The sequence below is a fragment of the Azoarcus sp. Soil_N_20 genome (genome assembly GCF_057656155.1).
In genome coordinates, this window is sequence record NZ_JBDGKX010000013.1 from 1 (window position 1) to 57,671 (window position 57,671).

Annotated in this window: 45 protein-coding genes (1 of these 45 running past the window's edge); 15 read left to right on the forward strand and 30 right to left on the reverse strand. The window is 65.8% G+C overall.

Going from position 1 to position 57,671, the window contains the following annotated elements; genetic code table 11:
• The coding region (locus tag AC3A35_RS21325) for a 4Fe-4S dicluster domain-containing protein (RefSeq protein ID WP_487438362.1) at window positions 1–930 on the forward strand (930 nt) is incomplete at its 5' end.
• Between the two features lie 85 nt (window positions 931–1,015).
• On the opposite strand, the gene AC3A35_RS21330 is transcribed toward AC3A35_RS21325, so the two are convergent.
• From AC3A35_RS21330 to AC3A35_RS21390, 13 genes are all read right to left on the reverse strand, one after another.
• Window positions 1,016–2,137 (reverse strand): DUF481 domain-containing protein, encoded by a 1,122-nt coding sequence (locus AC3A35_RS21330; protein ID WP_487438363.1) that lies wholly within the window; start codon window positions 2,135–2,137, stop codon window positions 1,016–1,018.
• Window positions 2,138–2,176: 39 nt separating this feature from the next.
• Window positions 2,177–2,782, reverse strand: a complete 606-nt coding sequence (locus tag AC3A35_RS21335; protein ID WP_487438364.1) for a Crp/Fnr family transcriptional regulator — start codon at window positions 2,780–2,782, stop codon at window positions 2,177–2,179.
• A gap of 60 nt (window positions 2,783–2,842) precedes the next feature.
• Window positions 2,843–3,001, reverse strand: coding sequence for a hypothetical protein (locus AC3A35_RS21340; RefSeq protein ID WP_487438365.1), 159 nt, complete (start codon window positions 2,999–3,001; stop codon window positions 2,843–2,845).
• Window positions 3,002–3,025: 24 nt separating this feature from the next.
• Window positions 3,026–3,805 carry an urease accessory protein UreH domain-containing protein gene (locus tag AC3A35_RS21345; protein WP_487438366.1) on the reverse strand — a complete coding sequence of 260 codons (780 nt, stop codon included), beginning with the start codon at window positions 3,803–3,805 and terminating at the stop codon, window positions 3,026–3,028.
• Complete coding sequence (locus tag AC3A35_RS21350; RefSeq protein ID WP_487438367.1) at window positions 3,802–4,860, reverse strand: 4Fe-4S binding protein; 1,059 nt, start codon at window positions 4,858–4,860, stop codon at window positions 3,802–3,804. Before AC3A35_RS21350 ends, AC3A35_RS21345 begins: the two co-directional genes overlap by 4 nt.
• Complete coding sequence (locus AC3A35_RS21355; RefSeq protein WP_487438368.1) at window positions 4,853–5,749, reverse strand: hypothetical protein; 897 nt, start codon at window positions 5,747–5,749, stop codon at window positions 4,853–4,855. Before AC3A35_RS21355 ends, AC3A35_RS21350 begins: the two co-directional genes overlap by 8 nt.
• An 8-nt stretch (window positions 5,750–5,757) precedes the next feature.
• Window positions 5,758–7,863: a TonB-dependent receptor gene (locus AC3A35_RS21360; protein ID WP_487438369.1), complete on the reverse strand. Its 2,106-nt coding sequence runs from the start codon at window positions 7,861–7,863 to the stop codon at window positions 5,758–5,760.
• A gap of 179 nt (window positions 7,864–8,042) precedes the next feature.
• Window positions 8,043–8,435 carry a DUF2946 domain-containing protein gene (locus tag AC3A35_RS21365; RefSeq protein WP_487438370.1) on the reverse strand — a complete coding sequence of 131 codons (393 nt, stop codon included), beginning with the start codon at window positions 8,433–8,435 and terminating at the stop codon, window positions 8,043–8,045.
• 89 nt (window positions 8,436–8,524) lie between these two features.
• Entirely contained in the window at window positions 8,525–8,998 is a 474-nt protein-coding gene (locus AC3A35_RS21370; protein WP_487438371.1) for a copper chaperone PCu(A)C, read from the reverse strand.
• 10 nt (window positions 8,999–9,008) lie between these two features.
• Complete coding sequence (locus tag AC3A35_RS21375; protein ID WP_487438372.1) at window positions 9,009–9,626, reverse strand: SCO family protein; 618 nt, start codon at window positions 9,624–9,626, stop codon at window positions 9,009–9,011.
• A 73-nt stretch (window positions 9,627–9,699) separates the two neighbouring features.
• On the reverse strand, window positions 9,700–10,089 hold the full coding sequence (locus AC3A35_RS21380) for a DUF2946 domain-containing protein (protein WP_487438373.1): 390 nt from the start codon (window positions 10,087–10,089) through the stop codon (window positions 9,700–9,702).
• A gap of 232 nt (window positions 10,090–10,321) precedes the next feature.
• On the reverse strand, window positions 10,322–14,257 hold the full coding sequence (gene purL, locus AC3A35_RS21385; protein ID WP_487438374.1) for a phosphoribosylformylglycinamidine synthase: 3,936 nt from the start codon (window positions 14,255–14,257) through the stop codon (window positions 10,322–10,324).
• A 195-nt stretch (window positions 14,258–14,452) separates the two neighbouring features.
• Entirely contained in the window at window positions 14,453–19,270 is a 4,818-nt protein-coding gene (locus AC3A35_RS21390) for an NAD-glutamate dehydrogenase (RefSeq protein ID WP_487438376.1), read from the reverse strand.
• A 445-nt stretch (window positions 19,271–19,715) separates the two neighbouring features.
• Here AC3A35_RS21390 and AC3A35_RS21395 point away from each other — a divergent pair, with 445 nt between their 5' ends.
• From AC3A35_RS21395 to AC3A35_RS21415, 5 genes are read left to right on the forward strand one after another with little or no spacing between them, the layout of a single operon-like run.
• Window positions 19,716–20,477 carry a phosphatase PAP2 family protein gene (locus tag AC3A35_RS21395; RefSeq protein ID WP_487438378.1) on the forward strand — a complete coding sequence of 254 codons (762 nt, stop codon included), beginning with the start codon at window positions 19,716–19,718 and terminating at the stop codon, window positions 20,475–20,477.
• Window positions 20,474–21,409, forward strand: a complete 936-nt coding sequence (locus tag AC3A35_RS21400; protein ID WP_487438379.1) for a lysylphosphatidylglycerol synthase transmembrane domain-containing protein — start codon at window positions 20,474–20,476, stop codon at window positions 21,407–21,409. The genes AC3A35_RS21395 and AC3A35_RS21400 overlap by 4 nt, the downstream gene beginning before the upstream one ends.
• Entirely contained in the window at window positions 21,406–22,452 is a 1,047-nt protein-coding gene (locus AC3A35_RS21405) for a glycosyltransferase family 2 protein (RefSeq protein ID WP_487438380.1), read from the forward strand. Before AC3A35_RS21400 ends, AC3A35_RS21405 begins: the two co-directional genes overlap by 4 nt.
• Window positions 22,449–23,996 carry an ArnT family glycosyltransferase gene (locus AC3A35_RS21410; protein WP_487438381.1) on the forward strand — a complete coding sequence of 516 codons (1,548 nt, stop codon included), beginning with the start codon at window positions 22,449–22,451 and terminating at the stop codon, window positions 23,994–23,996. Before AC3A35_RS21405 ends, AC3A35_RS21410 begins: the two co-directional genes overlap by 4 nt.
• A 2-nt stretch (window positions 23,997–23,998) precedes the next feature.
• Window positions 23,999–24,742 carry a phosphatase PAP2 family protein gene (locus AC3A35_RS21415; RefSeq protein ID WP_487438383.1) on the forward strand — a complete coding sequence of 248 codons (744 nt, stop codon included), beginning with the start codon at window positions 23,999–24,001 and terminating at the stop codon, window positions 24,740–24,742.
• 57 nt (window positions 24,743–24,799) lie between these two features.
• Here the strand turns inward: AC3A35_RS21415 and AC3A35_RS21420 are convergent, their stop codons facing one another.
• From AC3A35_RS21420 to ppsA, 3 genes are all read right to left on the reverse strand, one after another.
• Window positions 24,800–25,177 carry a hypothetical protein gene (locus AC3A35_RS21420; protein WP_487438384.1) on the reverse strand — a complete coding sequence of 126 codons (378 nt, stop codon included), beginning with the start codon at window positions 25,175–25,177 and terminating at the stop codon, window positions 24,800–24,802.
• Window positions 25,178–25,188: 11 nt separating this feature from the next.
• Entirely contained in the window at window positions 25,189–26,127 is a 939-nt protein-coding gene (locus AC3A35_RS21425) for a M23 family metallopeptidase (protein WP_487438385.1), read from the reverse strand.
• 228 nt (window positions 26,128–26,355) lie between these two features.
• Window positions 26,356–28,722: a phosphoenolpyruvate synthase gene (gene ppsA, locus AC3A35_RS21430; protein WP_487438386.1), complete on the reverse strand. Its 2,367-nt coding sequence runs from the start codon at window positions 28,720–28,722 to the stop codon at window positions 26,356–26,358.
• A gap of 122 nt (window positions 28,723–28,844) precedes the next feature.
• Here ppsA and ppsR point away from each other — a divergent pair, with 122 nt between their 5' ends.
• The 3 genes from ppsR (at window position 28,845) to msrB (ending at window position 31,362) form a co-directional block, all read left to right on the forward strand.
• Window positions 28,845–29,678, forward strand: coding sequence for a posphoenolpyruvate synthetase regulatory kinase/phosphorylase PpsR (gene ppsR / locus AC3A35_RS21435; protein ID WP_487438388.1), 834 nt, complete (start codon window positions 28,845–28,847; stop codon window positions 29,676–29,678).
• A 74-nt stretch (window positions 29,679–29,752) separates the two neighbouring features.
• Window positions 29,753–30,922, forward strand: coding sequence for a DUF2863 family protein (locus tag AC3A35_RS21440; RefSeq protein WP_487438389.1), 1,170 nt, complete (start codon window positions 29,753–29,755; stop codon window positions 30,920–30,922).
• 32 nt (window positions 30,923–30,954) lie between these two features.
• Complete coding sequence (gene msrB, locus AC3A35_RS21445) at window positions 30,955–31,362, forward strand: peptide-methionine (R)-S-oxide reductase MsrB (protein WP_487438390.1); 408 nt, start codon at window positions 30,955–30,957, stop codon at window positions 31,360–31,362.
• Window positions 31,363–31,427: 65 nt separating this feature from the next.
• Here msrB and AC3A35_RS21450 read toward each other — a convergent pair whose 3' ends face one another.
• A complete protein-coding gene (locus AC3A35_RS21450; protein ID WP_487438391.1) occupies window positions 31,428–32,342 on the reverse strand; it encodes an alpha/beta fold hydrolase in 915 nt (304 codons plus the stop codon).
• A 96-nt stretch (window positions 32,343–32,438) separates the two neighbouring features.
• Window positions 32,439–33,620, reverse strand: a complete 1,182-nt coding sequence (locus tag AC3A35_RS21455) for a PQQ-dependent sugar dehydrogenase (RefSeq protein ID WP_487438516.1) — start codon at window positions 33,618–33,620, stop codon at window positions 32,439–32,441.
• A 171-nt stretch (window positions 33,621–33,791) separates the two neighbouring features.
• Here AC3A35_RS21455 and AC3A35_RS21460 point away from each other — a divergent pair, with 171 nt between their 5' ends.
• Window positions 33,792–34,655, forward strand: a complete 864-nt coding sequence (locus AC3A35_RS21460; RefSeq protein WP_487438392.1) for an IclR family transcriptional regulator — start codon at window positions 33,792–33,794, stop codon at window positions 34,653–34,655.
• Between the two features lie 35 nt (window positions 34,656–34,690).
• Here AC3A35_RS21460 and maiA read toward each other — a convergent pair whose 3' ends face one another.
• The 7 genes from maiA to AC3A35_RS21495 form a co-directional block, all read right to left on the reverse strand.
• Entirely contained in the window at window positions 34,691–35,335 is a 645-nt protein-coding gene (maiA, locus tag AC3A35_RS21465; RefSeq protein WP_487438393.1) for a maleylacetoacetate isomerase, read from the reverse strand.
• A 115-nt stretch (window positions 35,336–35,450) separates the two neighbouring features.
• Complete coding sequence (locus AC3A35_RS21470; RefSeq protein WP_487438394.1) at window positions 35,451–36,482, reverse strand: TRAP transporter substrate-binding protein; 1,032 nt, start codon at window positions 36,480–36,482, stop codon at window positions 35,451–35,453.
• 78 nt (window positions 36,483–36,560) lie between these two features.
• The gene (locus AC3A35_RS21475; RefSeq protein ID WP_487438395.1) at window positions 36,561–37,571 is read right to left on the reverse strand and encodes a fumarylacetoacetate hydrolase family protein; all 1,011 of its coding nucleotides are present in this window, start codon (window positions 37,569–37,571) and stop codon (window positions 36,561–36,563) included.
• Entirely contained in the window at window positions 37,568–38,110 is a 543-nt protein-coding gene (locus tag AC3A35_RS21480) for a VOC family protein (RefSeq protein ID WP_487438396.1), read from the reverse strand. Before AC3A35_RS21480 ends, AC3A35_RS21475 begins: the two co-directional genes overlap by 4 nt.
• A 25-nt stretch (window positions 38,111–38,135) precedes the next feature.
• A complete protein-coding gene (locus AC3A35_RS21485; RefSeq protein ID WP_487438397.1) occupies window positions 38,136–38,360 on the reverse strand; it encodes a DUF2783 domain-containing protein in 225 nt (74 codons plus the stop codon).
• Between the two features lie 10 nt (window positions 38,361–38,370).
• Window positions 38,371–40,038, reverse strand: coding sequence for an FAD-dependent oxidoreductase (locus AC3A35_RS21490; protein ID WP_487438398.1), 1,668 nt, complete (start codon window positions 40,036–40,038; stop codon window positions 38,371–38,373).
• A gap of 127 nt (window positions 40,039–40,165) precedes the next feature.
• Window positions 40,166–41,128, reverse strand: coding sequence for an MBL fold metallo-hydrolase (locus AC3A35_RS21495; protein WP_487438399.1), 963 nt, complete (start codon window positions 41,126–41,128; stop codon window positions 40,166–40,168).
• 240 nt (window positions 41,129–41,368) lie between these two features.
• On the opposite strand from AC3A35_RS21495, the gene AC3A35_RS21500 reads away from it, so the two are divergent.
• Window positions 41,369–43,108, forward strand: coding sequence for a DUF4062 domain-containing protein (locus AC3A35_RS21500; protein ID WP_487438400.1), 1,740 nt, complete (start codon window positions 41,369–41,371; stop codon window positions 43,106–43,108).
• The gene (locus AC3A35_RS21505; RefSeq protein ID WP_487438401.1) at window positions 43,105–46,314 is read left to right on the forward strand and encodes an nSTAND1 domain-containing NTPase; all 3,210 of its coding nucleotides are present in this window, start codon (window positions 43,105–43,107) and stop codon (window positions 46,312–46,314) included. The genes AC3A35_RS21500 and AC3A35_RS21505 overlap by 4 nt, the downstream gene beginning before the upstream one ends.
• Before the next feature lie 16 nt (window positions 46,315–46,330).
• Here AC3A35_RS21505 and AC3A35_RS21510 read toward each other — a convergent pair whose 3' ends face one another.
• Complete coding sequence (locus tag AC3A35_RS21510; RefSeq protein ID WP_487438402.1) at window positions 46,331–46,699, reverse strand: hypothetical protein; 369 nt, start codon at window positions 46,697–46,699, stop codon at window positions 46,331–46,333.
• A gap of 271 nt (window positions 46,700–46,970) precedes the next feature.
• Here AC3A35_RS21510 and AC3A35_RS21515 point away from each other — a divergent pair, with 271 nt between their 5' ends.
• The 3 genes from AC3A35_RS21515 to AC3A35_RS21525 all read left to right on the forward strand — a co-directional run bounded on the left by AC3A35_RS21515 (window position 46,971) and on the right by AC3A35_RS21525 (window position 49,744).
• Complete coding sequence (locus AC3A35_RS21515) at window positions 46,971–48,503, forward strand: diguanylate cyclase domain-containing protein (protein ID WP_487438403.1); 1,533 nt, start codon at window positions 46,971–46,973, stop codon at window positions 48,501–48,503.
• 195 nt (window positions 48,504–48,698) lie between these two features.
• Window positions 48,699–49,133 (forward strand): FecR family protein, encoded by a 435-nt coding sequence (locus tag AC3A35_RS21520; RefSeq protein WP_487438404.1) that lies wholly within the window; start codon window positions 48,699–48,701, stop codon window positions 49,131–49,133.
• On the forward strand, window positions 49,130–49,744 hold the full coding sequence (locus tag AC3A35_RS21525) for an OmpA family protein (protein ID WP_487438405.1): 615 nt from the start codon (window positions 49,130–49,132) through the stop codon (window positions 49,742–49,744). The genes AC3A35_RS21520 and AC3A35_RS21525 overlap by 4 nt, the downstream gene beginning before the upstream one ends.
• Window positions 49,745–49,807: 63 nt before the next feature.
• On the opposite strand, the gene AC3A35_RS21530 is transcribed toward AC3A35_RS21525, so the two are convergent.
• The 4 genes from AC3A35_RS21530 to AC3A35_RS21545 all read right to left on the reverse strand — a co-directional run.
• The gene (locus AC3A35_RS21530; protein ID WP_487438407.1) at window positions 49,808–51,958 is read right to left on the reverse strand and encodes a CHASE2 domain-containing protein; all 2,151 of its coding nucleotides are present in this window, start codon (window positions 51,956–51,958) and stop codon (window positions 49,808–49,810) included.
• Window positions 51,959–52,106: 148 nt separating this feature from the next.
• Window positions 52,107–54,521 carry a putative bifunctional diguanylate cyclase/phosphodiesterase gene (locus AC3A35_RS21535; protein ID WP_487438408.1) on the reverse strand — a complete coding sequence of 805 codons (2,415 nt, stop codon included), beginning with the start codon at window positions 54,519–54,521 and terminating at the stop codon, window positions 52,107–52,109.
• Window positions 54,522–54,665: 144 nt separating this feature from the next.
• Window positions 54,666–56,708, reverse strand: a complete 2,043-nt coding sequence (locus AC3A35_RS21540; RefSeq protein ID WP_487438409.1) for a sodium:solute symporter family protein — start codon at window positions 56,706–56,708, stop codon at window positions 54,666–54,668.
• Between the two features lie 43 nt (window positions 56,709–56,751).
• Window positions 56,752–57,671, reverse strand: the 3' end of a protein-coding gene (locus AC3A35_RS21545) for a 3'-5' exonuclease (RefSeq protein WP_487438410.1). Its footprint extends 1,258 nt past the window's final position; 920 of the gene's 2,178 nt are visible here — the last part of the coding sequence; the start codon falls outside the window, past its right edge — the gene reads right to left on this strand; it ends in the stop codon at window positions 56,752–56,754.

Sequence of the window (57,671 nt, forward strand, 5' to 3'; positions counted from 1 at the left end):
CTGCCGTCCGATACCTACGGCGGCGGCTTCGTCTATCACCTCGAGGACAACCTGGTCGCGGTCGGCTACGTGGTCGGTCTGAACTACACCAACCCGCACCTGGCGCCGTTCGAGGAATTCCAGCGCTACAAGACCCACCCCGAGATCCGCACCTTCCTCGAGGGCGGCAAGCGCCTGGCCTATGGCGCGCGCGCGATCGCCGCCGGCGGCCTGCAGAGCCAGCCGAAACTGGTGTTCCCGGGCGGAGCGCTGATCGGCGACGACGCGGGCTTTCTCAACGCCGCCCGGATCAAGGGCAGCCACGCCGCGATCAAGTCCGGCATGCTCGCCGCCGACGCCGCGCTCGAAGCGCTCGCCGCGAACCGCCAGCGCGACGCATTGACCGCCTTCCCCGCCGCGTTCCGCGACTCCTGGCTGCACGCGGAACTGCACAAGACGCGCAACTTCAAGCCCTACATGAAGCGCGGCCTGTGGCTCGGTTCACTGCTGTTCGGCATCGACCAGAAGCTCTTTGGCGGCAAGACGCCGTGGACCCTGCACAACAGTGCCGACCACGACACCCTCAAGCGCGCGGCCGAGTGCGCGAAGATCGACTACCCCAAGCCCGACGGCAAGCTGACCTTCGACCGGCTGTCCTCGGTGTTCCTGTCCAATACCAACCACGAGGAGGAGCAGCCCTGTCACCTGCAGCTCAAGGACGCCTCGGTGCCGATCGCGGTGAACCTCGCGCTCTACGACGCGCCCGAGCAGCGCTACTGCCCGGCCGGCGTGTATGAGATCGTGCATGACGGAGAGAACAACGCGCCGCGTCTGCAGATCAACGCGCAGAACTGCGTGCACTGCAAGACCTGCGACATCAAGGATCCAACCCAGAACATCAACTGGGTGGTCCCGCAGGGCGGCGAAGGGCCGATCTACCAGGGAATGTGACGGCTGCGATGCAAGAGGGCGCCACCAGGCGCCCTCTTTCCCATGCGTACGGATCCGATCGCCGGCCGACCGCCGGCATCATCGTTCACCACTCATATCCGACACCGAACTGCAGACTCAGATCAGTCGATTTTTGCCCCTCGCCCGGTCGCCCTTCCCAGTCCAGGATGCCCTGTACCTGCGCGCTCAGGCGCTCGATGATGGGCAGACGGAAGCCGGCGCGCGCGCGCAAGGTCACATCGCGGACGTCGTCGACATTCATATAGCCGTCCTGTTCATGGAAAAACTCGGCGTAACGCCCGATCAGCCAATGGCGATACTTCATCCCCCAGCCAAAGGCGGGATAGCTCTGATTCGAGGCTTCGAAACGGTTCTCGCGCACGTAGTCGAGACCCCCCTGCACCGAGAAACCGGTCTGATCATTGTCGATCAGCTGCAGACCGTAGCCGCCGCCGGCAGAAAAGCGCAGCGCCAGATCACGGAAACGGTCGCGCTCGGCGGTGGTCCGCCCATAGACAAAGCGATTCCGCTTCACGAACCAGTCACGTTGAGCAGTCGCGAGCCAGCTCGATGCGGTCGTGTCGTCGCCCTCGGTACGCTGCTCGCCGCGCAGGCGCGCACTTAGACGGGCATATTTCTCCACCCCGATGAGTTCAGCTTCACCCGCGATCTGGCTGGTGTCGCTGTTACCACTGTTCGAGCTGCCGGCCAAGTTGACCCGGCTACGGTACTCGGTGCCGGAGCCCGACTGACTCGGCGTCGGGTTGAGATAGGCGATCCGCTCGAGTTTGAGCGGCGGCACCTCCGGCACCTCGGTCAGGCGCACCGTTCCCGGCTCGTCGGAACGAGCCAGACGGGTTTCGAGCGCACCCTCGTCACGCCGCATCAGCACATTTACCGGCTCGTCCGTGTTCAGGGTCTCGACCACGCGCCAGTCGATCCGCAGCGTGCCGGCATAGCTGGTTTTCAGCTGAAGCCCCTCGGGGGTCTTACTGATCACCTTTCCGGTAAGGCGGTCGCCGTTGGTGAGAATCACCTCGTCGGCGAATGCCGGCGCCGAGACGCTCAGAACGGCAATCAGCGACGCCAACTGGAAAGGAAAGCGAAATTCGGAGTCGGGGGGCATGGCACACAAGAGGGCGGTGTTGGGCGGATGGCGGCATCTTGGTGCACCGCGCTGCCGAAAGCCTAGGATCAAAATGTGCATAGTGCAATGCACAAAACATGCTTTTACGACTTTGTCTCGCTATCGGCCGCTGGCTTCGGGACAGGCGCTGACCTGTTTCGAACGATAGCTTCCGAAGACCTCGAGCAAGCCCTCCGCCCCCAGGTGAGTAATCGTCCGCGATACGGTCTCCACCGTGAGGTCAGTGATCTCGGCGATGTCCTTCAGTCGCGGAAGGGCAAGGCGGCCGGGCCGTCGTCCCTGTGCGCGACGGGTGCTCATGAACTCGATCAGGCGCCGGATGCGATCACCGGCCTTGCCGCTGCGCAAGGCCAGCACTTCGGCCATGCGGCGTTCGGCCGAAGCCAGCATCTTGAGCAGGGTTTCGCCGCTGGGATCCGTCTGCCCCGACAGCCAGGGCTCGATTACGCATGGCGACAGCGCTCGGGCGGTAAAAGTGTAACGTCCGAACAACAGCGTCTCCGCGCCAATCACATCACCGGTCTGCGCAAGCCCGGCGAATTGCGGAGCGCCTGGCCCGGGCTGGTCCAGGCGCACCGTACCAGAAGTCACCCTCCACGCCGTCCCCTCCTCGCCAGCAAGGTAGATCGTTCGACCGCGTGCGATGGTACCCAGCGGCTCCATCGCGGTGTGCCCCCGACCCGAATTCGATTCGTCCTTGTTCATCGTCCGGCTCCTTTTATATCCGCTCCGGTCCCGCGCAGGCCGGAACCGAGGCGCTGTCTGTCAGTTCAGCGCAATCTGCGCCTTCAGCCAGACATTGCCGCCCGGTTCGTCGATACCTTCACCCATCGGCATATCGTAACCGGTAATGGTCGTACCGCCCTTGGACAGGTGGTCCGCATACTTGCGGTCGAAAACGTTGTCGATCCCGGGGCACATCATGGAAATACTCCGCCAAAGAAAGAATCAAGCCAGCAGGTACATGCGTTTCAGGCCGAGAACGATCAGCACCACGCCCGCGCCGCCGGCGAGCCAGTGCGCGAGCCATGCGCGACCGTCGAGCAGCCGCCCGCCCAGCACGCCGAACAGCGGGACCAGCAAAAGCAAGGGGGTGACCGCGGCACCGAAGCCGAAGGCCAGGCCGTGCCCAAAGCCGGCAGCGGCACTGCCCGACAGGGCGCAGACAGTGAGTAACCATCCCAGCGGCGCGCATGGAGTCAGGCTCAGCGCCAGGCCGAGCAGAAAGGGCGGAAATCCGGCGCCCCGCCCGAGGGTGCGGCAGCTTCGGGGCGCCGCACCCTGCGGTCGGTCGGCAGCAGGCCCGTGGCGATCGCGCAGGAACACCAGGGGCCGCCTGCCATCGGTGGGCGCCGCCCGCAACGCCGCGCGGCACCGCCGCAGCCGCCCGAGTACCGGCAGCAACAACCAGCTCCCGGCGCTGCAGCTCGCCAGGCCGATGGCCAGGTTGCCCACTCCGCTCGCCAACCACGCGCCAAGCGTCGCCCCGAGCGAACCGGCGAGCAGACCGAGCAGGCTGTATGCGAGCACCCTGCCCGCCAGGAACAACCAGGTGTCGCGCATCGCCAGGTCGTGGCCCTTGCCCCGACCCAGCACCCAGGTGCCCATGAAGGGCAGGCAGGTGACGGTACACGCGGTCAGCCCCATCGACAGCCCGAGCATCATCGAACCGAGCAGACCGAGCTGCCCGTGCGCCCCACCGAACAGCGTCAGCGGATACGTGCTCATGTTTCGGCTCCGGGCGGCGGCATGCGCACGAGCCGGACCGGCTTCGGCGTACCATCCGGAAGTTCGCTCGCCACCCGCTTCCGGTAGCGGTCGCGGGTGGAGCGGAACACCGCGAACGGCCCGAACTTCACCGCGATCACATCATCCTCGGGGCAAAATTCGGCACAGCGTCCGCACAAGGTGCAGTCGTCGTGGAAGGCCCGCGGCCCGTGTTCGGTGTGGATCTCGTGGATGTCCATCGGGCAGGCCCGGGCACAGATGCCGCACTTCCCGCACTTGTCGTGCGGACGCTTGACCAGGCGGGCAAGGGAGAAGCGGCGGAATGCGGCGTTCATTCCCAGCAGCGGGCAGATCCGGCAGAACGGCTGGCGGATGGAGAGCGCCGCGACCGCGACGAAGCCGAACAAGGTATTGCCCAGCGCGCCGGTGGCGAAGCCGATGGGACTGGCCGTATTGAGCGCAAACTCGCTGGTACTGCCGGTGAGCAGGGTGGTGGCGATGCGCGACGGGCAGACGTCGCAATACGGGTTGCCGAACTCATGCGGGGTAACCCCCAGTCCGGTCAGCAGCGGCAACAGCAGCACGAGGCCGAGGAGGAGCATCCACTTGAGCGGACGCACCCGCCCGACCTTGTCCGGAGCAAGGCGATGGAGCGGCAAGCCGAAGCGACGCCCCGCTCTTTGTACCATTTCCTGCAGCGTGCCGAGCGGGCACACCCAGCCGCAGAATGCCTTGCCCAGCACGAAGAAGAAAGCGAGGAAACTCAGCATGGTCATCGCCAGCGGCAACAGGATCCTGAGCGTCACCTCCTGCGCCTGCACCAGCGCCTGTCCGACCCGATGATGCATCTGGTGCTGCAGGGGAACCAGCACGCAGTAGCTGCCGTTCTCCATGTCGTACGCGCACGACAGGGCCGGCAGTGCATTGGAGATCTTCTCGGCCGTGTAGTGTCCGACCACACTCGCCCCCCAGACGGTGACGACCAGCATCACGAGCTGCACCCACAGGCGAACGCGCGACAGATGCGGAAAAACCCGCTTCAGCATTTCAGACATGATTCGACTCCTTGCGCCGCAGCAGCGGCGCGGCAAGCACCATGCCGAACGCCCCGAAGGCCGCACCCCAGGCGAGACTGCGACTGCGTTCGGGATCGGGGGCATAGGACTGGTTGAATGCAGTGCGGTAGGTCCGGTCGCCCTCGACGTGCGCGGTCCACAGGACGTAGCCGGCGCGCTCGCGGCGCCGGCCGCCATGCCCCCCCTTGCCTGCCTCCAGCGGCCGGAAGTCACGCGGAAACACCACCACGGCGATGCCGACATCATCGGTAAACACGCTGCTGCGGCTACCGTGCTCGGTTTCCAGGGTGAGCGCCTGATGCGCCAGCGGCAGCCCTCGCCAGCGCACGAGAAAACGCCATTTTTCGCTTTCGCGATAACGGGCGTGCTCCCGCGGCAGTGGTGCGGGAACGATCTCGAGCTCGCTCTTGGCCTGATTCAACATTGCGGTGGGCGCATCGCCCGGATTGCTGAAATACCATGCGGTGGACGCCACCCGTACCGTGTCCGCGCGCTCCTGCCGTGCCTGAACCCAGTGATAGTTGCCCATCGCCGGCGCAGCCGGACGGATGCGCACCTGCCCGGCCTCGACCGGATAGTCAGCCTGCGCCTGCCCCGGGCGGCCACCAGGCGCAAACACCGACACCCGGTCGACCTCGATCCCCGACGGACGGAACACGGCCGCGCCGCGCTCGGCCCCGTCCGCCTCCAGCAGAACGGGTTGCGAGGTCCAGGTCTGCCGCAGATCGCCGCCGCCGGACGCCGCAGCGGACCCGGACAGTTCCGGCATGGCGTCGCCGGCGAGTTGCCCGGGATGCCGTTCGTGCGCAGAGCACGCGCCTCCGGCCAGGGCGCAGCCGAGAATCAACACGAAAATGGGTGATCTCATCGCCGGCCTCAGATGAAGTTGTAGCGATAGGTGAGCATCAGCTGGCGTGGCGACGCCGCGGTGTAGCTCACTTTGCCGCTGGTATCCTTCTTGACCTCGAAGGCGTAGTGCTGGTCGAACAGGTTGTCGACGTTCAGGCTCAGCGAATGGGGCCCTTGCTCATAGCCCACCGACAGTTTGGTCACCCAATTCCAGCCCCTGTACTTCTCGGTGTTGGCATGATCCAGCCAGTATTCGCCCCAGTTCAGTCCGGCAATGCGGGCGCGCCAGCCCTTGGCCGACTTCCAGCCGATGAACACGCCGTACTGGTTGCGGGGAACGAAGGGCAGCGCATTGCCGGCGCGATCCTGGTTCACCACCACGCCGCCGGCCCGGACCGGCTCGCTGAAGCTGTCGTAGGTGTAATCGGAGTAGGCGTAGTGCGCACCGACATCGAATCCGTGCCCAAGTCCGACACTGCCGGAGAGCTCCAGTCCTTTCTTGTCGGTCTTGCCCGCGTTGGCGTATTCGGTCACGCCGCCGGTATTGATCTGGACGATCTCTTCCTTGACCGTGGTGGCGTAGATGCTGGCGTCGAACTGCCAGTCGGCGCTGCGCCCCTTGACCCCGAACTCGATGTTGCGCGACACCGGTGCATCGAGCGACGGGTTGCTCGAGATCTCGCCCGACGACGGAATCTGCCCGGCCTGGGCGATCATGCCGAACAGGTTGATCGTGCCGCTGAGCTTGTAGCTGGCCGCCAGTTTCGGCGCCGGCAAACGGAAGGTCTTCCGCGTGCGGGTCACGCCGTCCCCGGCCACATAGCGACCGGAGACATAGTCGTAGCGGGTGATCTCGTTGGTGACATCCTTCATCGTGATCACGTCGTAGCGCACGCCGGCATCGACGATCCAGCGCGGCGACGGCCGCCACGATTCCTGCACGTAGAACGCACCCAGGGTGCTCGACGATTCGCTGCTCCCGGCGTATGCACCCTTTTCGTCCGACAGCGTGGCCAGAATGCGCCCGGACGCCGCCCTGCGCACATCGCGATATTCATACTTGGCCGAGTCGGGCGCGTCTTCGTGGCGCACCGTCACGCCGCCGACCACGGTGCCGCCGCCGTGACGCCAGTGCGCCTCGAGATCGGCGCCCACGTTGGAGACCCAGTCCCGGGTTTCATTGATCAGGCCGGTGACCGGGTGATAGTGATACCAGGTGTTGTAATAGAAGCGCGGCTTGAAAGTGAAGTTGCCGCGCGCCATCTCCAGCCGCGAGTTGAAGAACCACACCCGGGAATAACGGCCGGAGTGCTTCCACGGCTCCGAGGTGTCGGTCTGCTCGCCGGTCCGTTCGAACTGCTCGAACATGGCCGCATCCATCGCACCGGGTAACTGCATGTCGGCCTCGGAATAGGACAGCTCGCTCTCTAGCACGTCTTCGTCCGACAGCATCCAGCCATGTTTGAGCGCAGTCTGGGTGGTCTCGAAGGTGTTCCAGGTCCGCCAGTCGTTGTCCATCCTGCGATGGCTCGCGGTCACCGCGAACGCGTGGCGGTCGCCGACCACGCCATGGCGCAGGTGGAGGTTTTCGGTGCCTTCGGTACCGGACCCGATCCTGGCGTTGTTGGCCGAGGTATCGAAGACGGACTTCGAGAACACCTGGATCGCACCACCGGAACTGCCCGAGGCAAACAGGTTGCCCGGTCCCTTTGCCACTTCGATGCGCTCTATGTCCTGGGTATCGACGAAATCGAGCCGGGTAAAGCTATCCGGATCGGACAGCGGCACGCCGTCGCGCAGGACCATGATCTCGCGGATGCCATACGCGGCCTTGAGCCCGGCACCGCGGATGATCAGACGCGCATCGAAGCCGCCGTTCTTGCTGTCGATGAGCACCCCGGGAATCTCCTGGAGGGCCTCCTTCATGTTGAACATCTTCTTTTCGTCCAGCGCGTCCTTGCCGACCACGGCAATCGACTGCGGAACCTCTGCCGTGACCCGCTCCTCGCGGGTTGCGGTCACGCTGATTTCGTCGAGCATCGGTACCGCAGACGGTTCCTGGTCCGATGCGGCGACCGGGAGTGCGGCCAGAGCGGCCAGATGGATGAGGTTGTGCTTGACCCTGAACTTCATGGAATTTCCTTGCCTTATCTCGGGTGGAATACGCCCCCGCGGTTCGTCGGCAATTGCGGACGAAGGAATGCCGGCCGCGCGAGCCTCGTCCCCCGGGAAACGAGGGCGAGCGCTGCCGGGCTGCAAAGCAAAGCGCTTCACGGCCGCGGCGGAGCATGGGGGAGACAATCAGGGGAGAATCAGACGAGCCGTGGCGGCCCGCGCGACAAGGCAGTCAGCCAGACCAGGTTCAGGGCGGGATGTCGAATGCGCACCACCGGCCGGATGGCAGCCGCCGTGGAAGCGTGGAACCAAGCCGGCTGGGCATCGGGCGGGAGCGCCATCTGGCCGGCGTGCGACAGGCACAGGGGGCAATGCTGGCGGTCGAACGCGAGCGCGCTCGATCCGTCACCGGCATCCGTCGCCGGATCGGCGATCAGGATCATGCCTGCGGACGTACAGATCTCGATCCACCGTCCATTGTCGCCGGGGCGCATCAAGGCCTGCCCGATCAGGGGCAGAAGCGCACCGAGCAGGATCAGCAGCGCGGCAATCCAGGCGACACGGCGTTGATGGATGGGACGACGGAACATGGGATGTGAAACAGGTCGATATCGGGCGTCAATCCGGGCGGGACCCGGAGCAGCGGTCGCGTCGGCCGCTGCCCCGGTCCTCGTCCCGATCAGTGCTTGTTGTGCATCTTCATCTCGCCTTCACGCGGCGGGGCGCTGTTCAGCGGCCGGGCAACGGCCTCGAGTTCGATACTCTCGCGCTTGCCGTCCTTGCCCTCGACCACGACGGTCAAGGGGACGACGTCGCCCTCCTTCACCTGCGCCTTGAGGTCGATCAGCATCACGTGGTAGCTGCCCGGCTTGAGCTCGACCGCCTTGCCGGCCGGCAGATCGACGCCCGACACGGCGCGCATCTTCATCAGGTCCTTTTCCATGACCATTTCGTGGATCTCGACGATGCTGGCGGCCGGCGAGCGCACCTCGACCAGGCGCGCGTCGGCGGTCGCGGTGACCTTCATGAAGGCACCGGTGGCCTTCTGTTGCGGCACGGTGGCGCGCACCCAGGCTTCGGTGACCGCTACCTCGGCCAGTGCAGCAGATGACACCAGCGTGGTGAACAGCGTGGCAAGAATTTTCGTTTTCATGTTGGACTCCTTAGGGTCTGAGTGAAGCGGTTTGAAGCAGGCTGCGGATATCGGCCGCGATCGACTCGGCCGAACTCTGGTACGACACCGCGAGGCGCAAGTGGCCCTGAGGGTCATAGACATAGCTGGTGGCGGTGTGGTCCATGGTGTAGGAGTCACCGGTGGGCACCTTGCGGTAGAACACGCGAAAATCGTCGGCGACTTTGCGGGTACTTTCCACCGAGGCGTAGAGGCCGAGAAAACCCGGGTCGAACGCCGCGGTGTAGGCCTTGAGCATGTCGGGCGTGTCACGTTCGGGATCGACACTGACGAAGATGACCTGCAGCTGCCGTGCATCGTCCCCGAGCAGACGCCCGACCTCCGCCGCGCGCATCAGCGCGCTCGGACAGATGTCCGGACACTGGGTGAAACCGAAGAACACCATCACCGCCTTGCCGCGAAAGTCGGCCAGTGTGCGGGTACTGCCCTCGGGGTCGAGCAGGCTGAAATCACCGCCGAAGTTCGCGCCGGTGATGTCGGTGTTGCGGAACTGCAGCGCAGCGGAATCGCAAGCGCTCAGTGCGACGGCGCCGAGCAGCGTGAGCACGGCCCACACGACGGTGCGGGCTGCGCGTTGAATCGAGGGCATGATTGCCTCCTGGATCGGATAGTGCGGTACGCCTGCCGTGCGCGGGGCACATGCATGGCGCGTTCAGCAGCGATCAGGAAGCGAGCGGCGGAGCGCGGGGACGGGACGCCGTCCAGGCGAGGGGCGGGCGCGGGGCGGTGAACGAAAGCGTCGGCTCGAGTGCGGAAACGCCACGGACTGCAAAGCCGGGGGCCGGCGAAGGCGGAAGGGCGAAGGAGCCGGCGTGTGGGCAGCAGTAGGGACACGAGGCCATGGACATGGTCGAATCCGGCGCGCCGCCCTGCTCGCCGTCCGCATCGACCGCGATCCACTGCATACCGGTTGCGGTACATACCTCGGTCCACCTGACATTGCCGTCGCCGACCATGGTCATCGCCTGGCTCACCGCGGGGGCGAGCGCACCGAGCAGGATCGCTAGCGTCGCGATCCAGGCGGTGAGGCGTTGACGGGTTTGGTAGCGCATCAGATCCAATCTGTAGACAAGGCCGATCAGGTGAGCGCCGATTGTAACGGTATTCGTGTCCCGCTTCTTGATCGAGATCACACCGACAGGACGAGGGACCGGACAAATGGCCGATACCCGCCCCCCATTTTGCACCTGCAGTCGATTCGGGACCTGCGGCCGACTGAAGTCGGCCCTACGGCGAACACAGGCATCTGTTCGAATCGCACCGATTCGAACAGATGCAGCGACCTCAGCCCAGCCACGCCCGCGCGTTGCGGAACATGCGCAGCCATGGCGAAGCGTCCGGACTCTGCTCGACCAGCCACTGCGGCGCCCACGACATCTGCAGCGTGCGCGCGGTACGCTCGGGGTGCGGCATCATGATGGTGAACCGGCCGTCGGCAGTGGTGAACCCGGTGACGCCATCCGGCGAACCGTTGGGGTTCTTCGGATAGGCATCGGTCGGATGACCATGATTGTCCACATAGCGCAAGGCGAGCAAGGCCGCCGCGCGATCGCCTTCGGAGGCGAACACCGCCCGCCCCTCGCCGTGGCTGACCACGATCGGCATGCGGCTGCCAGCCATGCCGGCGAGCAGGATGGAGGGGCTTTCGGTCACTTCCACCATGGCAAAGCGGGCCTCGAACTGCTCGCTGCGATTGCGGTGGAAGGTCGGCCACGCTTCGGCACCGGGAATGATCGGGGCGAGATGGGCCATCATCTGGCAGCCGTTGCACACCCCCAGGGCGAAGGTGTCGTCGCGCCTGAAGAAGGCCTCGAACTGCGCGCGCAGCGCCGGGTTGAACAGGATGGACTTGGCCCAGCCCTGCCCCGCGCCGAGCACGTCGCCGTACGAAAAACCGCCGCAGGCCGCCAGACCGTGGAAGGCATCGAGCTGTTGGCGCCCGCTCTGCAGGTCGGACATATGCACATCGACCGGCTCGAAACCGGCACGCTCGAAGGCGGCTGCCATCTCGAACTGGGAATTCACCCCCTGCTCGCGCAGCACCGCGAGCCGGGGCCGGGCGCCGGTGGCGATGAAGGGAGCGGCGACGTCCCCGGTGACGTCGAAAGACAGCTGCACCGAGAGGCCGGGGTCGGTGGCGTCGGCCAGCGCGTCGAACTCCTGCTGCACGCTGTCGGCGTCGTCGCGCAGGCGGGCGATGCGGTAGCTGGTCTCCGACCACGCCTGCAGCAGTTCGCTGCGGCTGGCCCCGAACACCTTCTTCGCGCTGCGCCAGAAGCGGATCTCGTCCCGGTCGTTCGGCTCGCCGATGAAGTGATAACTGAGGCGCGCGTCGCGCAGGATCCCGGTGATCTTCGCGCGGTCGTCGCGGCGGATCTGGATCACCGCGCCGATTTCCTCGGCGAACAGGCCGCCGACCAGACGGTCGTCGAAGCGGCCCTTGAGCGTATCGGGCTTCTTCTCGAGGCCGTCCACGTCGTTCATGTAGGGGTCGTAGCACACGGTGTCGAGCACCAGCGACAACCCGCACTTGCCGGCAAAGGCCATCTCGCACACGGTGGCGAACAGGCCGCCGTCGGAACGGTCGTGGTAGGCCAGGATCAGGCCCTCGCGGCGCAGACGCTGGATCGCGTCGAAGAAGGCGGCGAGTTCGGCGGGATCGACATCTGGCGCATGCTCGCCGACCGAGTTGTACACCTGGGCCAGCACCGAGCCGCCGAGACGGTTCTTGCCGTTGCCGAGGTCGATCAGCATCAGTTCGGTGGCGACGCCCGCCGGCAACTGCAGCTGCGGGGTCAGCGTGGTACGGATATCCTCGACCGCTGCAAACGCGGTGGCCACCAGCGACAGGGGCGACACCACCTGCTTGTCTTCCCCGCCCTCGGTCCACGCGGTACGCATCGACAGCGAATCTTTGCCGACCGGAATCGACAGCCCGGCGCTGACACAGAAATCGGACACCGCCTTGACCGTGTCGAACAGCTTCGCGTCCTCGCCGCGATGGCCGGCCGCGGCCATCCAGTTGGCCGAGAGCTTGACCTGGCCGAGCTCGGCAATGTCGGCCGCGGCGATGTTGGTGATCGCCTCGCCGATCGCCATCCGCCCGGAGGCCGGCGCATCGACACAGGCCACCGACGTGCGTTCGCCCAGGGCGAAGGCCTCGCCACGGTAGCCGTGGAAACTCATCGCGGTCACCGCCACGTCCGCCACCGGCACCTGCCACGGGCCGACCATCTGGTCGCGTGCGGTCAGGCCGCCCACCGAGCGATCGCCGATGGTGATCAGGAAGTTCTTGCTCGCCACCGTCGGATTGCGCAGCACGCGCAGGCCGGCTTCGTTCAGATCCAGCCCGGCGACGTCGAGCGGCGGCAGGTGCACCGCGCGGCGCGACACGTTGCGGGTCATCTTCGGCGGCTTGCCGAGCAGGACCTGCATTTCCATGTCGACCGGCTTGTTGCCGAAGTGGCGGTCGGACACGGTCAGATGACCGTCGGCGGTGGCGGTGCCGAGCACCGCGAACGGGCAGCGCTCGCGCTCGCAGAAGGACTTGAACAGCTCGAGGCTCGCGGGCGCGATCGCGAGCACATAGCGCTCCTGCGATTCGTTCGACCAGATCTCGCGCGGACTCATGCCCGGCTCCTCGATATGGACCTCGCGCAGCTCGAAGTGCGCGCCCAGCCCGGCATGGTCGGCCAGCTCCGGCATCGCGTTCGACAGGCCACCAGCACCGACGTCGTGGATCGCGATGATCGGATTGGCGTCACCGCGCTGCCAGCACGCGTCGATCACTTCCTGGCAGCGGCGCTGGATCTCGGGGTTACCACGCTGCACCGAGGCGAAGTCGAGGTCGGCTGCGTTGGTACCGGTCGCCATCGACGATGCCGCGCCGCCGCCCAGACCGATCAGCATGCCCGGTCCGCCGAGCTGGATCAGCAGGGTGCCGGGCGGAAAGGTCGGCTTCGCGGACTGCTGCGCCTGGATGCTGCCCAGGCCGCCAGCGATCATGATCGGCTTGTGGTAGCCGCGCACCTCGCCCTGCACCTCCTGCTCGAAAGCACGGAAATAGCCGGTCAGGTTGGGACGGCCGAATTCGTTGTTGAACGCCGCCGCACCGATCGGGCCCTCGATCATGATGTCGAGCGCCGAGGCGATGCGTTCGGGCTTGCCGTAGGGCTTTTCCCAGGGCTGGACGAAATCGGGGATGTTCAGGTTGGACACCGAGAATCCGGCCAGACCGGCCTTGGGCCGCGAACCGCGCCCGGTGGCGCCCTCGTCGCGGATCTCGCCGCCGGCGCCGGTAGCCGCGCCCGGGAAGGGCGAGATCGCGGTCGGATGGTTGTGGGTCTCGACCTTGGCGAGGATGTGGGTTTCCTCGGTGTGGTAGCGGAAACCGCCGTCGGCATCGGGATACAGACGATCGATGGTGGCACCCTCGATCACCGAGGCGTTGTCCGAGTAGGCCACCACGGTGCCTTGCGGATGCGCCTTGTGGGTGTCCTTGATCATGCCGAACAGGGTCTTGTCCATCGGCCGCGCGTCGATCACCCAGTCAGCGTTGAAGATCTTGTGCCGGCAGTGCTCGGAGTTGGCTTGGGCGAACATCATCAGTTCGACATCGGTCGGGTTGCGCGCGATGCGGGTGAAGTTCTCCACCAGGTAGTCGATCTCGTCGTCCGACAGCGCGAGGCCGAGATCCGCATTGGCGACTTCGAGCGCGGCGCGGCCACCGGCGAGGATGTCCACCGAACTCAGGGGCTGCGGCTCGTAATGGTGGAACAGCGCGTCGGCCTGGTCGAGCGCGCCGAGCACCGACTCGGTCATGCGATCGTGCACCAGTGCGAGCAGGGCCGGCTTGGTATCGGCACCCTTGGCGTTGATCGAGTAGGCGGTTCCGCGCTCGATCCTGACCACCTTGTCGAATCCGCACTGCAGCGCGATGTCGGTGGCCTTCGACGACCACGGCGAGATCGTGCCCAGCCGCGGCACCACCAGCACCAGCATGCCGGGCGGAACGGTCGACGTTTCGGGGCGCGCACCGAGCAGATCGACCAGACGGGCCTCCTCATCCGCCGTCAGCGCTGCACGCAGCTCGACGAAGTACCAGTGCTCGGCAGCCAGCCCCTGCAGTTTCGGCAGCACGCTCGCCACGCTGCGGGAAAGGCGATCCAGACGGGAGCGGGAAAGCGCGGCGGCGCCACGGAGCTTGAGAATTTGGGTCATGTCGGTCGAAACGCGGAAAGGAAGAGCGCCGGGTGAGCAGCGGATTCGGGAACGCGCGATTATACCCGAGCCACCCGCTGCCCCGCCGGCGGCAAGTCCGGCGACCATCGCGCACGCGCCGATCTTCCGTCCCACCCGTCCTCGAGGGCACGACGCCGGCAGGCCGAACGCCGCGCCGCATCCGCGGCGGCGGTGTCAAGCCATGCTGCGCAGCTCGCGCAGCAGCACCGAGAGCATCGGCATGTCGATGCTCGGGCTGTTGTGCACGTCGGTCAGCAGATGGCGGTAGCGCTCGATGTGAAACCGGTGGCGCGAGGCCCATGCCGCGCACAGTTCGGCCGGATCGTCGAGCTCGGGTGACAGGCGCAGCGCATCGGCTGCGAGCGCCCGCGCCTGGGACGACAGGTCGACCCGCAATGCACTGCGCGCAAGCGTCTGCCAGCGTGTCTCGGCCGGTAGATTGACGATCTGGCGCCCGAGCCAGTGCAGGTCGAGATCGCCGCCAAGCGCAAAATAGACACTCGCCGCGGTCGTGCCGGGGCGCCCCGTTTCCACCGTAACCTCGACCAGATCGAGTGCGGAATAGAGTTCGTCGAGGCCGGCGATGCGCTGCGCCAGGTCCAGGGGCACGCCTTGCTCCTGATAACGGCCCACCACGTCGTCGAGCTCGGCGCGATAAGCCGGCGTGACCAGGTCGTGCAGGCCGTCAGCCAGCGCGGCGACCCCGGGCGAGAAATGGCCCAGGGTTGCCCGCAGATCGGACAACCAGTCGCGATGCCGCAGGAACCACATCGTGCCGCGGTGCACCAGGCGGTCGGTATCCATCATCAGCCCGGTTTGCACGTTGTGGTCGACGAGGTTGTCGAGTGCTTCGATCGCGCGCCAGATCGGTACCAGGCCGAACACGTCCCGCGTCGCCATATAGGCACGCACCACATCGGGCGCCGAAGCGCCGACTTCGCCCTGCAACCGGCTGACGAAGGTCGGGCCGACCCGGTTGATCATGCTGTTGATCACGTGGGTCGAGATGATCTCGCGGCGCAGCGGATGCTGCAGGATCGGCTCGGAGAAACGCTCGCGCAGCGGCACCGGGAAGTAGCGCGACAGCGCGGTGCACAGATAGGGGTCCTCGGGCAGGTCGGAGGCGAGCACCGCGTCGTACAGTTCGATCTTGCTGTAGGCGAGCAGGATCGCCAGTTCCGGGGCCACCAGGCCGATGCGGGCGGCCTTGCGCTCGGCGATCTGCTCGTCCAGCGGCAGGAACTCCATCATCCGGTTCAGCCGGCCGGCGTGACCGAGCCGGCGGATGAACTCGCCCTGCTCGTCGAGCAGCGCGCTGCCGCGGGCCCGCGTCACCGACAGGATCTGGGTCTGCGCATAGTTGTCGCGCAGCACCAGCGTGGCCACTTCTTCGGTCATGTCGGCAAGCAACTGATTGCGCTGCTTCAGTGTGAGCTCGCCCTCGGCGACCACGCTGTTGAGCAGGATCTTGATGTTGACCTCGTGGTCGGAGCAATCGACTCCGCCCGAGTTGTCGATGGCGTCGGTGTTGACCTTGCCGCCCTTGAGCGCGAACTCGATGCGCCCCAGTTGGGTGGCACCGAGGTTGCCGCCTTCGCCGAACACCCGGCACGCCAGTTCGGCCCCGTTCACCCTGAGCGCATCGTTGGCGCGGTCGCCGACCGAGGCATCGGTCTCGCTGCGGGCCTTGATGTAGGTACCGATGCCGCCGTTGTAGAGCAGATCGACCGGTGCCTTGAGGATGCAGCGCATGAGTTCGAACGGCGGCAGCGCCTCGGCCTCGATCCCGAGCACGGCGCGCGCCTGCGGCGACAGCGGGATCGACTTCGCACTGCGCGGCCACACGCCACCGCCGGCGGAGATCAGCGTCTTGTCGTAGTCGTCCCACGACGAGCGCGGCAGGGCGAACAAGCGTGCGCGCTCCTGCCACGACAATCCGGGATCCGGGTCCGGATCGATGAAGATGTGGCGGTGGTCGAACGCTGCGAGCAAGCGGATGTGGCGCGACAGCAGCATGCCGTTGCCGAACACGTCGCCCGACATGTCGCCCACGCCGGCCACGGTGAAAGGCTGGCTCTGGGTGTCGAGGCCGAGCTCGCGGAAATGACGCTTCACCGATTCCCACGCGCCGCGTGCGGTGATCCCCATCTTCTTGTGGTCGTAGCCGACCGAGCCGCCGGAAGCAAACGCGTCGCCGAGCCAGAAGCCGTACTCCGCCGCCACCTCGTTGGCGTAGTCGGAGAAGCTTGCGGTGCCCTTGTCCGCAGCGACCACCAGGTAGGGATCATCCTCGTCGTGGCGGACCACCTCGGGCGGCGGCACCACCTTGCCCTGCACCAGATTGTCGGTGATATCGAGCAGTCCACGCAGGAAGGTGCGGTAGCAGGCAATGCCCTCGGCCAGCAGGGCCTCGCGCCCGCCCTCGGCCGGCGGCATCTTGAGCACGAAGCCGCCTTTCGAGCCCACCGGCACGATCACCGCGTTCTTGACGATCTGTGCCTTCACCAGGCCCAGTACCTCGGTGCGGAAATCCTCCATCCGGTCCGACCAGCGCAGGCCGCCGCGGGCGACTTTGCCGCCACGCAGATGCACGCCCTCGACCCGCGGCGAATAGACGAAGATCTCGAACATCGGCAGCGGTTGCGGCAGCTTCGGAATCAGCCCCGGCGCGAGCTTGAACGAGATGTAGGGCTTGGGATTGCCGTCGCGGTCACGCTGGAAGTAGTTGGTTCGCAGCGTCGCCTGGATCATCGCCAGGAACTGGCGCAGGATGCGGTCCTCATCGAGGTTGGCGACCGTATTCAGACCCTGTTCGATGTCCTTGACCAGGCGCTCGCAGCGCAGCTCTCGGTCGTCCTCCTCGGCCGGGTCGAGGCGGAGCTGGAACAGCGCAAACAGTTGCCGGGCCAGCGCGGGATACGCCGCCAGGGTCTGTTCCATATACGACTGGCTGAAGGTGAATGCCGCCTGGCGCATGTGTTTTGCATAGGCCCGCAGCATGCTCACCTCGCGCCAGCCGATGCCGGCGAGGAGCGTGAGCCGGTTGAAGTCGTCGTTTTCCACTTCGCCGCGCCACACCCGCAGGAAGGCATCCTGGAACACGGGGCGTACGGTGTGGATGTTCAGGCCCTCCGCGCCGGCAAAGCTCAGGCCGAAGTCGTGTATCCACACCTGGCTGCCATCCTGGCGGACGATCTCGGATGGCCGCTCGTCGATCACCCGGACCCCCATGTGTTCGAGCATCGGCAGACTCTGCGACAAGGGCACCGGCGACCCCAGGCGATACAGCTTCAGGTTCAGACGCCCGGCCTGCGCTTCGAGCGGGACGTAGAGATTCATACCGAGCACACCGGCGCTGTCGAGCAACTCCATCTGCTCGATGTCGAAAACGGCAACCCGCGCCGCATACTCTTCGCGATAGCCGGCCGGAAAGGCCGCGCCATAGCGCCGCAGCAGCTTCAGGCCACGCTCCTCGCCCCCCTGCTCGATCAGTGCCTGCTGCAGATCGTCTTCCCAGCGCCGCGCCGCCCGAACCAGACGCTCCTCTAGTTCGCGGACATCGAAGGGCGGGATGACCGAATCACGGGTGCGCACGATGATCAGGATGCGCGCCAGTGCGGACTCGGAGAAATGGACGTCGAATTCGGAGGCGCTGCCGTTGAAGGCATTCATCAGCACCGCCTGGATGCGCTGGCGCTGGTCCGTGTTGTAGTGTTCGCGCGGAACATAGATCAGGCACGACACGAAGCGCGCGAACGGGTCGCAGCGCACGAACAGGCGGGTACGCTGCCGCTCGCCCAGGCGCAGTATGCCCATCGCGTGAGACAGGAGTTCGTCGGGGGTGATCTGGAACAATTCGTCCCGCGGATAGCGCTCGAGTATCGTCAGCAGCGCTTTGGCCGCATGACTGCCGGGGAGCAGCCCGGCGCGCTCGATCACGGCGGCGACCTTTTGGCGCAACAGCGGAATCAGCTTCGGGCTGGTGCTGTAGGCGGTCGAAGCCAGCAGTCCGATCACCCGCCGCTCCCCGGTCACCTTGCCTTCGGCATCGAAGGTCTTGACCCCGATGTAATCAAGGTAGCCCGGCCGATGCACGGTGGACCGGGTGTTCGATTTGGTCACCGTGAGCAGGTTGGGCAGGTCGGCCTGGGCCTTGAGTTGCGGCGGCAGGGCGGCGAAGGAGCGCGACTGCCCCTCCTCCCCGCCGCCGCGCAGCAAGCCGAGCCCGGAACCGGGATGGATGCGCAATTCGTTGCTGCCGGCATCGCTGACCAGCTCGTAGTCGCGGCAGCCGAGGAGGACGAAATTGTCGTTGCCCAGCCATTCGAGAAACGCCCGCCCCTCGGTCGCTTCCGCAGCGTTGATCGACGGCGGGGCCTGCTCGACGCCCCGAATGATGTCGGACATGCGTTCGCGCATCAGCGGCCAGTCAGCGACCGCCACCCGCACGTCGGCGAGCACGCTCTCCAGCCCGTCCTGCAGGGCCTGGAGATCGACCGGATCGGTACGCCGGTCCACCTCCAGATGCATGATCGATTCGTGGCCGACGCCAGCCTCGCCACGCTCGGCCAGGCGCACGAGCTGACCGGACTCGTCACGCACCACGCCCATGACCGGATGAATGATCAGGTGCAGGGTCAGTCCCTGGCGATTGATTTCCATGGTGATCGAGTCCACCAGGAAGGGCATGTCCTTGCCCACGATCTCGATCACGGTGTGGGTGGACTCCCAGCCATGCTCGTCCAGCCGCGGGTTGAACACACGGACACGGGTCGCGGTGAGCAGCTTATGCACGAAATGCCACTGGCTGACGACCGCACCGTAGAGGTCGGCGACTGCGACGCCCTCGAGATCCCCCGGATCGACCTGGGCAAAGAATCGGCACGCAAACTGCTCGACCAGCACCGCCTGTTCGGACGGCAAACGCGTCCGGACCATCTCCAGCACCGCGTCAAGCTGACTGTCGTGCACACCACTAGCATGCCTGTCCATGTCTCTCTCCCTGCATTCGATGCATGACTGCCGCCAGACTGACCCCTCCGGCCGAAAGCGCTCCCGCACGACCGGTGGGGCTCCGATCGTGCTGAACCGGAGTTTGCAACATAGTCAATTTGCAATGCGAGGGAAAGACGCGTTTTCCCTATCGCCGATCGTCGCCTCCAGCCGAAGGCCCGGCCGCGGCCCGCGCTCGACGCGCATTCGCGCACAACGCCGACGGCCACGAGCACCGACAAGGCGGTCGGCCCCGCCATGAACATAGTGGATGGGCAAGCGCGACAGGCTCGGGGTGGGACGCACCGACTCGCCCTCCTCCAAGCGCGAACAAGCTGCTCGGCAGCGGAGCCGGGGGATCGGCTAAAATGCAGCCTTTAGCTGCCGCCCGATCTTGATGACCGCTGCCGTTTCACGCCCTGCCAGTCCCGATTCGCGCCCCGTTATGTGGATCGTCCTGCCCGCCGCAGTGTGCGCAGTGCTGGCCGTGGGGGTGGTGTTCGGCAGCGCGAACGAGACCTGGTTTGTCGACTGGAACCGGGTCGCGAGCGGTATCTTGCCGCCGTTCATGTGGGCCGGGATCACCAACCTCGGATCCACCCTCGGCGCTTTCGCCCTGCTTACCCCGACCCTCGCCTGGCGTCCGCGCTGGCTTGCCGCCACGTTGCTCGCTGCGCCGGCGGCGACGCTCTACACCCACGGCCTGAAGCAACTGTTCGACCAGCCGCGACCAGCCGGCGTGCTCCCGCTCGAGCACATCAACGTGATCGGCCTGCCATTGCGCACCGACGGTTTCCCGTCCGGGCATACGGTCACCGCTTTCGTGCTGGCCGGCGTGCTCGCGCTGAGTGCCGACCGCGACGAACGGCGCTGGCTGGGGTGGGTCGTTCTGGCCATGGCGGCCACGGTTGCGTTCTCGCGTGTCGCGGTGGGCGCCCACTGGCCGCTGGACATCTTTGCCGGCGCTGCCGGCGGATGGGTGTGTGGCGCAATCGGGGTACGCTGGTCGGAAGCCTGGCGATTCTGGGAACACCTCTACGGAATACGGGCCATGGCCCTATTGATGATGCTTGCCGCCGCCCGGCTCGCCGTCGAGGATCTCGGCTATCCCGAAGGACTGTGGATGCAGTATCTGCTGGTGGCCTGGGGCATGGCCGGCGCGGGGTACGCGCTGGTCCGGCCGCAGCCGTGCACGGTGCGGGCATGAAGCGTGGGCTCGCCGTCCTCGTCAGTCTCGCGCTGCTGGGCTGGCTGCTCGCAGATGGACGCTGGCAGTCGCTCGGCGACGCGCTGGCACGCCTGACCCCGACCGTGATTGGGCTCGCCGCTGCCGGTTTCGCACTGAGCTACCTGTTGCGCGCACTCAGGGTGTACGACGAGTTCCGCCTCGATGCGCGCGGGCGGTTCGGCGCCTGCGTCCGCATCGTGCTGGTGCATAACGCCATGGTCAATGTGGTGCCCTTCCGCGGGGGCGAGGCGGCGTTTCCCCTGCTGCTGCGGCGCACCTTCGGCACCCCGCTGCCACGTGCCCTCGCGTCGCTGTTCTGGTTTCGTCTGCAGGATGCGCTGGTGGTCAGTATCGTCGCGATCCTGGTCTGGCCCGGATTACCGCTCGTCCTGCGCATCGCAGGCCTCACCGGCCTGATCGCCTTCGCCTGGGCCCTGCCGCGCTGGGCCCGAAGCCCTCACGACTGGGCCGAGCGCGGCGCGCTCGCGGGCCAGTTGGGCAAACTGTGCGACGCCTTCGGCGAGTCGACCCGTCACGCCCGTTACGGCTGGCTGTGGACCGTCTCCAACTGGTCGGTCAAGCTTGCCGCCCAGGCTTGGCTGCTCGCCGCACTGCTGGCAAGCGGATTGCCACAAGGGGCCGCCGGTGCCCTGGGTGCCGAACTGGCAGCAATCCTCCCGATTCAGGGCGTGGCCGGGTTCGGCACCTACGAGGCGGGGGCGGCGGCGGCATTGCTACCCGTCGGCATCGCGTTCGAGGACGGTCTGCGGGCCGCGCTCGCCCTTCATCTTTTCATCATTGCCTGTGCGCTTGGCGCAGGAGCGGTGGCCTGGCTGTTTCCCAACGCCGGCCCCGCTCCCGCCGTCGACGCCCCCTCGTCTTCATCGTCCAAGAGCGCTTCGCACTCATGAGCAAATCCCCGCTGCCTCCCGCCGAACCGCAGATTCCGGACGGCCTGCCCGAGCACACGCTATCGGTGGTCGTGCCGATGTACAACGAGGCCGAGAATGTCGAGCCACTGCTCGAGCGTGTCCACCTCGCGCTCGGCCCTTACCCGTGGCCATGGGAAGTCGTGCTGGTCGATGACGGCAGTTCGGATGCAACCCCGGCGGAACTGATCCGCTGCGCCGGCAAGTTCGGCCCCCATGTGCGCGTAGTCGAACTGATGCGCAATTTCAGGCAGACGGCCGCGATGCAGGCCGGCCTCGACGTCGCCCGCGGCAGTGTGATCGTGACCATGGACGGCGACCTGCAGAACGACCCGATCGATATCCCGCGCATGGTTCTTCGCCTGCTCACCGAAGATCTCGATCTCGTCGCCGGCTGGCGCAAAAACCGGCAGGACGGCCTGCTGCTGCGCAAGATCCCGTCGCGCATCGCCAACCGCCTGATCGCGCGCATGACCGGTGTGCATCTGCGCGACTACGGCTGCAGCCTCAAGGTGTTCCGCGGCAGCACCATCAAGAGCGTGCGCCTCTACGGCGAAATGCACCGCTTCATTCCGGCCTGGCTCGCAACCGTGACTACGCCGAGACGGATCGCGCAGGAAGTCGTCACCCACCACGCGCGCGTGTTCGGCCAGTCGAAGTACGGCATCTCGCGCACCTTCCGGGTCGTGCTCGATCTGATCTTCGTCTATTTCTTCATGCGCTACCGCACCCGCCCGGGCCACTTCTTCGGTGGCATCGGTATCGCCATCGGCACCGTCGGCACCCTGATCGTGACCTACCTCGCCTTCGTCAAGATCTTCCTCGGCGAGGCGATCGGTACCCGCCCGTTGCTGTTCGGAGGTTTCTTTCTGGTCATTGCCGGAGTGCAGATGGTGACCTCCGGCGTACTCGCCGAACTGCTCACGCGGGTGTATTACGAATCGGGCATCGCCCGTCCCTACCTTGCCCGCCCGGCGCCCGTTCTGTCGACGGATGATGGCTGGCATCGGCCGAACGCCACATGACCACCATGCCGTCACGCAATCCGGCGCTCGTCGCCCTGATCCTGCTGCTGCCCCTGGTGAGCTTTTTCCTTTGCCTGGGCAGTGCACCGCTGTTCGACGTCGATGAGGGCGCATTCTCCGAAGCGACCCGCGAGATGTTCGAGCGCGGCGACTTCATGTCGACCTACCTGAACGGCGAACATCGCTTCGACAAGCCGATCCTGATCTACTGGCTGCAGGCTATCGGCTACCTGCTGTTCGGTGCCACCGAATGGGCTTTCCGCCTGCCTTCGGCCATCGCGGCGGCGGCCTGGAGCTATGCCACCTGGTATTTTGCCCGCCAGCGCTTCGGCCCCGACACGGCACTGGCTGCGCTGATCGTGACCGCAACCGCGATCGGTCCGTTCGTTATCGGACGGGCCGCCACGGCAGATGTCCTGCTCAACCTGCTGCTCGCACTGGCACTGTTCGACGCCTGGCGTCACCTCGAGTCGGGAGCCCGCGCCCCGCTGGTGCGCACCTATGCCTGGATCGGACTGGGGGTGCTGACCAAGGGCCCGATCGCGCTGATCGTGCCCGGCGCGGTTACCTTCCTTTACTGCGCCAGCCGCGGTGAATGGAAGATCTGGCTGCGTTCGGTGCTGGATCCGGTCGGCTGGATCATTTTCGCCGTGCTGGTTGTGCCATGGTATGCAGCAGCCCTGATGATCCATGGCCAGAACTTCATCGACGGTTTCATCCTCAAGCACAACGTGGAGCGCTTCACCGGCACCCTGGAGGGACACGCCGGAAGCATGTTTTACTACATTTTCGCGGTCCCGCTGCTGCTCCTGCCGTGGACTTCGCCGCTCCTGGCCGCACTGCGCAACATCCGCAGCGACGCCGCGACCGGGGTGCGGCGCTTCCTGTGGATCTGGGCGGTCTTCGTGGTGGTGTTTTTCTCGCTTTCGGGAACCAAGCTGCCGCACTATGTGCTGTACGGTGCCACCCCCCTGTTCCTGCTGATTGCGGCCCATCGCGACAGCCTGCGCCGGACGTGGGTGCACTTCGCCCCGCCGACGCTGCTGCTCGCGCTGCTCGTGCTCCTGCCCCTGGTGTTCAAGTCGCTGTCGGCCACGGATGCCGGCAACGCCTATTACCGCGCCCAACTCGGTGAATCATTCGCCGCCGCAGACTGGACCTACTTTGCGGTCACTGTCGGCGGTCTGCTGCTGTGGCTTGCCGTCATGCTGCGCATATCGGCCACGTTGTGGTCCAAGATGATGATCGTGGCCGCGATTCAGGTGCTGGTGTTGAGCACGGTCGTGGTGCCATGGGTGGGCGAGGTCCTCCATGGGCCGGTCAAAGAGGCTGCCGCCTTTACGCGTGCGCTCGGCGAACCGGTCGTCGCCTGGCGGTTCAATGTGCCGAGTTTCAGCGTGTACCGCGAGGCCGTCACCCCCTCGCGGGCGCCCGCACCCGGCGAACTGGCGGTCACCCGGATCGATCGCGTGCCCGAAACGGGCTACGAAATCCTGTTCCGCAAAGGCGGCGTCACCGTCGTTCGCCGACAAGTGGAGAATTGAACATGGCAGTAGCCGAGACCAACAGGACACTTCTCGCCGTGCGGCGCCCGATCAGCCATCTCACCCTCTACATGGTCCTGAGCATGGTGGCCTGCGGCGCCGCGTTCACCTTGTGGCCCGCGCTCGATCTGAGTTTCAGCAGTGCATTCCATCGCAGCGACACGGGCTTCATCGGCGACGACTATGCCTTCGTGCAGGCACTCTTTCGCGGCATACCGATGATGTCCAAGGCGATCATCATCGGTCTGCTCATCGCCCTCTTCGCCTACGCATTTCAGCGCGACGAACACGGCGCAAGACGGCGTATCCAGGTCGGCTATCTGATCGTGGCGCTGCTTCTCGGTCCGGGCCTGCTGATCGATGTCGTGCTGAAGGACTTCTGGGGACGCGCCCGCCCGGCCAAAGTGGTGGAGTTCGGTGGCGCGGCCACGTTCTCGCCGGCGCTCGTGCCAACCGATCAATGCCCGATCAACTGCTCGTTCGTCAGCGGCCATGCATCGGCCGGCTTCTACGCGGTCAGTCTCGGTTTTCTCGGCGGCGCGGCATCGCGGCGGCGCTGGACCCTGATCGGCCTCGCCCTGGGAAGCGTGGCGGGCGTTGCCCGGATCTCGCAGGGCGGGCACTTCCTGAGCGATGTCGTGTTCAGCTTCTATGCGACCTGGTTTGCCGCCTGGCTGGCCTGGATCATTTTTCTCAAGCTTGGCTGGCTCCAGGATCCGGACAGAACCGTCGGGCCGGAGCTCTGACGGCCGAAGTCGCAAGCGGGCGCCCCCAGCGAGCCCCGGGGCGAAGGGTGCGAGCGGTCAGCGACGCGACGGTGCTGGCTGCGATGGCGCTGCCCGCGATTTCAGAAACTCGAGTTCGGCCTGTCGTTTCATCAGCGCCTCGTTGAGTTCGGCCAGCTGACGCTCGAGCCCGCTGCTCGTGGCGCGCTCCATTTCCAGCGCAAGCCGACCCACACCGAGTTCCTCGACAAGCCTGCGGTTCTCCTGCTCGAGCTGGGCGATCCGGCCCTCGCTTGCAGACCTGTCCGCGGCGTGCCAGAAGCCTGCAGCCACCAGTGCCACCAACGCGCCGCCGCACGCCGCAAGCACCAGACGCAGGCGCATGCTTGCAGCTTCACGCGCGCGGACAGCATCGTCGCCGAGTTTGCGCGGGCGAAAACCGCCGAGGAATTTCACCGGTTACCGGATCAGGAGCGCGCGAGGTAGGTCGCGGGATTGACGAACGCGCCGTTGCGCAAGACTTCGAAATGAAGGTGGGCTCCGGTCGAGCGGCCAGTCGAGCCGACCGCTGCAACACGTTGCGACGGCGTGACCACTTCGCCGGCCTTGACGAACAATCGCGAGCAATGCGCGTAGCGCGTGACGAGGCCGTTGCCATGATCGATCTCGACCATGTAGCCATATTCCTTGTGGTATCCGGAAAACACCACCCGACCGCCCGCACTGGCAAGAATCGGCGTTCCAGTCGGCGCCTGGAAGTCGAGGCCGGAGTGAAATGCGCTGCGCCCGTTGAACGGATCGATCCGCGAACCGAACGACGAATTGCGCCGTCCGCCCGGCACCGGATGACGGTTCGGAAAGGCCATCAAGGCCAGGTCCAGCTCGGTCGCAGCCCGTTCGACCTCGAACAATACGGCGCCAAGACGCTCAAGTTCGTATTCGATGTCGGTCAGGCCTGCACCGCGATCGTCGAGCACAGAGAGGGCCGCATCGGACGCGGCGCTGCCGCCAAGAGCGGGAATCATCGGACCGCCGGAAGGCTCTGCCATCTTGCGCCCGGACGGTGCCGGCGAGGCCCCGGACACGGCTGCGGGCAATATCGGGGGCTCCCCATTCCTGGTCACCCCGACCCGCCGCGCCAGGCTCAGGGCTTCGCTCTCGAGGCGTACGAGCTTGCCCGAGATCTCGCCGAGACGATCAACCAGGAAACGTCCCTCGGGATGATCCACGCTCAGCGACGGCGACGGTGACTCGCTGGCGCCGCGGCCGACCCCCACGCCGAGCGCAAATGCGCCCGCCGCCACCGTCAGCAGGGTGGCGGATGCAATCAGGACGAGCGCGCTGGAACTCAGCGTGCGGACACGCGACCGGCTGAAACGTCCCATGGAAAGAATGACCAGGGCCACCCCGTTCCTCCTTTTACGCCCCCCTGCCCCGATCAACGGGGCGGCGGACTGCAATATGGAAGTGTCGACCGCTGCGCCCGAAGTATCGCGACACACTTTATTTGGTCAAACACAAAACAGACGGAGTCTATCACCATCTTTCCGGAAAAGACGCTCCCGATTTCCGGTACCCGCGTCAACCGACGAGGGCGACCGCAGTCGCCCTCGTCGCCCTCGAGGCGGAGCAGCTTACGCCTTCGAATGGGATGCGAGCTTCAGCCAGGTCGAAACCACCGTGTCCGGATTGAGCGAAATGGTCTGGATGCCTTCATCCATCAACCACTCGGCGAAATCCGCGTGGTCCGACGGCCCCTGACCGCAGATGCCGACATACTTGCCGAGCTTGTTCGCGGACTGGATGGCCATCGACAGCAAGGCCTTCACCGCCGGGTCACGCTCGTCGAAGGCATGTGCCACCAGGCCGGAGTCGCGATCCAGCCCGAGCGTGAGCTGGGTCAGGTCGTTGGAACCGATGGAGAAGCCGTCGAAGTGCTCGAGGAACTGGTCGGCGAGCAGCGCATTGGACGGGATCTCGCACATCATGATCAGCTTGAGATCATTCACCCCGCGCGTGAGTCCGTGCTCGGCGAGCAGCTCGACCACGCCGGCGGCTTCTTCCACATTGCGCACGAACGGAATCATGATCTGCACGTTGGTCAGACCGAGCTCGTTGCGCACCTTGCGCATCGCCGCACATTCCATCTCGAAGCAGTCGCGGAAGGAATGGGCGATGTAACGCGACGCACCGCGGAAGCCGAGCATCGGGTTCTCTTCTTCCGGCTCGTAGATCTCGCCGCCGAGCAGCTTGCGGTACTCGTTCGACTTGAAGTCGGACATGCGCACGATCACCGGCTTCGGGTAGAACGCCGAGGCGATGGTCGCCACCCCTTCGACCAGCTTCTCGATGAAGAACTGCTTCGGTGTGGCATAGCCGCGCGAGCGGCGGGTGATCTCGTCACGCAGACTGGCCGGCACCTGCCCGAGCTCGAGGATGGCCTTCGGGTGAATGCCGATCATGTTGTTGATCACGAACTCGAGGCGGGCCAGGCCCACGCCGCCGTTGGGAATCTGCGCGAACTCGAAGGCGAGCTCGGGATTGCCCACGTTCATCATGATCTTCACCGGGATCTCGGGCAGATTGCCCATGTCGGTGCGAATCACTTCGAAGTCGAGCCGGCCGCGATAGACGTAGCCGGTGTCACCCTCGGCACACGACACGGTGACCGAATCGCCCTCTTCGAGCACCTCGGTGGCGTTGCCGCAACCGACGATGGCCGGAATGCCGAGCTCACGTGCGATGATCGCCGCATGACAGGTGCGCCCGCCGCGGTTGGTGACGATCGCGCTCGCGCGCTTCATCACCGGCTCCCAGTTGGGGTCGGTCATGTCGGTGACGAGGATGTCGCCGGCATGGACGCGATTCATCTCGGATGCATCCTTGACCACGCGCACCACGCCCGCACCGATCTTCTGGCCGATCGCACGGCCGTGGGTCATCGCCTTGCCGTACTGCTTGAGGCGGTACTTCTCCATGACCAGGCCAGCGTCCTGACTCTTCACCGTCTCCGGCCGTGCCTGCAGGATGTACAGCTTGTGGTCTTCACCATCCTTGCCCCACTCGATATCCATCGGCCGACCGTAGTGCTGCTCGATGATCACCGCGTAGCGTGCAAGCTCCAGCACGTCCGCATCGGTGAGCGAAAAACGGTTGCGATCGACCTCGGGTACATCGATCGTGCGCACCGATTTGCCGGCTTCCTTCTTGTCGGCGAACACCATCTTGATCAGCTTGGAGCCGAGATTGCGCCGCACCACGGCCGGACGGCCCAGCGCCAGGGTGGGCTTGTGTACATAGAACTCGTCCGGGTTCACCGCGCCCTGGACCACGGTTTCGCCCAGGCCGTAGGACGAAGTGATGAACACCACGTCCTTGAAGCCCGATTCGGTATCGATCGTGAACATCACGCCGGAGGCGCCGGTGTCCGAGCGCACCATGCGCTGCACGCCCGCCGACAGCGCCACGTCCGCATGGGCGAAGTTCTTGTGCACCCGGTAGGCGATCGCACGGTCGTTGTACAGCGAAGCGAAGACTTCCTTCATTGCGTGAAGGATGTTCTCGTAACCATGGATGTTCAGGAAGGTTTCCTGCTGACCGGCAAAGGACGCATCCGGCAGATCCTCGGCCGTGGCCGAAGAGCGCACCGCAAAGCTGCCCTCGCCTTCGGCGGTGATCTGCTCGTAGGCCGCCTTGAGGTCGGCTTCGAGTTGCGGCGGGAACGGGGTATCGACGATCCACTGCCGGATCTCGGCACCGGTCTTTACCAGGGTGTCGACATCGTCGACATCGAGCGCATCGAGCGCGGCATTGATCCGGTCGGCCAACCCGTTGTGAGCGAGGAACTCGCGATAGGCGTCGGCCGTGGTGGCGAAACCACCGGGGACACGGACGCTCGAAGGCAGTTGGCTGATCATCTCGCCGAGCGAGGCGTTCTTGCCGCCGACCTTGTCGACATCGGTCATGCGAAGTTCTGCGAAGGGAATCACGTAGCGGGTCATGAATGGCTTCCGGAATCAATGAAGAGAAAGCAAAATGCGATTTTACCGAAAAAAATTGTGCTCTGCCGCATGGCAGGGTTTGCCCCAACATCTCGTTGCACTAACGACCCGAGCCCACGTCCATGAACAAACTCGCCACCCGCACCGTGTTTTTCATCTCCGACGGAACCGGCATTACCGCGGAAACGCTTGGTCACAGCCTGCTGGCCCAGTTCCCCGACGCACGCTTTCGTCAGGTGCGGATACCGTTTGTCGATGATCTGGACAAGGCGATCGATTGCGCAAGTCAGATCCGCGAGGCCTTTTTTACCGATGGCACCCGGCCGATCGTGTTCAGCACCCTCGTCAACCCGGAGACCGTGAGCGCCGTACACATGGCGGACGCGCTCTTTCTCGACTTGTTCGAGCGCTTCATCGAGCCGCTGGAAACCGAACTGGGACAACGCTCGACGCACGCAGTCGGACGTTTCCATGGGATCGCGGACAGCAACGACTACAAGAACCGGATCGAGGCGATCAACTTTGCCATGGCACACGACGATGGTATCTCATCGGACGGCGAACTTGCCGAAGCGGACGTAATCCTGGTCGGGGTATCGCGCTCGGGCAAGACCCCGACCAGCCTCTACCTCGCCATGCAGTTCGGGGTGAAGGCCGCCAACTACCCGCTGATTCCGGAGGATTTCGAGCGCGGCAAGCTTCCGGGCGAACTCTACCACTACCGCAACAAGCTGTTCGGCCTGACCATCGCGCCCGACCGTTTGACGCAGATCCGTCAGGAGCGCCGCCCCAACAGCCGCTACGCCTCGCTCGACAACTGCAAGTACGAGATCGAGGCGGCGCAGAAGCTGATGCGGCGCGAGAACATCCGCTGGCTGGACTCCACCACCAAGTCGATCGAAGAGATCTCAGCAACCATCCTGCAAACGGTCAGACTCAACAGGCCGGCCTACTGAACCCAGTCGGTTAGAATGGCTCAAAGCAAACAGGCGCCACCCGATCGACGGATCGCCCCCCAACAGGACACAAGATGAAAAGACCGCGCCTCAAGCGCCGCGGCGGCATTGGTCGCCTCGCCGAGCAACTTGTCTGGCTATCCGCCGGACTGGCCGAATCCGGCTGCAGGGTTGAAGACCGCTACTGGGAATTGCGCCTCGCGGCCACCATAGACACGGCGCTCGGCAACGAGGACGAAGACACCCTCAACGCCGCGCTCGACCAGTTGTTCAGCAACGACGGTCCGGGCTATGACGAACTTGCGGACCATATCGAATCGCGCGCGGAGTCGGCCGCCGGCATCGCGGACACCCATGACATCCTGCTGGTCGCGGCACCGGTGCTGGTGTGGTCGCGCTTCCGGATTCCGGCGACCACCCTGTCGGCAGCCACCCTGGCCAACCTGCGCGTGCACCTGCAGGCGCATGTCCTGGCCGATGGCGCGCGACTCGCACTTGCCGATTTCCTGTTCAGCCCGGATCAGCTCCCGCAGGGCTACTGTGCCACCGCCGGCTTCGCCGCGCTGACCGGACGTGCCGCACTCGACAGCCTCGATCTCCATATCGAAACCGAGGGCATGCCCGAGACCTCGCAGTTCCTCTCCGACACCCGATATCTGCTCGCAGCGGTCGCCGTGCCCAAGGGCGAGGCGCTGTTCCGCTGGCAGGAACCCGACGGCAGCCGCGAACAGGCACTCGCCCAGTGGCGCACCCAGGGCGGGGCCTGCCTCGCGCCGCTGCTGCCTGGCTGCACCCTCGAGTTCATCCTCCCGGAAGCCTATTTTTCCGCCTGCCGCGCCGCCGACAAGGGCAGCCGGCCCTACTCGATCCGCGCCTCGGTCGCCTTTCTCGGCGCCGCACTGGATTCCCCGGCCGCGAACCTCGAGGCCGTGATCGCCCCGTTCGGCGACAACCTGATCGAGGAGTATCGCATCGGCTTCAGCCTGGGCGCGCGCGACGAAGTCGTGCACGGCGTGGTGTGGCCGCTACTCGGCTCGGAGGACGACTCCGTCGACGTACCCGGCGAGATCGATTCGATGCTGCGCGAATGCGGGGTCGGCAATGTCCGTTTCCTCGACCACCGCTTCCCGCTCGAATATTGCGACGACTGCGGTGCGCCGATGTATCCCACCGCCGACGGTGAAGTGGTGCATGCGGAGATGCCCGCCGAGCAGGCCGAACAGATCCCGCGGCATCTGCACTGATACCGGTCGGTGTACGACAACCAGGAGCAAGCATGAGCCGCAAGATCACGAAACCCGAAGCCGAGTGGCGCGGGCTGCTGACCCCGACCCAATACCACGTCGCCCGCGAGAAAGGCACCGAACGCGCGTTCAGCGGCGAGTACTGGGACCGCTGGGACAAAGGCCGCTATCAGTGCGTCTGTTGCGGGGCACCCCTGTTTGACTCGGCGCACAAGTTCGACGCCGGCTGCGGCTGGCCCAGCTTCTGGAGCGCCGCAGAACCGGAAAACGTCGAGTCGACCGAAGACCTGAGCCACTTCATGCGGCGTACCGAGGTGCTGTGCCATCAATGCGGCGCCCACCTCGGCCACGTGTTCGAAGACGGTCCTCCGCCGACCGGGCTGCGCTACTGCATCAACTCCGCGTCGATCGCCTTCGTGCCGGACGAACCTGCTCCCTGAATCCGTGCAGCGCCGGGGCCGTGCGCCCGGGCCTGCCCCCAACGGTCAGGCCGGCGGCATCCGGATCAGGCCTGCAGAAGAAACTCGCGCACGACCGCGATCTGCCCATCGTCCATCAGCATCGGGGCATGACCGACACCGGGAAACTCCACGATGCCCGCCTTGGGGCCGCGCGTCGACATCGCCACCAGGGTTTCATGCTCGAGCAGGTCGGAGTCGGCGCCGCGCAGGGCCAGCGTCGGGCAGCGGATCCGGTCGTAGGTCTCCCACAGATCGACATCCATCACGATCGGATTGTTGCGGAAGACCTCGCCGATACCCGGGTCGTACACCATTGCAAAACCGCCGTCGACCGGGCGCACGGTGTATTGGGTGAGATGGCGCCACTGCGCATCGGTCAGTGGCCCGAAGGGCGCACTCACCTCGCGGATATAGGTCTCCGCCGCCGCCATCGTGGGGAAGCGCGGCGCATTGCCGACATACTGCCCGATCCGGCGCAGCGAAGCTGCGGTGACCACCGGCCCCACATCGTTGAGCACCAAGCGGCTGATCGGCGAGTGCGGCTGACTCGCAATCAGCATGCCGATGAGACCGCCCATCGAGGTGCCGAACCAATGCACCGACCCGACGTCGAGCCGGGCGATCAGGGTGATCATGTCCGCCACGTACAACGGAAAGCCGTAGTCGGTCTTCACCCCCAGCCAGTCGCTGCGCCCCCGCCCGACGACATCGGGACAGATCACGCGGTAGCGATCGGCCAGCGCGCGGGCCAGATCATCGAAATCGCGTCCATTTCGGGTCAGGCCGTGGGCGCAGATGAGTACACGCGGATTGTCCCGGTCGCCCCACTCGGTGTAGGCCATGCGGTGCAGGCCGTGCGGTCCGAGACACTGTACCGTACGCTCGCGCACGCCTTGATAGGGGCGGACGGGCCCGGGAGGTGCCTTGAACAGATTGCGCAGCGAGTCGAGGAGAGACATGTCGTCAGGTCACCGGAACAATGAAATCGGGACCGAGTCTAGCATCGTCCCGGCTCCATTGCGCCGCACGGCGCCGTCTGGCGCCCGACCCGCAGACTAAGGCGGATCCAGCCTCAGCACCGCACCATCGGTTTCCTCCAGCAACCATAGCCTGCCATCCGGCCCCTGTCTCACGTCGCGGATGCGCTTGGCGAAATCCTGCAACAGCCGCTCCGCCTCGCCTACCTCGCCGCGCTGCTCGGTCAAACGCGCCAACAGGCGGAACTTGAGCGCGCCGACAAAGAGGTTGCCGGTCCATCCGGGGTAGGCATTGCCGGTATAGAAAGCCATCCCCGAGGGCGCAATCGACGGCGTCCATTGGTGGCGGGGCGGCTCCACGTCGGCGCGCTCGCTGCCCTCGCCAATGCGTGTGCCGACGACATACTCCCGGCCCCAGGTGATGACCGGCCAGCCGTAATTGCGTCCGGGCAGGATCTCGTTGACTTCATCCCCGCCCTGAGGGCCGTGTTCATGCGCCCACAGCCGGCCGGTCACCGGGTGCAGCGCCGCCCCCTGCACATTGCGATGGCCATACGACCAGATCTCGGGCAAGGCACCGGCCTTGCCGACGAAGGGATTGTCCGGGGGAACCGAGCCGTCCGGACGGATACGCACGATCTTGCCCAGATGGCTGTCGAGGTCCTGGGCGCGGTCGCGATGGCTGAAACGGTCGCCGAGGGTGATGAACAGATTGCCATCACGGTCGAACACCAGGCGGGAACCCCAGTGATTGCCACCTGCCACCTCATCCTTCTGCGCAAAGATCACCTTGACCGCCCGCAACTGCAGCGCATCGACATCGAGTTCGGCACGCGCCACCGCGGTGCGCGCGCCGCCCGCCGTCGGTTGCGCAAACGAGAAGAAGATCGTGCGATCGGCCGCAAAATCGGGGCTGAGCGCCACATCGAGCAAACCACCCTGCCCTCGCGCCTGGACCTCGGGCACCCCGCCCAGCGGTGCAGACACCGTGCCCGACGGCGATACGATGCGCATCCGCCCCGGGCGCTCGGTCACCAGCATTCGCCCATCGGGCAGGAACGCGAGCCCCCACGGCACTTCCAGTCCGCGCGCAACCTCGGTCACGCGTACCGGGCCCGCGGCAACGCCGGCAGTCCCCTGTGCGCCGGCCCACCCGGGAGCAAGCAAGGCGGCGATCAGCGCCGCAGTGCGTGCCGTCCGCCGTCCGCGCTCCCGCGCATCGCGGCGCAGGCGCCGAACGGACTCTGGCTCGTCGATCATCATCTCGTTTCCTCCGCGCTTGCGTGTTGGTCAGAATCAATTTCACCTCTGAGGCAACATGAGACACAATTCGTTCATGCGGAACGCGTTCATCCAGATCGAAGTATCCGCCTATTTATCTCCATGCAGAAAGCCCGCGTGCGGAATCCATCCATACCAGCCAGAGACACCATGCTCACACACGACAAGCCCGACACCCCAAGCCCGGCGCCGGAACAGGACGTCGCCGAAGGGCGCAGCAGCGAGCGCGCAGACCGCCGCGGCATCCAATCGATCGAGGTGGGCGGCACGCTGTTGCAGGCCCTGGTGCGCAACGGCACGCCGATGATGCTGAAGGACCTCGCCCGCGAAGCCGGCATGCCGCCGGCCAAGGCCCATCCCTACCTGGTCAGCTTCGGCAAGCTCGGGCTGATCGAGCAGGATGCCATTACCGGCCGCTACGGCCTCGGCCCGTTCTCGCTGCAGATGGGGCTGACCGCGCTGCACGCGCTCGACCCGCTCAAGGCCGCGATGCCCGAAGTGGCCCACCTCGCCGACGAGATCCAGCTCAATGTGGCGATCGCGGTGTGGGGCAACCTGGGCCCGACCATCATCCGCATCGAGGAATGCCGCCGGCCGATTCATGTGAACATGCGCCCCGGCACGGTCATGACCCCGCTCATGCTCACCGCCACCGGGCGGGTCTTTGCGGCCTTCCTGCCCGAGCGCATCACCCGCCCGCTGGTGGAAGAGGAGCTGTCACGGCTCGCCAGCGGCGAGCAGCCCGCATTGCGGATGTCGCAGCGCCACATCGACGAGGCCCTGGCCGAAGTCCGCACATACGGCCTCGCACGTGCCCTCGGCCACCCGATTCCAGGCATCAACGCCTTCGCGGCACCGGTGTTCGACAACAGCGGCGGGCTCGCCCTGGCCATCACCGCCATGGGCCCGGCAGGCGCCTTCGATACCGAATGGCACGGTCCAACCGCAACCAAGGTGCTGGCCTGCGCCCGGGAGATCTCCGGCCGGCTGGGGAACATCGCCGGCGCACGCTGAAACCGGGCAGCGCACACGCGCCGCCCACCGCGGACTCACTCGGCGTCGGGCTGGTTTCCCGGCGCTGCGAGGCGGAAGGCTTCGATTCCCTCGCAGCGCTCCACGATGCGGCTGATCACCGGCAACCGGCCCGTATCGCAGTTGAAACGGCGCGCGTTGAACACCTGCGGTACCAGGCAGCAATCGGCTAGCGTGGGCGTATCGCCGTGGCAGAACACCCCGGTGCGCGCATCACCCGCGAGCATGGTCTCCACCGCATCGAGGCCCAGTTCCACCCAGTGCCGGTACCAGGCATCCTTCTGCGCGTCGGTCGCGCCCAGCTCGCGCTTGAGGTAGTGCAGCACGCGCAGGTTATTGAGCGGATGGATATCGCACGCGATCGCCTGCGCGATGGCGCGGATCCGGGCGCGATCGGTCGCCGGACCCGGAAGCAGCGCCGGCGCCGGGTGGGTTTCGTCGAGATATTCGATGATCGCCATCGACTGGGTCAGCGTCTGGTTGTCGTCCACCAGCGCCGGGATCAGCGCAGCCGGGTTGATGGCACGGTAATCCTCCTGACGATGCTCCCCGCCGGTCCGGGTCAGGTGCACCGGAATCGCCTCGTAGGCCAGGCCCTTCAGGTTCAGCGCGATCCGTACGCGGTAGGCGGCCGAGCTGCGAAAGTAGGTGTAGAGCTTCACGGAGGTCTCCTGAGAGGATCGGGATACGGATAAGGATGTGAGCATACGCAACGGGGCCCGGCGTGTTCAACCCCGGGCCCCGTTCTTGCAAACCGGCAACGCCGGCACTGCAAACTTACGGCTTGTATTTCTCGATCAGACTCTTGGCGCTGTCGAGCATGTCCTGCCCGGGGTAGCCCTTGCCGTTCATTTCCTCGACCCAGTCGGTCTCGAGCTTCTCTCCCACCTTGCGCCAGCTGGCGAGTTCGGAAGCCGGAATGGTGTTGAACACGTTGCCGCGATCGACTGCCTGCTGACGTGCGGCGGGAGCGGATTCGTCCCACACCCGGCCGATCATGGCCGAGAAATCGGCACCGGAGTTGTCATCGATCACCTTCTTCATGTCGGCCGGCAGGCTCTCGTACTTGGCCTTGTTCATCGCGATGGTGAACACCGCGGTGTACAGCGCCGGCTCCGAGGGATCGGTTTCGGAATGGTACTTGGTGAGCTCGTGCAGCTTGACCGTCGGAATCACTTCCCACGGCAGCACGTAGCCGTCGATCACGCCCTTGGACATCGACTCGGTCACCGCCGGCAGCGGCATCGCCACCGGCGACGCGCCGAAGGCGGACAGCATCTTGTTGGTCAGCCGGGTCGGGGCGCGCATCTTCATGCCACTGAAGTCGGCCATGGTGTTGATCGGCTTCTTGCCATGCACATAGCCGTTGTCATGCACATGGAAGGCCAGCGGCTTGACCTGGGCGAAGTCCTTTTGCGAGAACTTCTCGGCGTACTCCCACAGCGCGCGGCTGGTCGATTCCGCCTTGCGCGACATGAAGGGCAGCTCGAACACCTCCACCGACGGGAAGCGGCCGGCGGTATAGCCCGGCAGTGTCCATACGATGTCGGCCACGCCGTCCGCGGCCTGCTGGATCAGTTGCGGTGGGGTGCCGCCGAGCTGCATCGCCGGGTAGATCTGACACTTGAGGCGGTTGGCCGATTCCTTGGCGATCTTGTCGCACCACGGCAACAGCACCTTCTGGTGCGACAGCGCCGTGGTGGGCCAGAAGTGCGCCACCTTGAGGATGATTTCCTGCGCGCCGGCGGCAGAGGCTGCCAGCACCGAAGCCGCGCCGAACGCGGCCAGCATGAAGCCATTTTTCTTCATATGTATCTCCTCCTGTATTTTTATCGGATCAACCCGGCATCCCGCCCTCCTGGCGGCGGGCTGCCGAGTGTGGATGATTCAACGCCCGGGCGTCGTGACCGTATTCTCGATGGCCCCGAACACGCTGCGCCCCTCACCGTCGAACATCTCGATGCGCACGATATCACCCGCCGACATGAAGGGCGTTACGGGTTTCCCCTGCTCGATGGTCTCGTAGGTACGCACCTCGGCGAGGCAGCAATAGCCGACGCCGCCGTGCTCGACCGACGAGCCCCACAGGTTGCCCTGCTTGTTCGACACCGTGCCCGAACCGATGATGGTGCCCGCTCCGAGCACGCGGGTCCTGGCCGCATGTGCAATCAGCTGCCCGAAGCCGAAGGTCATGTCTTCGCCCGCATTCGGCTGCCCGAAGCGCTTGCCATTCAGATCCACCACCAGCGGCAGGTGCAGCTTGGCCTCGCGCCAAGCCGAACCGAGTTCGTCCGGGGTTACCGCCACCGGGCTGAACGCGGAGGCCGGCTTGCTCTGGAAGAAGCCGAAGCCCTTGGCGAGCTCGTTCGGGATCAAGTTGCGCAGGCTCACGTCGTTGACCAGCATCACCAGCCGGATCGCCTTCGCCGCCTGTTCGGGCGTGGCCCCCATCGGCACGTCGCCGGTGACCACGGTGACCTCGGCCTCGAAGTCGATGCCCCAGCTCTCGTCGGCCACCACCTTGTCGCGCGGGCCGATGAAGCTGTCCGAACCGCCCTGGTACATCAGCGGATCGGTGTAGAACGAAGCCGGCACTTCGGAATTGCGCGCCTTGCGCACCAGCTCGACGTGGTTGATATAGGCCGAACCGTCGGCCCACTGGTAGGCGCGTGGCAGCGGCGAATGGCACGCCACCGGGTCGAAGGCCTGCGATTCGACTGCGCCGCTGTTGAGCGCCTCATACACCTGGCGCAGCTGGGGTTCGCAGCTCTCCCAGTCGTCGAGTGCGGCCTGCAGGGTGCGGGCGATGGCCGGTACCGCGCGGCAGCGGGCGAGGTCGCGGCTGACGACGACGAGGGTACCGTCACGGCCGCCGTGCTTGAGCGTGGCGAGCTTCACTGAAACATCTCCTTGTAGCTGCCGTCATGCATCCACGCCGCGTGCTTGGGCGCTTTCTTGGTCTGCGCCCACTCTTCGAGCATGGCCCACTTCACCTGATCGAGCGCTTCGAGCATCTTCGGGCTGCCGGTGTTGCACGCCAGCTCCAGCCGGTGGCCGTTGGGGTCGAAGAAATAGATCGATTGGAACAGGGCATGGTCTGTGGGGCCGACGACTTCGATCCCGGCCGCTTCCAGCCGCGCCTTGGCTGCCATCAACACCTCCATCGACTCGACCTCCAGCGCCAGGTGCTGGGTCCACGCCGGAGTGTTGGTGTCGCGCCCCATCGGCGCGCGGGTGGGCAGCTCGAAGAAGGCGAGCACGTTGCCCATGCCGGCATCCATGAAGATATGCATGTAGGGGTCGGCCTCGCCGGTGGAGGGCACCGCGTCCTCGGCGATCGACAGCACCAGCTTCATGTCGAGGTGCTTCTCGTACCAGCGCGCAGTCTCGAGCGCGTCCTTGCAACGGTAGGCCACGTGGTGAATCTTCTTGATCATGTTTGTCTCCTGCTTCCGCCTAGGTTCAAACGCCTTCGCGGGCGATCTTCATCGCCTCGCGCAGCACCGAGATGTCGCCGATGTGATTGGCCAGCAGCAGGATCAGGCGGGCATTGACCATTGCGCTTTGCTCGTCGGTGAGGTCGCGGTGGGTTTCGATCAGCGCTTCATAGAAATCGTCGCCGGGCGAGAACGCGCGGAAGTAGCGTTTGCCGGGCTCTTGCAGATTGGATTGGACATTGAGGGCCATGGCGTTCTCCTTAAGCGTTGCAGGTGGCACGGGCGACGGCTGCGCGCACGTTCGTCACGTCGAGGGCGCGCCAGCGGGCGGCCACGTGCTGATCGGGACGAACAAGATAGCAACTGCCCGGGGTCAGGTCGTAACGCTCGCGGATGCGACCCTTGCTGTCGATCAGGGTCTTCAGCCCCGCCGGCGCGGTGCCGCGTTCGGTGACCACGAGGGCCTCGACTGGAATCGGTGCGTCGGCCAATGCGGCCAGCGCCTGCGCGATGGCGGGGTCGAGCGCCGCCGCATCCGTTACATAGCACAGCAGCTGGAAGCGGTTACCGAGCGCACCAAGCAGCCACTTCTCTCCGCTGGCGGTGTCGATCGGCGCATCGTCCATCGGCGCGCCGGGTACCATGTCGCCGGCAAACACATCCGCGTCGGCGGTGTTCAGGCGCGAATCGGTGAAGAAGCTCGGTACCGACAGCCGGCCCGAATTCACCAGCGCACGGGCAAACGGATAGTGCTCGGCCAGACCCAGCACCGCGTTGCGGAAGGTCTTGCTGACCGCGCTCTTGGGGGTGATGAAATCGGTCGAGCGGGTCGAGTTCATCAGATTCTCGTCCGCCGCAAAACCGCGCTCGTCGCTGTAGGTATCGAGCAGCGACGCCGGCGCCTTGCCGTCCATCACCAGCTTGAGCTTCCACACCAGGTTGTCGCTGTCCTGGATACCGGAATTGGCCCCGCGCGCACCGAACGGCGACACCTGGTGCGCCGCATCGCCGACAAACAGCACCCGGCCATGGTTGAAGCGGTTCATGCGCCGGCACTGGAAGGTATACACGCTGACCCATTCCAGATCGAAGTCGCGGTCGTCGCCGAGCATCGCCTTGATCCGCGGGATCACGTTCTCGGGCTTCTTCTCTTCTTCCGGGTCGGCCTGCCAGCCGAGCTGGAAGTCGATCCGCCACACGTTGTCGGCCTGGCGGTGCAGCAGCACCGACTGGTTGGGATGGAAGGGCGGATCGAACCAGAACCAGCGCTCGGTCGGGTACTCGGCCTTCATCACCACGTCGGCGATCAGGAAGCGATCCATGAAGATCTTGCCTTCGATGTCCAGCCCGAGCATGGTGCGGATCGGGCTGCGCGCACCGTCGGCCACCACCAGCCAGTCGGTGGTGAGGGTGTAGGCGCCATCGGGCGTCTCCACCCGCAAGCTCGCCTGGTCGCTGCCCGGCGTGACCGCGATCACCGTGTTCTTGAAGCGCATTTCAAGGTTGGGCAGCTGCTGCGCGCGCTTCACCAGATAATCTTCGAGGTAATACTGCTGCAGGTTGATCATGCCCGGGCGATGGTGATCCGGCTGTGGGCACAGATCGAAGCTGAACACCTCTTCCTCGCGAAAGAAGGTGCGGCCGACGTTCCACGACACCCCTTTCTGCACCATCTCCTCGCCACAGCCGAGACGGTCGAGCACTTCCAGCGCGCGCTTGGCATAGCACACGCCGCGCGAACCGATGGACACGGTGTCGTCGTTGTCGAGCAGCAGCACCTGCTGCCCCTGGATCGCCAGATCGATCGCGGTTGCCAGGCCGACCGGGCCGGCGCCGACCACGATCACCGGATAGTGGCCGTCACGCCCCTCGCTGATCTCGGGCGGGCGGCGATATTCGAACTTCGGGTATTGAAATGTGCTCAGCACGGTGTCTCCTCCAAATTCATCGTTAATCCCGGCGCAGCCCATCTGCGGGGCGTGTCGCCGGCAATTTCCTGCTCTGCTGTCAGGTACCAATCGGGTGGCCGGTCGGGCGGCCCTCCAGCAAATTCTGTCAGGCCTGCAGCGCGTGCCACATCTGCTGGTCGCGCTCGGCCGTCCAGATGCGCGGATCGCGAATCCCGCTCGCCTCGTCGTGCGCACGGGTCACGTCGAACGGCAGGCAGTGTTCGTAGATGAACACCTCGCCGAACTTCGGATCCATGTTGTGGCGCGTGTGCGCCATCGTGCCCTTCAGGTCCAGCCCCTTGGCCACCGCTTCCTGGGCGCTGCGATACAGCGTGGACACGAAATCCCGCGTGTAGGCCAGGCCTTCCTGCACCCGCTTCGGGTCGAGCAGCGCGGGGCCACGGCCCGGCACCAGCTTGTCGAAGTTCATTGCGGCCAGGTTGTCCAGCGTCTGCGGCCAATCGGCCAGATAGGCGTCGCCGGTGTAACAGGCGGCATCGGCCTCGACCAGGTCGCCCGAGAAGCAGATGTTCTGCGACGGGAGGTACACGATGGTGTCGCCCTTGGTATGGCCACGGCCCACCTGCTTGATCTTCACCTCGAGCTTGCCCATCCACAGCGTCATCTCGCCCTGGAAGGTGATCGTCGGCCAGGTCAGGCCGGGCACGCTCTCGACCGCATTGAACAGGCGCGGGAAGCGGCCGATCTCGGACTCCATGTCCTGCTGGCCGCGCTCGACGATCAGGTCGTAGGTGTCCTGACTGGCGATGATCTGCTCCAGCCCTTCGCTCTTGTAGCCGGAGGCACCGAGCACGCGCACCGCGTGGTAATGGGTGAGCACCACGTACTTGATCGGCTTGTCGGTGAGTTCGCGCACCTTGGCGATCACGTCCTGCGCCATCACCGGGGTAGCGGTGGCGTCGATGATCATCACCGAGTCATCGCCGATGATGATGCCGGTGTTGGGGTCGCCTTCGGCGGTGTAGGCATAGGCGTTGTCGGACAGCTTGTCGAAGCTCACCTGCTTCACTTCGAGGTCGGCCTGGGAGGCAAAAACTTTGGTGGTCATGGTTATGTTTTCCGTTGGAGGGGATGAGCGAATCCTAGTCGATGATTCGTTAATGGTCAATACGTTCGTTACTGATTAATTTTATCCCCGCCGACCCGCGGTGGATGCTTGCGTCGCCTGATGTCACCGTCTTTACTACCTATAGGTAATCACACCCCGATGCCTGCGCCGATCACCCCGAAGCGCGCCGCCGGGGCGGCGTCGCTCCCGATGCGCCCCGCTCGACGGAGAGAAGCAGCCATGGCCGAGTTCTGCACCGTCTATCTGTCGTCCAGCTACTCCGACCTGAAGGCCCACCGCGAGGCGGTCTACAAGGCCCTCAACGAACTCACCGGGGTCAAGGTGATCGCGATGGAGGACTACGTCGCCCGCGACGACCGGCCGCTCGCGGCCTGCCTCAAGGACGTCCAGGCCTGCGACATCTACGTGGGACTGTTCGCATGGCGCTATGGCTTCGTCCCGCCGCTCGCCGAGAATCCTGCGCAGCGCTCGATCACCGAGCTCGAACTGGCCGCGGCGGAAGGCAAGCCGCGCCTGCTCTTCCTGCTCAAGGCCGATGCGCCGTGGTCGCCGCCGCTGATGGATTCGGTCACCGGCGAGAACGAACGCGGTGCGCGCATCGCCGCGCTGCGCAAACGCCTGCTCGACGACCGCCTGGCAACCGAATTCTCCGACCCGGTCGCCCTTGCCAAGAGCGTCGCCAACGCGGTGAGCAACCACCTGCGTGCGCCGGTCGAGCGCATCGTTCCGCAGCGCCTGCAGCGCGAAGTGACGCACGCGCTGTATCTCGCCCACCATCCGGCCGACGCCGAACTTGCCGCAACCCTCGCGCGCGAACTCGCGCTCGGCCTGGAGCGTCCGGTGCGGCTGTCGGCCGAGGCACTGTTCGCCCGCGACGAACGCACGGTGGGCGCACGCGAGGAATACGTGATCGCCTGCCATGCCGCCGCCGCCCTGGTCACGCCCCAGTCGCTGCCCGCGATGCTTGCCGACGACGCCGAAACCACCCTTGCGCTCGCGGTCATGCGCGGACGTACCGGCGCGCTGGCGCTATTGCTGGCCGGCGTCGCCGACAACCAGGTCCCCGCGCACTGGCGCGCGGACGCGCGCGTCGTGCTGCCGGCAAACCCGGCCGGCGCCGATCCGGCACCACTCGCCGCCGCCCGCGCCTGGCTCGCCGTACGGCAGCCGCCGGCCGGCTGTCGCAGCGTCGGCATCCCGATCTGCGCGGTGGCGATGACCAGTGCCGAACTGGCCGAACTCGAAACCAATCCGGCCCTGCTCGAGCGCCTGAGCGCCGGCGACCAGCAACAGTACGTTGCCCTCAAACAGGCGCTGGAGCACGATGCCATCGACTGGCAGCACCGCTACGGGCCGTCGCGCCGGAGTTGGCGGCCGTTCCGTGCCGACGGCTGCAGCGTGGGCAAGATCGCCGAGGACATCGCCGACGAACTCGGCCGCCGTGGCGCGATCCGCCAGCGCCAGTGCCATGTCCGCCTGCAGTGGTATCCGTTCGACGCGCTGACCGGCGACGACGTGCGCCTGCGCCCGGTCTATCGCGCGATGGCGCGGGCGGGGTGCATCGTGCTGGTCGACGAGATCTCGCTGTTCCACCCGCGGCTGCGCGAGACCTTCCAGAACTCGCCGTTCTTCAACAACGACCAGGTCGCGATCGTCACCATCTCGCCCTTCGACCCCGGGCGCGAGCGCATCGAGGCGCTGCTCGAAGACGTGGCGCGTCGCCGGCTCGCCGGTGCCTTCGATCGCTACGCGGTCGAGTACGACCCGCAGTGCGAACTCGCGGTCGGCGACGAGCGCCGCCTCAAGCGCTGGCTGCATGCGAGCCTGCCGGCCACGCTCGCGCGCCTGCAGACGCCGCAACCCGACCGCGGCGCACTCGGCGCACTCGCGGCCGAACTCGGTGAGCCGGCGCTCCCGCCCAAGCGCGACTATCCGTGGGGTGGCGGGGGCCGCACATGATCTGCACCTTCTATTCGTACAAGGGCGGAGTCGGGCGTTCGATGGCGCTCGCCAACGTCGGCGACGTGCTGTCGCGACGCGGCCTGAAGGTGCTGATGATCGACTTCGATCTCGAGGCGCCCGGGCTCGAACAATTCTTCTACCGCGGCGACGAGCGCGAACTGCGCGATGCGATCCGCGCCCGTACCGGCCTGCTCGATCTGTTGCTCGCCTACAAGGAATCGATGTCGGTCGCCGGCGGTGGCGACAGCTTCCGCGACATCGAGCGCTACATCGCGACCGTGTTCGGCCATCGGCCCGGCGGCGGCCGGCTCGACCTGATGCCCGCCGGCCAGCGCCTGAGCCCGGCGCAGATGTCGCACTACGCGCTCGCGCTGCGCAGCTTCGACTGGCAGGACTTCTACTTCAACTGGGAGGGCGACCTGTTCTTCGAATGGCTGCGCCGTTCGCTGGTGCCCGACCGTTACGATCTGGTGCTGATCGACAGCCGCACCGGGGTCACCGAGATGGGCGGCATCTGCGGCTACCAGCTCGCCGACGTGATCGTGATGATGTGCGGCGCCAACCACCAGAACGTCGATGGCACCTGGAGCATGCTGCAGGACTTCCGCTCGCAGCCGGTCGAGGACCTGCGCCGCGGCCGGCCGGTGGAGATCGTGGTCGTGCCGGCGCGGCTCGAACAGCGCACGCCGCTGCTCACCGAAGCCTTCCACGAGCGCTTCGACGAGCGCTTCGCGGCCTTGCGACCGACCCGTCTGGCCGAAGTCGGCCTATCGTTCCGCGACCTGACGATTCCTTACGATCCGCAATTCGCGTTCGAGGAGCGTGTCGCCCGCAGCGCCGCGGAGAAAGCCGCGAAGGAACACCTGGCGCAGGTGTTCGGCACCCTCGCAGACGTCATCACGATGCTCGCGCCGGCCACCTCGCCTGCCGACGGACCGCTCGCCCGCCACAGCCGCGAGGTGGCCACCCGTCTGCGCGCGTCGACGAGCGACGCTGCGGTCCCGCCGGCCCCAGCCGCCCCCAGTGCGCCGGGCGCCGCGCAGTACGACGAAACCAAGCGCTTCGCCGAGTTCGACCTGCTGATCAGCTTCGCCCAGCGCGAGCGCGCAGCCGCCGTCGCCCTGCAGGCCGCCCTCGCGGCGCAAGGCCTGCGCGTCCAGCTCGAAGCGGCGGCACTGGCGGTCGGCGAGGACTGGCAGCTGCGGATGCAGGACACCCTCGCCCATGCGCGCGCGCTTGCGGTCTGCATCGGCGCCGAACCCTGTCCCGACACCCAGCACTGGCTGATGTCGCAGGCCCGGCGCGCGAACGACGCGGGGCGTGCGATGACGGTGGCAGTGGCGCTGATGCCCGGACACCAGGCGGACCAGCCCACCGATCCGGCGCTGCAGCGCCTGCCGCTGATCGACCTGCGCGGCGGCGCCGACCCCGCGGCGCTGTCGCCGCTGCTGCGTCTGCTGCAGCCGGACGCACTGGCCGCGAAGGCCCCGCCCGGGGCCTCGGCAGTCGAACTGGAACAGCGCTGCCCGTGGCCCGGGCCGATCCCCTACGGCGAGCACCAGGCCGACCTTTTCTTTGGCCGTGGCGAGGAAGTGCACGCACTGCGCGATGCGCTCGATTCGGCCGCCATCGTCGTGCTCACCGGGCCCTCGGCCTGCGGCAAGAGTTCGCTCGCCAGCGCCGGGCTGTGGCCGGCGCTGCGCCGCGCCCATCCGGACTGGCGCCTCGTCCACGCGGACGGACTGGCTCGGGTTGCCGATGCGCTGGCACACGCCGACCACGCCGCCACGGCGACCAGCGCCGACGGTGAGCGCGGACCGCTACTCGTCCTCGTCGACCCCGTGCGCCTTGCCGGCAGCGGCGCGGCGTCCGCCGGCGACGGCACCCTCGCGTCGGCACTTGCCGCGCTCGCTGCCGTGGCCGAACGCGGCGGGCGCGTCGTGCTGTGCCTGCGCAGCGATCGGCACGCGGCATGGACCGCAGCAAGCGCGAACACCCCACTCGCCAACGCCAGCCGGATCACCCTCCGTGCCCCCGGCGCGGGCGCCTTACGCGAACTCGTCGAGCGCCCCGCCGATGCCGCCGGGATCGCGTTCGAACCGGGGCTGGTCGACCGCATCCTCAACCGTGCCGCCGGCGAACCGGGCGCCCTGCCCTTCCTGCAACGCACGCTGGTGCGACTGTGGGAGCAACGGCGCAACGGCTGGCTGACCAACGCCGCCTACGATGCCTTCGGCGGCCTGCGCGCGGTCGTGACCGAGATCGCCGAACGCCATTTCGAGGCGCTCGCGCCGGACGATCGCGACGAGGCGCGCCGCCTGCTGCTGCGCCTGGTGCAGATCGCGCCCGGCAGCACCCGTTCCACCGCGCAGCGCGTGGCGCCGGAGACGATCGGCGCCGCAGGATCGCACGCCCGCCGCGTGCTCGACGGCCTGATCGACGCCGGCCTGCTCGTCAGCGATGCGGACGCCGGGGGCGCCACCGTCGAACTCGGCCACGAGGCGCTCGCCCGTGAATGGCCCCGTCTGCTGGTGTGGCTCGAACAGGAACGCGACTTTCTCGCCTGGCGCACCCGCCTGGTGTCCGGACTGGAAGCTTGGCTGCGCGCCGGACGCAATCCGGAGCAGTTGCTGCGCGGCCCGACCCTGGACGAGGCCGAGCGCATGAGCATCGGCCGCGAAGCCGACCTGCGCGACGAAGAACGCGAGTTCGTCGGCGAAAGCCGGGCCCTGCGCGAAGCCGCGCAGCTCGACGCCGAACGGCGGCGCCGGCGCAGGCTCACCTTGCTCGGCGGCGTCGCCACGGTGTTCCTCGTGGTCGCCGCGGTCGCTGCCTTCGGCTGGCTGCAGGCCTTTCGCCAACAGACCGAACTGCAACTCAAGTCAGAAGCGCTCACCGCCCAACTCGAGGAACTGGAGCGCAGCTCGGCCAGCGTCGAGGCCGAGCGGACGGAAAACGCGGGACGGCTCGCCGAACTCGAGACGACATTGAAGGAACTGCTGCAGACCGCCCGCCAGGCCAGCGACGAGCGCGACCGCGCCCAGGCCACCGTGGCCGAACTCGAACGCGCCGTCGAGCAGGCGCGCCAGGTCGCGGTCGAACAGAGCGCGTCTTCGACCCGGCAGATCGAAGAGAACACGCGCCAGCAGGTCATCCTGCGCAACGTGCTGAAGAACGCGCCGCCACCGGTCATGAAGAAGTGACGCGGCCGCGATCGCTCTAGGTTCGCTGAGGCACCGAATCCGTCAACGGATAGTCGGCGGATTCCACCCCCGGCTTGATGGAGACCGCGTCATTCGCCTTTCGCTCCGCCCATTGCGCGTTGTACTGCAGGATGGCCGGATTCGGCTTGGAAGCGGTAACCAGTCGATGACGATTGATGCGATCGGCCGCCTGGACGATGGAATGGGCGCTTGACTCCGCTCCGGCAGAAGGCGTTTCTTGCTTCCGGATAAGGTGGCCACGCCTGAAAGCTGACACCATTCGACTCGGCATCCGATCTCCACAGGCTTGGTCAAGGCAGATTTTGTCGCTGGAAATGGCGCATTGCGCCGTTGCGCGTTCAAGTTCTCCGGCCACCGAATCCATGAATTTGCCATATGTTGGATATCGACCAGAGCGGACAACGAGTCCGTGCTAGCCTAGGATATAAAGGCACATTCCAGTTCTTCGGCATATGATGAAATCCTGTGTACTATCGGGAAAAACTCGGATGGGCATCGCCGCCATGCGACTACGGTTCATGCACCAACACGGTGATCGACGGTCGCGTGGCGGCTGTGTTCGACAGCCCTGTCAAGTAACGGAAGGGGAAACTACGGGGACGAGGTGGGTGTCATCCGTTGATCGAGGGGGCGTGATGAGCGACGACTGCAATGCCGGAGACATGGACGAATTGCGCCGCCAGGCCGAGGCAAGCAATGACGATCAACCGTCGCGGGAGGCTGCGATGATCGAGTCCGACTCGAAGAGGCTGCTCCAGGAGTTGCAGATCCATCAGATCGAGCTCAAGACCCAGAACGAGGAACTGCGCCGGGCGCAGATGGAACTGGAGGCTTCGCGGCTCCTGTATTTCGAGCTCTACGACCTGGCACCGGTCGGTTACTGCACGCTCAATGAGGAAGGGCTGATCATGCACGCCAACCTCACTGCGGCCACTTTGCTCGGCCTGGTTCGGGATGAACTGGTCAGGCAGCCGATTCGCCGCTTCATTGTCCAGGAGGAACGCGACCTGTTCCACCGCCACCTCCACCAGCTCTTTGCGGCCGGCGAACTGGATAGCTGCGATCTGCGCATGCTGAAGAAGGACGGGACGACGGTGTGGGTACGCCTGCGCTCGATCAGTGCGCAGGACGCCGACGGCATGCCCGTGTGTCGCACGACCCTGACCGATATCACCGAAAGCAAGCGTGCGGAACAGGCCCTGAATGAGCAGAAGGACTTCTTTCACCAGATCGCGGAAAATCTTTCCGACTTCATCGCCGTGGTCGATCAGGACGGGCGGCGAATCTACAACAGTCCCTCGTACCGGCAGTTTTTCGGTGCGACATCCGACTTGCGCAACACCGATTCCTTCGCCGAAATTCACCCCGACGATCGGGAGCGGGTCAAACAGGTCTTCCGGGAAACCGTGCAAACCGGTCGGGGCCACCAGATCGAATATCGCTTCCAGATGCCCGACGGCAGCATCCGCGACATGGAATCGCGCGGCAGTGTGCTCAAGGACAGGGACGGGCGGGTGGAGCACGTGCTCGTCGTCTCCCGCGACATCACCGAGCGCAAGCGGCTGCTGGAGCAGGTGCACCAGATGGCGTTCAACGACGTGCTCACCGGGCTCCCCAACCGTCGTTTGTTCACCGACCGTTTGCGTCAGGCGATGGCGGCAGGTACGCGCAGCGGCCGTTATGGCGCGCTGATGTTCCTCGATCTCGACAACTTCAAGCCCCTCAACGATGCCTATGGGCACGATGTCGGCGATCTGCTGCTGATCGAGGCAGCCGATCGGCTGAAGCATTGCGTGCGCGAGATGGACACCGTGGCGCGTTTCGGCGGGGACGAGTTTGTGGTGATGCTCGGCCAACTCGATGTGGATCAGGCGGAATCCGCCGCGGAAGCAAGGATCGTTGCCGAAAAACTGCGGGCTGCCCTGACCGAGCCGTATCTGCTGAACATTACCTCGGCGGTGGGCGCCGAAACCACAATCGAGCATCGTTGCCCGGCAAGCATCGGCGTGGCGCTGTTCAACGATCACGGCACGCGCCCGAGCGCCATCATCAAGCGCGCCGATTCGGCCATGTATCAGGCCAAGCAGGCCGGGGGCAATCAGGTCCGGTTTTGTGACGCACCGGTGACAGGTGGCGGCAGCGTTACGGTGGACCGCGGGGGGGCTTGAGCCGGCACGGGGGCGACGGCGTGGGAAAGTTTCGACTGGCGGTCGGGTTCTGAATCGTGGGCAGAACATCACCGTAAAAATCCGGGGCGCAATCCATTACCCCTAACCGACAAATGGGATCTTTCCCTGTCGCGTGATGCGACTAGAATTAACGGGTCGCTGCATGTCCGTTTTTTCGACCATCCGGAGGCCCCGATGATTCGAGCCCTAATCGTGACGCTGACCCTCGCTTCATACACGGTCGGGGCGCAAACCGCGCCGGTCGGCAACGTCAAGACCCTCACCGGCAGCGCGTCGGTCATGACGGATGGCACCACGGTCAGCGCGGTTCCGGGCACACCGATCTACCAGGGCAGCACACTGCGCACCGATGCGGACAGCAGTCTGGGCGTCACCTTCAACGATGAGACGCTGATGTCCTTCGGCCCCAACACGACCCTGGTGGTCGAGGCCTATCTCTATGCGCCCGTCGAGGGAAAATTCAAGCTCAGCACCCGATTGGCCAGGGGCAGCCTCAACTACGTGTCCGGCGTGATCTCAAAGCTGCAACCCGACGCGGTGAGCGTCCACACCCCCAACGGCATCATCGGCGTGCGGGGTACGCAGTTTCTGGTGCGAGTCGAAGAGTGACGATATCGCCCGGCCTCCCGAGCGCGCCGGGCCGCGGACGCGCGCCGGCACTGGTCCTCGCTGCGCTGCTGCTTGCCGGCTGCGCGCCGCGCTCTTACGTCGTGCTCATCCCCAGCCCGGACGGCTCCGTCGGCGAAGTCGTGGTCTCCGGCAAGGGCGGCGATCAGCTGCTGACCCGGGCCGGGCAAGCGGCGAACATCGACGGTTCGATGCGGGAGAAGCCGGTCGGGCAAGCGCAGATCGACAAGGATTTCGGCGCGGCGATTGCCGCGCGCCCGATGTTACCGGTGAGATTCCTGCTGTATTTCACCAGTGGCAAGGCCCTGAGCAGTGCGTCGCAGAAGCTGATCCCGGATATCGTGGACGAAGCCAACGCCCGGACCGTTGCCGATCTCTCGATCGTCGGCCATACCGACACGGTCTACACCACTGAATACAACGACATGCTGGCGCTGGCCCGCGCCCGGCACGTCGCAGACCTGCTCACGGAGAAGGGACTCAAGGCCAACTCGGTGTCGATTCAATCGCATGGCCAACGCAATCTGCTGGTACCGACACCGGACAACACCTACGAACCGCGCAACCGGCGCGTCGAGGTGTCGGTTCGATAGACGGGAGGAGGACGCTGCCGGTCAGCGCGCAAGGGTCCGTCGCCAGGTTCGGAGGCCCTCCTGTCACTTTCCTTCGAGAACGATGAGGTCGCCACCCCGCCCTTCGCTCAGGCGCCGGTGAAAGAGCAGCACCAGCGGATCGGAAGGATAGCGATCGTGAAGCGCCTGGAACGCCGTCCTGGCCTCGTCCACATCGCGACTCAGGCAGGCATGCGAGGCCAGATACTCCTTCAACGGCGCCCGTCCATTTTCCGTGCCGTGCGTTTCGGGCTCGAACACTTCCAGCGCCTCGGTCTTGCCCTGGACCAGCAGCCGCCCCACCGGCCGCGCCTTGCGCCCAGGGCAACCCGCCAGCGTTGCGGCCGACAGGCAGACCCGGGTGCCCAGATACTTGTTCGCCCCCTCCAGCCGCGACGCGGTGTTGACCGGATCGCCAAGCGCCCGGTAGTCGAAGATCGTGGAGCCGCCAAAGTTTCCGACGATCACACTGCCGGTGTGAACGCCGATTCGGGTGATGCCGAACGATCCACCCTGATCGTGGATGCGCCGTGAATAGGCCTGGGCGAAGGTGTCCATCTCGAGCGCGCACTTCACCGCTCTCTCGCAATGGTCGGCCTGCACGACCGGCGCCGAGAACATGATCACCACCGCGTCGCCGACGATGCGATCCAGCGTTCCCTCATGCCTGAAGGCGATCGCGATCAGCCCGTCGATGTACCCATTCAACATGCTGACCGCCGCATCCAGTTCGATTCTTTCCATCATGCCGGTGAAGTCGGCGAGGTCGGTAAAGACGAAGCTGCAATCGCGGCGCGCGCCGCCCAGGCCGAGTTCGCCCGGATGTTCCACCAGATAGTCGACCAGATTCGGCGACACATACCGCGAAAACGCCGACTTGATCCAGCGCTGCTCCGACTCGCTGTAGAAATGATGAATCAGGCTGGTGAGCATGAACGCCGCCGCGATCAGGACCATCGGCACAATGACATTGAGCAGCAGGCCATGGTCGGCGAAGGCAACCCAGCCGCCCCATGCCAGCGCGGCCAGCCCGATGGCGGTCAGTGCCGCCGCGATCAGGGCCTCCCCCCTCGCCGCCAACAGGCTCACGATCGCGATACACAGGGCCAGAACGATCGACTCAAGGGCCAGCGCCCATGAGGGCCGGCTCAAGGCACGCCCGGTCAGTATCTGCTCCAGGGCCTGCGCATGGACCTCGACACCGGGAATGGTTCTTCCCAGCGGGCTGAAGCGGAGATCCTTCAGGCCCTTGGCCGAGGCACCGACAAGAACGATGTTTCCGGCCAGCGTGGCGGCATCCACCTCACAGGTCAGGATGCGCCACGCCGGAATGTAGCGCTCGGGCACCGGCTCGGAATAGTGAATCCAGATTTCACCATTCGCCGTGGTCGGAACGCTGATCTGGCCGCTGCGAAAGGCCTCGAGGCCCACGCCTCGTTCGGCGGAGACGGTCAGCACATGGTTGATTTCATCCTGCCCGACACGCAGGACCTCGGCCACCAGTGTAGGGATGAGTTCGCCCCGCAGGCGCAGCACCAGCGGAAGGCGGCGCACCACGCCATCGCTGTCCGGCACGAAGGTGAGCGCTCCCCGACCGGCGGCGGCAGCCTCCAGGGCCGGCAAGGCACGGATCGCGGTGCTGAAGGAATGGAGGGTCGACACGTCCGTCCCGCCGAGCATGATGAACCGATAGGGTGGGTCGCCGCCCGGGCTCTCCGCTCCGCCCGCAGCCTGTGTATCCTCGAGCGCAAACCCCAGCACCACGCCCCCCGGCCTCAACTGCTCCGCCAGGACTTCATCATGCCTGGGCAGGGTCGAAAGGCGGTGCGCCAGGCCTTCGTCAAGCTGCCACAGTCTGGAAATCGACTCGGGCGAAGTACGGTCAGGTTCGGCGAATACGACGTCGAAGCCGATCGCCGCCGCGCCACCGTCGCGAAGCGTGTCGACCAGGCGCGCGATCTGTGTCCTCGGCCACGGCCACTGACCCAGCCGTTGCAGACTTTCATCATCGATATCGATGATCTTTACCGGGGCGTCGACATAGGCCCTTGGCTGCCAGCGCTGAAACAGGTCGAACTGCGCATTGCGCAGGAGCTGAAAGACGAATGGATCGGAAACCAGGAGGACCAATGCGATGGCCGCCAGAACACACGGCACGACAAGCCTGAAGACCACATTTTCCTGACGATTCCACATGGGGTGCCCCGCGCCGGGGGTGCCGGCGTCACTCACGCGATCAACGATCCGGGAAGTATCGCCGATCGACCGGGCGCTTGTCGTACCGTACTGCCTTGTAGCGCCCCGGGATCACCTGGACCAGGGCAGCGATCCGTGCGTCGATGCCCTAGCCGATCGTCTCGACGTTCGCCTCTCGCCCCGCCGCCGCCCAGGCCGGATCCGGCCGCCATGCACGTACCCAGGCAGGCAGGTCGGCGGCCTCCATCGGCCGGGCGATGCCATAGCCCTGACCGAGCGCGCACCCCATGCGGATCAGCGCGACCCCGTGCGCGACCGTCTCCACGCCCTCGGCGATGACGATGCGCTGGAACACTCGGGTCAGGCCGATCACCCCTTCGACGATGGCGCGGTCTTCCTGGTCGGTCAGCATGTCGCGCACGAATGACTGGTCGATCTTGAGCACCGACACGGGCAGACGTTTGAAATAGGTCAGCGAGGAATAGCCGGTTCCGAAGTCGTCGAGGGCGAAATGGACGCCGAACGCCCTGCACTCCTCGATGACCTGCGAGGCGCGCTCCATGTCCTCGAGGGCCGCGGTTTCGAGCACTTCGAGCTCCAGACGTTCGACCGGAACGTGCGGATGACGGGCCAGAATCTCCTTGAGCCGGCGGACGAAATCCGGTTGCTGCAGGTGGCGGGCGGCGATGTTTACGCTGACCGCGAGATCGAGGCCGTGCGCGCGCCAGCTGGCCATCTGCTCAAGCGCGGCATCGATCACCCATTCGCCGAGGCGAACGATGAGCTCATGGCCTTCGATCAGCGGCAGGAACTCCACCGGCGCAAGCAGACCGCGCTCGGGATGCTGCCAGCGCACCAGGGCTTCGGCGCCGACGACGCGGCCGGCGCGCATGTCGACCTTGGGCTGGTAGTGCAGCACCAGCTCCCGGGCGCTGATCGCCTGACCGATGCGCGACAGTTTTTCATGGCGGGCCTGGGCGCGCCGGTCGTTTTCGGCGTCGAAGATATGGTAGCGATTGCGCCCCGCCTGCTTGGCTTCGTACATGGCCTGGTCGGCGTGACGCAACAGCGTGTCCGGACTCGACTGGTCGTGCGGAAAGAGCGTGACCCCGATGCTCGCCGAGATCACCGCGGCCTGCCCACCCACCATGACCGGCTGCGCAATCGCGGCCAGCAGGCGTTCGAGTGCCTGCTCGCATTCATCGATGTGTTCGAGGCCGACCAGCAGCAGCGCGAACTCGTCGCCGCCGAGGCGGGCCACGGTGTCGCCGCCGCGCAGGACCGCTTTCAGACGCGCGGCCATTTCGACCAGCACCGAATCGCCCACGGCATGCCCATGCACGTCGTTGACCGGCTTGAAGCCGTCGAGGTCGAGATAGCACACCGCCATCAGGTGCCCGGCACGGCGCGTTTGCGCGATTGCCTGCTGCATGCGGTCGGCGAGCAGGACACGATTGGGAATGTCGGTCAGCGCGTCGTAGTGGGCGATGTGCTCGAGGCGTTCTTCGTATCGTTTGATATGGGTGATGTCGGTGAATACGCCGACATAGTGGGCGGGCTTGCCGTTGCTGTCGGGTACGGCCGAGATGGTGAGCAGCTCGGGATAGGCTTCACCGTTCTTGCGCCGGTTCCACACCTGGCCGCGCCAGTACCCGTGCTGACCGATGGCGGCCCACATGGCGGCAAAGAACTCGCGTTTGTGCTGCCCCGAACGGAGCATCCGCGGGGTCTGTCCGAGCAGCTCCTCGCGGCTGTAGCCGGTCATCTGGATCAGGGTCGGATTGACATCGACGATGCGCTCCTGCGCATCGGTGACGCAGATGCCTTCGTGCGCGTGCTCGAACACGTTCGCCGCAAGCCGGAGTCGTTCCCGCTCGCGCCGGAGTGCGCGCTCTGCGCGCCGGCAGTGGCGGATGGAGAACGCCAGGAGTCCGATCACCAGCGCCTGCAACGCCACGCCACCCCACAGGATCCTGCGCTGGCGGGCATGACTGGCGTTCAGCTCGCGGGTACGCCGGTCGACCAGTTCCTCGAGGCGTCCCTTGTAGTCGAGCAGCTCGCCCTCGGCCAGCGTCTTGCCGGAAACGTCGTGGATCACCGACAACAGGACATCCCGTCCGTCACTCAGCTGCACCGGCGACGAATACACCTCCACGGTACGGATGCGGCCATCGGCGGCATGATGCGGAAACACGAAGTAGTTACGGCTTTCGGCCAACGCCTGCGCGCGCTCGGCCGCCACCTCGTCCGGGTCGAGGGCGTTGAAGTCCTGGATCCTCATCGCCTTCAGGTCTGCGATCGAATGGCCATAGAAGGTGGCAGCCGCGGCGTTCGCGTCCACGATGGCACCACCCTGCGGCTCGATGAACAACATGATCGCCCCATGCCCGCGAAAGCTCGTCGACAACAGGGAGTCGCTTCCGCCTGCGCCGGCGGGCGATGCCAGCAGGGTGAGCACAAGGGTGACGACGGCGAACAGCGCAGTGGCGCCCGGGAGGCGGAAGGCAAAAGACATAGGCGTGGAAGGCAAACGCGACGGCAGTGCGATATATTCGTCGGACATCGGAGAGAGCGATGCCGAAAAATACCACAAAAGTAGTAGCTATCCGGTGCCTCGCCCCGGTCCGGTGCAGCCTCCGCGCAACACGGGCCTGGGCCGACGACGCGCGACCACGCGAGACGGCCCCCGCTGCGGCACGGGCGACGCTCAGCTCGCGGGCGGGGGCGCCTCCGACGGGGGCAGTTGCGGGTAGCGCACGTAGTCCACGAGCTCCTGGATTTCCTTCGGCGGCGGCGGCGTCAGCAGGCTGATCACGACGATCGTGACGAAGCCCAGCGGCACGCCGAACACCCCAGCCGAGATCGGATTGATCTCGAACCAGCTGTTGATCATCGAACCACCGAAGAACGGGTGGGTGCGCACCACGTAGTACAGCGTCACACCGAGCCCGAACAGCATGCCGGCCACCGCACCGGCACGGTTTGCGCGCTTCCAGAAAATGCCCAGAACCAGTGCAGGGAAGAATGCCGCAGCACCGATCGAGAATGCGAGCCCGACCATGAACAGGATGTTGTCCGGCCGCATCGAGGCGACCCATGCCGCCACCACCGCCACCACCAGCAACTGCGATTTGGAGATCACCAGCCGACGATGGGTGGACGCCTGGGGATTGATCACCTTGTAGTAGAGGTCATGCGACAGCGCGTTGGAGATGGTGAGCAGCAGTCCGTCAGCTGTGGACAGCGCGGCTGCCAGCCCACCCGCGGCGACCAGACCGGACACGACATAGGGCAGACCGGCGATCTCCGGGGTGGCGAGCATGATCACGTCGGTGTTCATGGTCAGCTCGGCCAGTTGCAGGATGCCGTCGCCGTTGATGTCCTCGATCCGCACCATGCCCACCTTGCCCCACGATGTCACCCAGTCGGGCAGGATCGACAAACTCGATCCGATCACGCTGTTGTACACCTCCCACTTGGCGAACACCGCATAGGCCGGCGCAGTGACATAGAGCAGGAAGATGAAGAACAGCGACCAGAACACCGAGCGTCGCGCCTCGACCACGCCGGGCGTGGTGTAGTAGCGCATCAGGATGTGGGGCAAGGCTGCCGTGCCCACCATCAGCACGAACACGAGCGCGAGAAAATTGTTGCGCGCCACCGCCCGCTGCTCTGGCGTGTCCCCCGGATGCGCCTCGGCGTGCCGTGGCGGCGGCCGCGCGCGCTCCAGTGCCTCGGCCCGCGCCTTTGCCCAGACGAGCTTGGCGTCCTCGGGCGAACGCGGGAGATCCCGCAGCGCACGTTCGGTCTGCGCGATCTCGCGCGCCGACGCATTGTTCACGCGCATGTCGTTGAGCCGTTCGATCAGCGAGCGACGCTCGGCCTCGAGCGAGCCCGGCAGATCGGCAATCTTGCCGGCGTAGTCCTGCGCCCGATAGCGGAACTGGTTGCGCGCATCGATCTCGGCCGGCGCATGCAGCAATTCTTCCTCACGCTCGGTGAGCTGGTTCAGCACGGTGCCGTACATCACCTGCGGAATGGGGATGCCGGTGAGCTTGTACGAAAGGATGACCACCGGTACCAGGTAGGCGATGATCAGGATCAGGTACTGCGCCACCTGAGTCCAGGTCACCGCCCGCATGCCCCCCAGAAAGGAGCACACCAGGATGCCGGCGAGCCCGATGAACAGGCCGATCTCGAACTCGACGCTGACGAACCGGCTGGTGACCAGCCCTACCCCGTAGATCTGCGCCACCAGATAGACGAAGCTGGCGAGTATGGTGGCGCCGAGACCGACCAGACGGGCGACGTTGCCCTGGTAGCGCGCACCGAGAAAATCGGGGATGGTGTATTGGCCGAACTTGCGCAGATAGGGGGCAAGCAGCAGCGCGACCAGCACGAAGCCGCCCGTCCATCCGGTGACGAAGGCCAGCCCTTCGAACCCGGAGAAATACAGCGTACCGGCAAGGCCGATGAAGGACGCGGCGCTCATCCAGTCGGCCGCGGTGGCCATGCCGTTGAACACCGCCGGCACGCGCCGCCCGGCGACGTAGTACTCGGACACGTCCGAGGTCCGGCTCATGACCCCGATGCTGGCGTAGATGGCGATGGTGACGAACAGGAAGATGTGGCCGATCACGTGATTCGACAGGCCAAGCTGTTCGCCGATGGCGAGCGCGATGACGAACAGCAGGAAGGTGCCGGTGTACCAGCCGTAATAGCGGCGCAGCCGACGGGAGAACGCCTTCAAGCCCGTTCTCCGCACATCCGCACGCGCGCCCCGACCGGCCGCATCAGTACTTGATCCGCGAGTAGTAGCTCTTCTCGGCCGCCTCACGTGCTTCGCGCAAGGTGTGGATTCCCATTTCCGCGAGCAGCGGCACGAGCTTGAGAAAGACCTCCGCGGTCACGATCGCATCACCGAGTGCGGTGTGCCGACCGACGATGGTCAACCCGAGCCGATCGGCGATCGCTTCCAGACGATGGGACTCCTGGTTGGGATGGATCACGGCGGACAGCAGCAGCGTATCGAGCACCGGCTGATCGAAGCGCAAGCCGGTGGCCTGCTCCTTGAGCTGCAGAAAACGCATGTCGAACGCGGCGTTGTGGGCGATCAGCACGGTATCGGCGGCAAAGGCATGAAAGGCGGGCAGCACGAGGTCGATGGTCGGCTGGCCGCGCAGCATTTCCGCGGTGATGCCGTGGATCTTGGCCGACTCGGGCGACAGCGGGCGGCAGGGATCGACGAGTTGCTCGAACGACTCGTTGCGCAACAGCTTGCCGTTGAGCACCCGGGTGGCGCCGATCTGGATGATCTCGTCGCCTTCCGACGGATTGAGGCCGGTGGTTTCGGTATCGAAAACCGTGAAGGTCAGCTCGGACAGCCGGCGATCGTCCAGCGCATGGGACTTCTCCGACCATTTGAACAGGTCGAAGTCGTAGTACTCGGGACGGCTCTCGCCGCGCAGGTAGGTCTCGGCCTCGACCTGCTCCTGCGGCAGCGCGGCCGGGATCAGGATGCGGAAGAACGCGCGATGTTTGACCTTCTCGCGTTCAAGCCACATCTCGCCGTCGTGTCGATCGATGACGTCGCGCACGGTCAGCGGACTGCTCTCGCCGTCGAAGTGCATCGGCTCGAGTTCCCAGTTCATCACCGTCTCCGTGCTCATGGCCTGGCCCGACCAGATCAGGTCGAGATGAACCAGACGCCCGG

Coding starts and splice junctions, on each gene's coding strand:
- AC3A35_RS21505 (WP_487438401.1), top strand. CDS start 43,105: ATGATCTGCACCTTCTATTCGTACAAGGGCGGAGTCGGGCGTTCGATG.
- AC3A35_RS21400 (WP_487438379.1), top strand. CDS start 20,474: ATGAAGCGTGGGCTCGCCGTCCTCGTCAGTCTCGCGCTGCTGGGCTGG.
- ppsA (WP_487438386.1), bottom strand. CDS start 28,722: ATGACCCGCTACGTGATTCCCTTCGCAGAACTTCGCATGACCGATGTC.
- AC3A35_RS21535 (WP_487438408.1), bottom strand. CDS start 54,521: ATGTCCGACGAATATATCGCACTGCCGTCGCGTTTGCCTTCCACGCCT.
- AC3A35_RS21500 (WP_487438400.1), top strand. CDS start 41,369: ATGGCCGAGTTCTGCACCGTCTATCTGTCGTCCAGCTACTCCGACCTG.
- AC3A35_RS21335 (WP_487438364.1), bottom strand. CDS start 2,782: ATGAACAAGGACGAATCGAATTCGGGTCGGGGGCACACCGCGATGGAG.
- ppsR (WP_487438388.1), top strand. CDS start 28,845: ATGAACAAACTCGCCACCCGCACCGTGTTTTTCATCTCCGACGGAACC.
- AC3A35_RS21395 (WP_487438378.1), top strand. CDS start 19,716: ATGTGGATCGTCCTGCCCGCCGCAGTGTGCGCAGTGCTGGCCGTGGGG.
- AC3A35_RS21355 (WP_487438368.1), bottom strand. CDS start 5,749: ATGAGATCACCCATTTTCGTGTTGATTCTCGGCTGCGCCCTGGCCGGA.
- AC3A35_RS21370 (WP_487438371.1), bottom strand. CDS start 8,998: ATGAAAACGAAAATTCTTGCCACGCTGTTCACCACGCTGGTGTCATCT.
- AC3A35_RS21360 (WP_487438369.1), bottom strand. CDS start 7,863: ATGAAGTTCAGGGTCAAGCACAACCTCATCCATCTGGCCGCTCTGGCC.
- AC3A35_RS21350 (WP_487438367.1), bottom strand. CDS start 4,860: ATGTCTGAAATGCTGAAGCGGGTTTTTCCGCATCTGTCGCGCGTTCGC.
- AC3A35_RS21440 (WP_487438389.1), top strand. CDS start 29,753: ATGAAAAGACCGCGCCTCAAGCGCCGCGGCGGCATTGGTCGCCTCGCC.
- AC3A35_RS21410 (WP_487438381.1), top strand. CDS start 22,449: ATGACCACCATGCCGTCACGCAATCCGGCGCTCGTCGCCCTGATCCTG.
- AC3A35_RS21510 (WP_487438402.1), bottom strand. CDS start 46,699: ATGGATTCGGTGGCCGGAGAACTTGAACGCGCAACGGCGCAATGCGCC.
- AC3A35_RS21390 (WP_487438376.1), bottom strand. CDS start 19,270: ATGGACAGGCATGCTAGTGGTGTGCACGACAGTCAGCTTGACGCGGTG.
- AC3A35_RS21450 (WP_487438391.1), bottom strand. CDS start 32,342: ATGTCTCTCCTCGACTCGCTGCGCAATCTGTTCAAGGCACCTCCCGGG.
- purL (WP_487438374.1), bottom strand. CDS start 14,257: ATGACCCAAATTCTCAAGCTCCGTGGCGCCGCCGCGCTTTCCCGCTCC.
- AC3A35_RS21455 (WP_487438516.1), bottom strand. CDS start 33,620: ATGATCGACGAGCCAGAGTCCGTTCGGCGCCTGCGCCGCGATGCGCGG.
- AC3A35_RS21480 (WP_487438396.1), bottom strand. CDS start 38,110: ATGATCAAGAAGATTCACCACGTGGCCTACCGTTGCAAGGACGCGCTC.
- AC3A35_RS21495 (WP_487438399.1), bottom strand. CDS start 41,128: ATGACCACCAAAGTTTTTGCCTCCCAGGCCGACCTCGAAGTGAAGCAG.
- AC3A35_RS21415 (WP_487438383.1), top strand. CDS start 23,999: ATGGCAGTAGCCGAGACCAACAGGACACTTCTCGCCGTGCGGCGCCCG.
- AC3A35_RS21470 (WP_487438394.1), bottom strand. CDS start 36,482: ATGAAGAAAAATGGCTTCATGCTGGCCGCGTTCGGCGCGGCTTCGGTG.
- AC3A35_RS21375 (WP_487438372.1), bottom strand. CDS start 9,626: ATGCCCTCGATTCAACGCGCAGCCCGCACCGTCGTGTGGGCCGTGCTC.
- AC3A35_RS21530 (WP_487438407.1), bottom strand. CDS start 51,958: ATGTGGAATCGTCAGGAAAATGTGGTCTTCAGGCTTGTCGTGCCGTGT.
- AC3A35_RS21485 (WP_487438397.1), bottom strand. CDS start 38,360: ATGGCCCTCAATGTCCAATCCAATCTGCAAGAGCCCGGCAAACGCTAC.
- AC3A35_RS21340 (WP_487438365.1), bottom strand. CDS start 3,001: ATGATGTGCCCCGGGATCGACAACGTTTTCGACCGCAAGTATGCGGAC.
- AC3A35_RS21520 (WP_487438404.1), top strand. CDS start 48,699: ATGATTCGAGCCCTAATCGTGACGCTGACCCTCGCTTCATACACGGTC.
- AC3A35_RS21380 (WP_487438373.1), bottom strand. CDS start 10,089: ATGCGCTACCAAACCCGTCAACGCCTCACCGCCTGGATCGCGACGCTA.
- AC3A35_RS21365 (WP_487438370.1), bottom strand. CDS start 8,435: ATGTTCCGTCGTCCCATCCATCAACGCCGTGTCGCCTGGATTGCCGCG.
- msrB (WP_487438390.1), top strand. CDS start 30,955: ATGAGCCGCAAGATCACGAAACCCGAAGCCGAGTGGCGCGGGCTGCTG.
- AC3A35_RS21330 (WP_487438363.1), bottom strand. CDS start 2,137: ATGCACATTTTGATCCTAGGCTTTCGGCAGCGCGGTGCACCAAGATGC.
- AC3A35_RS21345 (WP_487438366.1), bottom strand. CDS start 3,805: ATGAGCACGTATCCGCTGACGCTGTTCGGTGGGGCGCACGGGCAGCTC.
- AC3A35_RS21405 (WP_487438380.1), top strand. CDS start 21,406: ATGAGCAAATCCCCGCTGCCTCCCGCCGAACCGCAGATTCCGGACGGC.
- AC3A35_RS21460 (WP_487438392.1), top strand. CDS start 33,792: ATGCTCACACACGACAAGCCCGACACCCCAAGCCCGGCGCCGGAACAG.
- AC3A35_RS21515 (WP_487438403.1), top strand. CDS start 46,971: ATGAGCGACGACTGCAATGCCGGAGACATGGACGAATTGCGCCGCCAG.